The organism is Cryomorphaceae bacterium 1068, assembly GCA_027214385.1.
Lineage (GTDB): Bacteria > Bacteroidota > Bacteroidia > Flavobacteriales_D > Cryomorphaceae > JAKVAV01.
The window spans coordinates 57,672-100,078 of the sequence record JAPVXR010000016.1 but is presented as its reverse complement, the minus strand read 5'-3'; the positions used below and the strand labels follow the sequence as shown (position 1 = coordinate 100,078).

42 protein-coding genes (1 of these 42 only partly in view) are annotated in these 42,407 nt (G+C 42.9%); 11 read left to right on the top strand and 31 right to left on the bottom strand.

Translation table 11 applies throughout. The features are described from left to right. Positions 1-165 precede the first annotated feature (165 nt). The 16 genes from O3Q51_16255 to O3Q51_16180 form a co-directional block, all read right to left on the bottom strand. Positions 166-813 carry a hypothetical protein gene (locus tag O3Q51_16255; GenBank protein MCZ4410370.1) on the bottom strand — a complete coding sequence of 216 codons (648 nt, stop codon included), beginning with the start codon at positions 811-813 and terminating at the stop codon, positions 166-168. Positions 814-842: 29 nt separating this feature from the next. Next, positions 843-1,307 carry a hypothetical protein gene (locus O3Q51_16250; GenBank protein ID MCZ4410369.1) on the bottom strand — a complete coding sequence of 155 codons (465 nt, stop codon included), beginning with the start codon at positions 1,305-1,307 and terminating at the stop codon, positions 843-845. 78 nt (positions 1,308-1,385) lie between these two features. After that, positions 1,386-2,456 carry an acyl-CoA desaturase gene (locus tag O3Q51_16245; GenBank protein ID MCZ4410368.1) on the bottom strand — a complete coding sequence of 357 codons (1,071 nt, stop codon included), beginning with the start codon at positions 2,454-2,456 and terminating at the stop codon, positions 1,386-1,388. Positions 2,457-2,543: 87 nt separating this feature from the next. Further along, the gene (locus O3Q51_16240; protein ID MCZ4410367.1) at positions 2,544-3,545 is read right to left on the bottom strand and encodes a hypothetical protein; all 1,002 of its coding nucleotides are present in this window, start codon (positions 3,543-3,545) and stop codon (positions 2,544-2,546) included. Positions 3,546-3,924: 379 nt separating this feature from the next. Further along, positions 3,925-4,920: a hypothetical protein gene (locus tag O3Q51_16235; GenBank protein MCZ4410366.1), complete on the bottom strand. Its 996-nt coding sequence runs from the start codon at positions 4,918-4,920 to the stop codon at positions 3,925-3,927. Between the two features lie 294 nt (positions 4,921-5,214). Then, positions 5,215-5,961: a DUF2490 domain-containing protein gene (locus O3Q51_16230; protein MCZ4410365.1), complete on the bottom strand. Its 747-nt coding sequence runs from the start codon at positions 5,959-5,961 to the stop codon at positions 5,215-5,217. A 102-nt stretch (positions 5,962-6,063) separates the two neighbouring features. Continuing rightward, the gene (locus tag O3Q51_16225) at positions 6,064-7,608 is read right to left on the bottom strand and encodes a DUF1254 domain-containing protein (protein ID MCZ4410364.1); all 1,545 of its coding nucleotides are present in this window, start codon (positions 7,606-7,608) and stop codon (positions 6,064-6,066) included. 55 nt (positions 7,609-7,663) lie between these two features. Next, positions 7,664-10,063, bottom strand: coding sequence for an arylsulfatase (locus O3Q51_16220; GenBank protein ID MCZ4410363.1), 2,400 nt, complete (start codon positions 10,061-10,063; stop codon positions 7,664-7,666). An 11-nt stretch (positions 10,064-10,074) separates the two neighbouring features. Beyond that, positions 10,075-10,887: a hypothetical protein gene (locus O3Q51_16215; GenBank protein MCZ4410362.1), complete on the bottom strand. Its 813-nt coding sequence runs from the start codon at positions 10,885-10,887 to the stop codon at positions 10,075-10,077. Between the two features lie 50 nt (positions 10,888-10,937). After that, the gene (locus tag O3Q51_16210; protein ID MCZ4410361.1) at positions 10,938-11,585 is read right to left on the bottom strand and encodes an outer membrane beta-barrel protein; all 648 of its coding nucleotides are present in this window, start codon (positions 11,583-11,585) and stop codon (positions 10,938-10,940) included. Positions 11,586-11,658: 73 nt separating this feature from the next. After that, positions 11,659-13,083 (bottom strand): DUF1254 domain-containing protein, encoded by a 1,425-nt coding sequence (locus tag O3Q51_16205; protein MCZ4410360.1) that lies wholly within the window; start codon positions 13,081-13,083, stop codon positions 11,659-11,661. Positions 13,084-13,142: 59 nt separating this feature from the next. Further along, positions 13,143-13,712, bottom strand: coding sequence for an outer membrane beta-barrel protein (locus tag O3Q51_16200; protein MCZ4410359.1), 570 nt, complete (start codon positions 13,710-13,712; stop codon positions 13,143-13,145). A gap of 39 nt (positions 13,713-13,751) precedes the next feature. Then, positions 13,752-14,216, bottom strand: a complete 465-nt coding sequence (locus tag O3Q51_16195; protein ID MCZ4410358.1) for a hypothetical protein — start codon at positions 14,214-14,216, stop codon at positions 13,752-13,754. A gap of 243 nt (positions 14,217-14,459) precedes the next feature. Continuing rightward, positions 14,460-15,044, bottom strand: a complete 585-nt coding sequence (locus O3Q51_16190; GenBank protein MCZ4410357.1) for a TetR/AcrR family transcriptional regulator — start codon at positions 15,042-15,044, stop codon at positions 14,460-14,462. 272 nt (positions 15,045-15,316) lie between these two features. After that, positions 15,317-15,793 (bottom strand): hypothetical protein, encoded by a 477-nt coding sequence (locus O3Q51_16185; GenBank protein MCZ4410356.1) that lies wholly within the window; start codon positions 15,791-15,793, stop codon positions 15,317-15,319. Between the two features lie 15 nt (positions 15,794-15,808). Further along, entirely contained in the window at positions 15,809-16,387 is a 579-nt protein-coding gene (locus O3Q51_16180; GenBank protein ID MCZ4410355.1) for a hypothetical protein, read from the bottom strand. Between the two features lie 45 nt (positions 16,388-16,432). Here O3Q51_16180 and O3Q51_16175 point away from each other — a divergent pair, with 45 nt between their 5' ends. After that, on the top strand, positions 16,433-16,663 hold the full coding sequence (locus O3Q51_16175; GenBank protein MCZ4410354.1) for a hypothetical protein: 231 nt from the start codon (positions 16,433-16,435) through the stop codon (positions 16,661-16,663). 292 nt (positions 16,664-16,955) lie between these two features. Here the strand turns inward: O3Q51_16175 and O3Q51_16170 are convergent, their stop codons facing one another. Continuing rightward, positions 16,956-18,080: a tyrosine-type recombinase/integrase gene (locus tag O3Q51_16170; GenBank protein MCZ4410353.1), complete on the bottom strand. Its 1,125-nt coding sequence runs from the start codon at positions 18,078-18,080 to the stop codon at positions 16,956-16,958. 130 nt (positions 18,081-18,210) lie between these two features. On the opposite strand from O3Q51_16170, the gene O3Q51_16165 reads away from it, so the two are divergent. From O3Q51_16165 to O3Q51_16145, 5 genes are all read left to right on the top strand, one after another. After that, entirely contained in the window at positions 18,211-18,564 is a 354-nt protein-coding gene (locus O3Q51_16165; GenBank protein MCZ4410352.1) for a hypothetical protein, read from the top strand. An 87-nt stretch (positions 18,565-18,651) separates the two neighbouring features. After that, a complete protein-coding gene (locus O3Q51_16160) occupies positions 18,652-18,882 on the top strand; it encodes a hypothetical protein (GenBank protein MCZ4410351.1) in 231 nt (76 codons plus the stop codon). A gap of 792 nt (positions 18,883-19,674) precedes the next feature. Further along, positions 19,675-20,295: a fibronectin type III domain-containing protein gene (locus O3Q51_16155; protein MCZ4410350.1), complete on the top strand. Its 621-nt coding sequence runs from the start codon at positions 19,675-19,677 to the stop codon at positions 20,293-20,295. A 355-nt stretch (positions 20,296-20,650) separates the two neighbouring features. Beyond that, a complete protein-coding gene (locus O3Q51_16150; GenBank protein MCZ4410349.1) occupies positions 20,651-22,006 on the top strand; it encodes an NAD-dependent succinate-semialdehyde dehydrogenase in 1,356 nt (451 codons plus the stop codon). 243 nt (positions 22,007-22,249) lie between these two features. After that, positions 22,250-23,500: a C45 family autoproteolytic acyltransferase/hydrolase gene (locus O3Q51_16145; protein MCZ4410348.1), complete on the top strand. Its 1,251-nt coding sequence runs from the start codon at positions 22,250-22,252 to the stop codon at positions 23,498-23,500. A 10-nt stretch (positions 23,501-23,510) separates the two neighbouring features. Here O3Q51_16145 and O3Q51_16140 read toward each other — a convergent pair whose 3' ends face one another. Continuing rightward, positions 23,511-24,878: an APC family permease gene (locus O3Q51_16140; protein MCZ4410347.1), complete on the bottom strand. Its 1,368-nt coding sequence runs from the start codon at positions 24,876-24,878 to the stop codon at positions 23,511-23,513. A 110-nt stretch (positions 24,879-24,988) separates the two neighbouring features. Beyond that, complete coding sequence (locus O3Q51_16135; GenBank protein MCZ4410346.1) at positions 24,989-25,714, bottom strand: DUF6090 family protein; 726 nt, start codon at positions 25,712-25,714, stop codon at positions 24,989-24,991. A gap of 233 nt (positions 25,715-25,947) precedes the next feature. Between O3Q51_16135 and O3Q51_16130 the strand changes: the two genes are divergently transcribed. Then, positions 25,948-27,429: a T9SS type A sorting domain-containing protein gene (locus O3Q51_16130; GenBank protein ID MCZ4410345.1), complete on the top strand. Its 1,482-nt coding sequence runs from the start codon at positions 25,948-25,950 to the stop codon at positions 27,427-27,429. Positions 27,430-27,453: 24 nt separating this feature from the next. On the opposite strand, the gene O3Q51_16125 is transcribed toward O3Q51_16130, so the two are convergent. Next, entirely contained in the window at positions 27,454-29,517 is a 2,064-nt protein-coding gene (locus O3Q51_16125; protein ID MCZ4410344.1) for a tetratricopeptide repeat protein, read from the bottom strand. A gap of 275 nt (positions 29,518-29,792) precedes the next feature. Here O3Q51_16125 and O3Q51_16120 point away from each other — a divergent pair, with 275 nt between their 5' ends. Then, positions 29,793-31,691 carry a T9SS type A sorting domain-containing protein gene (locus tag O3Q51_16120; GenBank protein ID MCZ4410343.1) on the top strand — a complete coding sequence of 633 codons (1,899 nt, stop codon included), beginning with the start codon at positions 29,793-29,795 and terminating at the stop codon, positions 31,689-31,691. A 60-nt stretch (positions 31,692-31,751) separates the two neighbouring features. Here O3Q51_16120 and O3Q51_16115 read toward each other — a convergent pair whose 3' ends face one another. The 6 genes from O3Q51_16115 to fabF form a co-directional block, all read right to left on the bottom strand. After that, positions 31,752-32,258, bottom strand: a complete 507-nt coding sequence (locus tag O3Q51_16115) for a VOC family protein (GenBank protein ID MCZ4410342.1) — start codon at positions 32,256-32,258, stop codon at positions 31,752-31,754. Between the two features lie 46 nt (positions 32,259-32,304). Beyond that, the gene (locus O3Q51_16110; GenBank protein ID MCZ4410341.1) at positions 32,305-32,772 is read right to left on the bottom strand and encodes a tRNA (cytidine(34)-2'-O)-methyltransferase; all 468 of its coding nucleotides are present in this window, start codon (positions 32,770-32,772) and stop codon (positions 32,305-32,307) included. Between the two features lie 40 nt (positions 32,773-32,812). Next, positions 32,813-33,835, bottom strand: a complete 1,023-nt coding sequence (locus O3Q51_16105) for an adenosine deaminase (protein ID MCZ4410340.1) — start codon at positions 33,833-33,835, stop codon at positions 32,813-32,815. A 72-nt stretch (positions 33,836-33,907) separates the two neighbouring features. After that, the gene (locus tag O3Q51_16100) at positions 33,908-34,657 is read right to left on the bottom strand and encodes a DUF6090 family protein (GenBank protein ID MCZ4410339.1); all 750 of its coding nucleotides are present in this window, start codon (positions 34,655-34,657) and stop codon (positions 33,908-33,910) included. 54 nt (positions 34,658-34,711) lie between these two features. After that, positions 34,712-34,909 (bottom strand): hypothetical protein, encoded by a 198-nt coding sequence (locus tag O3Q51_16095; GenBank protein ID MCZ4410338.1) that lies wholly within the window; start codon positions 34,907-34,909, stop codon positions 34,712-34,714. 118 nt (positions 34,910-35,027) lie between these two features. Continuing rightward, positions 35,028-36,269, bottom strand: a complete 1,242-nt coding sequence (gene fabF / locus O3Q51_16090; protein ID MCZ4410337.1) for a beta-ketoacyl-ACP synthase II — start codon at positions 36,267-36,269, stop codon at positions 35,028-35,030. A 317-nt stretch (positions 36,270-36,586) separates the two neighbouring features. On the opposite strand from fabF, the gene O3Q51_16085 reads away from it, so the two are divergent. Next, positions 36,587-37,180: a trimeric intracellular cation channel family protein gene (locus tag O3Q51_16085; protein ID MCZ4410336.1), complete on the top strand. Its 594-nt coding sequence runs from the start codon at positions 36,587-36,589 to the stop codon at positions 37,178-37,180. A gap of 216 nt (positions 37,181-37,396) precedes the next feature. Further along, a complete protein-coding gene (locus tag O3Q51_16080) occupies positions 37,397-37,927 on the top strand; it encodes a hypothetical protein (GenBank protein ID MCZ4410335.1) in 531 nt (176 codons plus the stop codon). Positions 37,928-37,939: 12 nt separating this feature from the next. On the opposite strand, the gene O3Q51_16075 is transcribed toward O3Q51_16080, so the two are convergent. The 5 genes from O3Q51_16075 to O3Q51_16055 all read right to left on the bottom strand — a co-directional run bounded on the left by O3Q51_16075 (position 37,940) and on the right by O3Q51_16055 (position 41,935). Next, positions 37,940-38,842 carry an ABC transporter substrate-binding protein gene (locus O3Q51_16075; protein ID MCZ4410334.1) on the bottom strand — a complete coding sequence of 301 codons (903 nt, stop codon included), beginning with the start codon at positions 38,840-38,842 and terminating at the stop codon, positions 37,940-37,942. Between the two features lie 98 nt (positions 38,843-38,940). Beyond that, complete coding sequence (locus O3Q51_16070; protein MCZ4410333.1) at positions 38,941-40,281, bottom strand: DUF3570 domain-containing protein; 1,341 nt, start codon at positions 40,279-40,281, stop codon at positions 38,941-38,943. Between the two features lie 22 nt (positions 40,282-40,303). Then, the gene (locus O3Q51_16065) at positions 40,304-40,516 is read right to left on the bottom strand and encodes a DUF4266 domain-containing protein (protein MCZ4410332.1); all 213 of its coding nucleotides are present in this window, start codon (positions 40,514-40,516) and stop codon (positions 40,304-40,306) included. After that, entirely contained in the window at positions 40,513-41,493 is a 981-nt protein-coding gene (locus tag O3Q51_16060) for an FAD:protein FMN transferase (protein ID MCZ4410331.1), read from the bottom strand. The genes O3Q51_16065 and O3Q51_16060 overlap by 4 nt, the downstream gene beginning before the upstream one ends. A gap of 1 nt (position 41,494) precedes the next feature. After that, positions 41,495-41,935 (bottom strand): thioredoxin family protein, encoded by a 441-nt coding sequence (locus tag O3Q51_16055; GenBank protein MCZ4410330.1) that lies wholly within the window; start codon positions 41,933-41,935, stop codon positions 41,495-41,497. 249 nt (positions 41,936-42,184) lie between these two features. Between O3Q51_16055 and O3Q51_16050 the strand changes: the two genes are divergently transcribed. Continuing rightward, on the top strand, positions 42,185-42,407 hold the 5' portion of the coding sequence (locus O3Q51_16050) for a hypothetical protein (protein ID MCZ4410329.1). Its footprint extends 176 nt past the window's final position; 223 of the gene's 399 nt are visible here — the first part of the coding sequence; the start codon lies at positions 42,185-42,187; its stop codon lies beyond the right edge, outside the window.

The window sequence follows — 42,407 nt, the reverse complement described above, 5'->3', positions numbered from 1 at the left end:
GGTTTCATCAATCTGACCAAGCAATGTGAGATTCACAATTAGAAGCGCCGTTACTAGAATTGCTCTTTTCATTTTATAATGCTTGCCAACGCTCAGAGTAAGATGTCGTAAGCGACGATAGGAGCTTATGCATTTTACTCAATGTTGTGTGTAGCCTTTCTTTTTTTACTGTCCTAATTTCATCAATCTTTCTGATAATTCCTTGTCCCGTACCACAATTGAATGCTTCGATTTCTTTTTCGCAAAGCTCTTCATCTTTGAAGAAAGTTCAAGCGGCAAATAAGAGATGAGAAATTCAATTGCATTTGGGTTGTCTGTTAAGTACAGAAGTCCATCATACTCGCATAGACTCTCAACGGAGTAGTCCCTTAAATACCTGTCGAAAGCCATTAAAAACAGCTTCTGGTCAATTTCAAATAATTCCGAAGGAATTCTGAATTGAAGAGTCTCTTGATAGTTTAAGTAATACGTGGTTAACAATTGAATGTCGGCTGGTTCGAAGTTTTTGATAATGACTTTCAAATATTCTGGTAAAATCTCTTCGAATCGTCCACGTTCGATAAGATTTTTTGCTCTCATTTTAATCTCCGCTATTTGCCTCTGGTTCCCAAATAAGGGAATGAGTTCACAAGCGAAGAATAAAAGGTTTTTTCTTTTCAGCAACTCATCAATGAAGGCTTCTTGTTTGTACGCGTTAAATGACCAAACTTCCGATTTGAGACGGTCGAGCATGTCGAGACCACCGTCTTTATCATTGCGGAATTTATGGCTGAAATCAGCCCACCAATTTTCAAAAGTCAATTTATCCGTCATTAGTCATACGTTTTTGAAAGCTGCATTTTTCATTTTTTGATGAGTCCTTTAATTCTGTCAATAAGCGAAACAGGAAAAACTTTGAATGGTGTCCCATAGGCTTTCTCCGTATAAATTTTGCCTTCATATAAGTTTCCTTCTCTGTCTGTCACTGACGCTTGGCATGACAGCAATCGCAAAGTTTTATGCTTCTGTGATATGTAGATTTTGAACTTTGCATCAACGATGAAGTCTGTCGGGAAGTTGTTGCTGTCCAAAGTCCTCGTAATGGTTTCGCGAAGCTTCGAAAATTGAGCAACAATTGGCTTTATTTCTAATTCTTTTGGGTCAACGTTGCCTTGTAAAATATCAATTTCAATATCGGTTACACCTTTCTGTATAGCAGCATTCCAAATCCAGTCGGCCATGTAGGCCTTGTCCCACCAAAATAGGGTCGAAAAATAACGTTGTTCGAGGGAGTTGGGCAACCCGTTTAGATCTCTTCTCTTTCCCATTATTTAGTTACACACAACGGTTTGGCTATGCGCAGTGTCCCGCAGGGCATTGCGTATAGGTGATGTTGGGTGTAGTATTTATTGTTTTCCTAGGTCTTTTAAATATTCAAAGTGAGACTTTACTGCTTTCATAATTGTCAATTGATTGTAAGGCAAAGAGAATTTAATTGCGGTTTCTTGAATAACCGGAGTTATAAAAGTGTACATCGTATGTGGTAGCTTAGGAAATAAATGATGTGCAGCGTGTGAATTGAAGCCACCAAAAATCCAGTTAGCTAATCTACTTGTAGGATGGTAATCTAAAGAAACAGATAACTGATGTTCGTGATAACAAGTCGGTAATACACCATTAAGATCGGGCGTTGGAAAACTAGTCTCGGTAGTAAGATGAGAAATGATCAGAGTTAAAACGAAAAATAGCGATATAAATGAGTGCATAATTAAAAACGCAATAATCCAATTAGCGAAGGATAAATCAGAAAAGTAGCACGGAATTAAAAGTATAAACGAGAAGTAGAGAGCTTTAAGAACGATAACTTCCAATATGAAGAGCCAAGAGTATGATAGGTTTTTCATATTAGCTACCTCTTTTTTTGACAAGTAGATAAAGTCTTTCACTAAAATCCAGTGTAATGTATAAGCGCAGTAGACAAAAGGCGCATAGAGATGTTGAAACCTATGATTCCATTTTCGGTCATGAGTTTTTGAAAGTCTTATGAAAGGATTGTTGTCAATATCTGCATCACAACCATCTACATTTGGAAAGATGTGATGTGAAGAGAGATGTCTTGTTTTCCACAGGGTAGCATTTACGCCTTGAAGATTGAAAATTAAATAATGAGCTACTTTATTCTGATTTTTACTCTTGAATAATGTATTGTGTACCGCATCGTGCGAAGAGTTAAAAGCCAATAAAATGCCTGATAATCCAAACATAGAATAAGTAATAATCAGTAAAAGAAAATTATTCGATATCCCGTCAAGAAATAACAGTCCGAAAAAGAAAAGGTATAATGTGAAGTAGAAAAAGAATTTCACCTTCATTAATCTTTGATTTTTAGAGAGAACTTCAGAAGTTACCAAGCCTTGAACTTTTTCATTTAGCTCTTTAAAAAAATCGGTATTTGATGGTTTAAATTTAATCTTCATTCGTCCTGTTCTTTATTACACCCAACGCCTAAGCTAAGAAACGTATGCCGGAGGCTATGTTTTCTTAGGTTTTGTTGGCATTAGTTCTTATTCTTTTTCAGGTTTATTCTCCCTTAACATTGGTATAGAGTAAGTAATCATCAAGTTCTCGTAAAATAATGATTCACCACTTGGAGAAGTATACTCTCTATCGATCATGGAGCCATATTCCTTCACAGTAGAGAATGTTCGTGATATAAAACCTTCCTTGCGCTTGTCATAAATTCTCAACTTACCTAGACTAAACAGTGTAGAGAGATATTCGTCTAACCAGTAATCGTATTTCATGGTTGCAATGGAATTGTTTTCCTGATTGAGTAGGTTGTCTAGGAATTGCTCATTCTCCTTGTCATTACCAGACGCCTCTATTAAAAACTTCAAGTCATTTTCATCTAGATAAAGAAGGTAGTTTTCCCCGTATTTTAATTCAATCTGATTAGGCCCAATTATATTTGTAAAAAGGTCGATTTCAACTGTGTCTTTAGTAAAGTATTTATCTGCGGGCAATCGACTTCGTTCCAATATGTAGTTAGATTCACTAATCAGAAAGAACTTTTGTGGTTTTGATTGCTTCTTTAATACAGCCCGAGTGTCAAGAAACAATGAAGAATCATTAATTTCGGCTATGTTCATTTGCCAAGTTTGATCGATAATGCTCAAAGAGAATTTTGGATGAGTCATTACTTCAAGTTGAGCACTTTTTGCAAGATCTATTTCAACTTCGATTGTTTCGGTCTGGGCGTAAATAAATTGAATACTTCCTTTTAATTTTTTTCTTGGCAGCCTAATGGTCGAATGGCCGAAAAAATCTGTGGAGCCACCAGTAAGAATTTCTGTAGAATCTGAACTATGTAAGGCTCTTACAATATAATTGACAAACATACCTGGTTCTCGATGTTCATCAATGACTTTTATTTTTAGTTCAACAGAATCGGCCGAATGAGGTGAGCTATAATTTACCTTATTCCGTCCTCTGAGTTTCTGTTTTTTCTCAATGAAATTCAGGTGAAGTGTGTCTTTAGATACTTCATATTCACCATAGCCGTCCATTACACCCAATCGTGTGCGGTAATAAAAATCAAAAGTTTTATCTGCTCGGAAAGAATAGCAATGAGTGTAGCTGTCAGTCGAAGAGCAATATGACCCCTCGAGAGTCTGACTATCTGAGCATCCATTGCAAATGGATAGAATAAATATGATTGCTAGTCCTTTCATCTAATTAATGCCAACGTTTAGTATATGGCAAGTAGGGCAGTAGAAAGCGATAAACTTTCAAGTTTGTACTGAGCCAAATCGTTGTATTTTGTTTTTATCTTTTTCATTTTAAAAGCCAAATCAACGATTTGGCGGTGTTTGTTAATAGCTCTGAACTTTCCTAAACCACTGCACGCCCTATTTGCTATATACCGTGTTGTAGCACGTTTTTATTTTAAATATCCATTCCATAATCCCATTTTTTAATGCCTTTTTCTTCAAGCTGCTTTTTAATGTCATCATCAAGCCAAAAGAATAGGTTTGTGTATTTAACAGTCTCAGATTCTAGAAGAAAGTCAATCGCTTGTTTAAATAAGTCCTTGCGATAAGCAGCCTTAAAGTTCTCGGGGAAAAACAACAGAAAAGTCTCCAGATTTTGAAGTTGATTAAGGTTAGTTATGTCTATTAATCGACTATTGTTGTCTATCTGAATTCTTTTCAAGTTTATCAATCCTGATAAGTCAGGTAACTTCTCCATTTTAGACATCCCTTCAAAGTACAGTGAATTTAGATTCTCCATAGACTTTAAAAAATCGTAGTTAGGAATTTGCCTAGTTCTGCTTATTTCAAGTGTTCTAATACTTTTTACATTCGAGATTGCGTCCAAATTCTTGTAGCTTCCAAAAAGCAACCTTAATTGTCTTAGCTTTTCAAGATTGTTGATTAAGTCAAGATTATTCATTTTAACGCCACGAAAAGTAAGACGTTCAAGTTTCTCGAGCTTGGATGCATTCTCAAGTCCTTTCTTCATTCCGTCTATCCAAAGTGTCGTTAAATCTTTGAACTCACTAATAAAACTCAAGTCAACTGCCCTGGATTTAGTTTCCCCTATACCTAAGTCAGTCAGCAGTTTATTTTGTAATAGTGGTGTATAGTCAGAAGTGTGAAATGAAGAAATATCAATATTCCGTAATGCGGGCAATTGGGAATAGAAATCGAAATTCATTTGGTCATACCAAACAATTCTCAGTCCGATATTAGGGTATTCTTTATAAAATGAATTTAATACGTCCCAAGTCTTTTTACTTGGGTTTTTGAATTCAAAAAACTGGAGGGAATGAATGTCTTTTTCCTGAATTAATTTGGGGATATCGGAAGATTTGAGGTCGTCATAGATATTAATGTTCCCATTAAAATTTCCCCACTTCTTCTTTTTGTTAAATATTCCCATTCGGTTTTTCTAATGTGCTACAACGGCTCGGGTAAGATGTCGTAAGCGACTTCAGGAGCTTATGCATTTTACCCATTGTTGGCGTTTCGTTTCTTTTTTATTCTACTATCAAAGGAATCACACCAAGTCTCCATGTCTTGTCTATCCATGGTTTTAATGGGCCATCGACTCGTATGATCACTAAAAAACTCTTTCCTGGAATGGTTCATAACCAATTGTTTTCATTACCCGGAGTAGGGTTTGGGGAGAAATAGATATCGAAAGAACCATTTCAGGGGGCATTGTAAAATAAAATTACAGTTTCAAAAAGGTATGAAAAACTCTTAATCTAAAAACAATATCATTTGTACCAAATACGTCTTCAACAGTATTTCGAGTATAAAAATACCCAAGACCAAATTCACCTTTCCATGATGGAGAAAATTCCTTGCCAATACCCGGAGTAATTCTAACAGCATCATTAAACTGTTTCACTCCTATAAGATTCCAGAAAAGTTCAAGACCAACAGGAATGTAAACACCGTCGTTAAAACTAAGCCATTCGCCTTTTAAAAAGAGTACCATTTCTGCCTGGTAGCGAAGTCTAAGTCCAAACGTGTTTTTCCAATTTGTTGTTTCTATATCAAAACGCTCTTCCAGCCTTACATAATGCCAAATATTGATTTTCGGACGATCAGGCCATGTTACCTTAATCCCTTGGAAAGGCCGAATCTTCAAACGATTAGATTCTGATAAATTGTGTGTATAGAAAAAACCCACACCACCTGTTAATTGTGAATTGTGGTACAAATTCGGAAGAAACCGTTTAGGTAGTTTATAGCTAATGGAAGGTCTGATAACATATCTGTACCACTCATTCGGAAAAATGGTTCTTGCCCCAAAGTCACCGTGAAAATTCACCTTTTTTGAAAGCGGGTAGGATACTTTATAATCCAACCAGATTTGATCAGTAACGATGCCGCCTAGAGTGTCTTGAGCATTGACTGTTGGCTTTAAACCTATGCTAAAAAGAACAATCCATACAAATGACTTAAAGTTCACAACACAACTATTTTCCTACCCCAAAAAACCGTTTTAGAAGGCAATAGTATCTGTGCTCGAATGATCCATTATCTGCAATTAATGAATGGCTTTTCACTTTTTCTATTTCACCAATTCAACTTCACCTGGTCTCCATGTTTTTTCAATCCATGGCTTTAAGGGGCCATATACACGAAGGATGACTATAAAACTTTTTCCCGGAATGGTTTGTAACCAATTATTTTCCTGACCTGGTCTAGGGTTTGGTGAGAAGAAGACATCGAAAGAACCATCTTCATTTTGTTTAAATCCTTCCGTTAGACTACCCACTGTTGGAAATTGCTGATCGGTTTGCAGCAATGAACGGGTTTGAGTATCATATATCGTTACCGCCCAAAAATCATTAACCGGTACATTGGCCGGGATATGCAATTTGTATTCTTTTGCGCCATCGAAGGGATTTTTATCTCTTTCCAGAAATGCAATGGCGTAATCAGATCCTGCTCCTTCCATAGTAACAGCCATAGCCGGAGTAACGGCCGTATAGTTATAGTGGAACATATCCAATGCATCGGTATTATAGCCTCCGGTTTCAGTAGTGAAGAACACGTTCTTGTTGGCAAAAGCCATGATCCAGGAACTTTCTGAATCGGGATAAATTTCAACACCCTCCAAATTCATATCGGTACGTGGATAGTAGGTAATGGAGCGGGCTGCAGCATTTCCTATGGCAACAGCTTCAGTAAGGATCTTTTTCATTCGTACATCAGGTGCAAAAGGCTTTCCTTTTTCAATACCGAGGGAGGCAAAGAGGCCTTTTGTTTGATTATCCAGCATATCAACATGCTCCTCATTAATCCATTCTGCTAAATGCTCATAGAATGAAAAGTCGTTGGTGTGTACCGTATTGAAGTCTACACCAGAAATGTCTACCAACTCCATTTTTTTAGCATTGTCTTTTTCAGCCAATGGATATATTTTTAGGTTTTCACCAATCATCTTTACGGCTTTTTCTATGCCATTTGCAATGGATGTTCTTGTGAAAACAAAGACTCTGTTGGTCGGGGACTGAATGACAAAGTAACCTTCCGGAACTTCACCCTCATACCCCGGGGGTAGTATCAAATAGTTGCCGCCTTTACCTTTGTCTTCTCCAAAAGGTCCGATATCGGCTATATACCGAAACCATGCATCGTTAAAAGCACCCAACATGCCCGGAGGAGTTTCCATAACTATGGGGCCGCTTTTCCCAACATTTATATAAGGAGTCACATAGATGGTAGAGGTGTTTGCCGTTAGGAGAAGCGATTTTGAATCTAACAAAGTTTTTGTGATGCCTACTTTGTTGTAATCATCTACTCCTACTTCTTCTAACCCAAGTATTAAACCTCTCACCGAAGCACCGGGAATGCCTTTCATAAAGGCATCCACACCGCGCATTCGGTCCAAATAGTCGTATACATTTTTCGATGTTTCTTTTGAAGGAACGCCATCGAAATACTCCAATGTACCAATACTTGTTTCTACCTTATCAGGAGTCAAAATACCAATGGGTATTTCGGTGGTCATCTTGTACGTTTGAACGCTCGTTTTTTCTTCAACTGCTGCCTCTTGCTGACATCCTGCAAAAATCACGACTAACAGTATTGCACTAATACTTCTTTTCATCTTATGATAGTTTAATTATTCTTCTAAAACCGCCAAAGCTGCGACAGTTGCGGCCCTAATCAATATATTTAATATTTATCTTCTCGATCTTACCGTTAAACCTAAATGGTGCTCTATCAAAGTAATCCAGCGCTACAGGTGATCCCAAATCCGCGCCAACATCAAAGGTTTCAGATGCGGTGTGAATACTTGGTACAGATCGTTCTATTCGCCCTTGCCCAACTTCTTTACCATTGACTTTTAAAGTAATGGTGGCAGGAGCCATTCGTTCCTCAGAATCATACTTGGTTTCTACTTCTATTTTTACCTTACCGGTTGGAATGGCTGATTTAGAACGAATCTTGTAGCGATTCAAGGTCATAGCATTGTATTCGGCTTTTAAAACGCCCTGATCTATGTACACAGTAAATCCTGATGAGATACCACCTACAGCAAAAAGCACCCCTTCTGCACCTTCATTAATTTCTGCATCAATAACTGCCAAGGTTGAGCGTCCACTTAGGAACTTTGGCGCCATGGCTTCAGGAATTCGGTTTTGACCTTCATAAAAAGACCATTCTTTTAGTGGAGATGAAGGCAGTTCCTCCGGATGAAAGAACACCGTATACATGGATGCACCAATTGGGTAGACCAAATTATCAGTAGCTTCTTTGTCGAAAATATCTTTCAAATCAGCTAATTTTTCTGGATTGTCTGAAGCTATATTATTTGATTGCGCATAGTCTTCTTCTAAATTATAGAGTTCCCAAACTTCTTTTTCAGGTTCCCAATTAATTATCCCTGTTGGATCTGTAGACCATGGTGGTTTTGGACCGGGTGTACCTGCAAACCAACCCTCATGATATACACCTCGACTACCGAGGATTTCAAAATATTGCGTTTTCTTAGTTGATTTTGCTTCAGGCTGATCAAAAGTGTAAGCCATCGATACGCCATCCAATGGCTGTTGCTCTATGCCATTTACCATCTTAGGAGGAGTGATGTCCAAAATGTCAAATAGGGTAGCCGCAATATCATTCACATGATGAAACTGTGACCGCGGTGTTTCATCATGTTTAATTTTTGCAGGCCATGAAATAACCATCGGTGTTCGTGTTCCTCCTAAATGTGCTGCCACCAGTTTGGTCCCTTGAAATGGTGATGAACCGGTATAGGCCCAACCGTGGTGATACATGATGTCGAGCTTCGGTCCACCCAAGGCATCCATTCCACCGTAGTCTTTATTGAGTACTTCAATGTGTTCTTCAATGGTTGATGGCATTGAATTCTGAGCCAAAAGTTCAGAGATGGTTCCGTTCATACCTTCAGAGGAAGGCCCGTTGTCTGAGTTAATGTAGATAATCAGGGTGTTTTCAAGTTGTCCCTGACGTTCGAGTTCATCTACAATCTTGCCATACTGCACATCAGTGTGTTCTAAAAACCCTGCATAAATTTCCATCAAACGAGATTGAAATTCGCGCTGTGAGGTCGGAATATCGTCCCATTTTTGCTGGGTTGAAGCCAATGGGTTGAGTACAGCATCTTGAGGAATCCATCCCAATTCCTTTTGTTTTGCAAAAGTCATGGTTCGTAATGCTTCCCAGCCTTCGTCAAATTTCCCGTCATATTTATCTGCCCATTCCTTGAAAATATGGTGAGGGCCATGAACCGCACCTGGTGTGAAATACACAAGAAATGGTTTATCAGGATTTAATGTTTTACTGGTTCTAATCCACTGAATGGCTTTTTCCGCCAAGTCTTCGGTCAAGTGATATTTTGAGTCGTGTGGCGCCTGGATGGGATTTGTGTTTTCAAACAACACAGGTTCGTATTGTGAGGTTTCTCCAGCCAAAAAGCCATAGAAATAATCAAACCCTAATCCTGTTGGGTAGCGATCGAATGGCCCGAGTTTGGTAATATCAGTAATTGGTGTGTTGTGCCATTTTCCAAAGGCAGCCGTGTTGTAACCATATGCATTGAGCACTGTAGCAAAGGTTGCCGTAGACTTCGGTATTTTCCCGACATAGCCATCCCAGTCTGAAGCCAGTTCAGCAATCTGACCCGCACCCACCCGATGATGGTTGCGTCCTGTCAACAGTGATGCCCTTGTAGGAGAACACATGGCAGTGGTATGAAATGCATTGTAGCTAATTCCTGATTTAGCCAAACGGTCCATCGTTGGCATATGAACAGGACCACCAAATGTCTCGGGATTGGAGAATCCCGCATCATCGGTCATGAAAATGACAATGTTCGGGGCATCTGCAGGTAGATGATTCTCAGCGGTACGCCACTTATGTTTTGAATCGGCAAGTGTTTTACCTGTAGTACTCGCTGATGGTGGTTCGGGGAAGGGTAAAACTTCCCCTGTCAGATTCTTTAAACTGCTTTTTTGCTGATTCTCTTCTGTGTTATTGCAGGCTATTAATGATGCCAATATCACAATCAAAATCAAGCTGTATTTTATTGTTTTCATCAATGTGGTTTTTAGTCGTTGGATTTTTTAGAAAAAAGGCTTGTAGGTAGCAGAAATTGCGCTTGCACGCGCCATTGCCACTTTGGTCCAAAATCTGGACGAACCACGTTGTAGTACAACTGGCTCTGCAGATTCAAGGGTAGCTTTCCACCAAGCATAACAACTTTTCCGCCACCGGCTCCCAATGGAACTATCCATCGATCATCAGCGTCAACCGTCCAATCTGCGGTAATGATGGGTGCACTGTTTACATACCAGCCTCCACCCAATTGACGAACTACAAATAAATTTAAGAGCATATGATTCACATCACCGCGATCTGAGTTTCCGGCAAATGACCAAGTATTATTTATTAGTCCTCCTAGCGTCCAATCGCCAGGTTGCACCAAAACCACAAGCGATGGCCCGGCACTCCATTTTTGGGTGCCGCGTATGTCTCCTCCAGTTGGTAATTCCACAACAGGGCCGAAACCCCACATTAAACCCTTACTTTCGGGAACGTAAAATGCGGTAAACACAATATCTGCTAAGCCTGAAGAGAGGTTTCCACTTTCATTGCCAAAGTCCGGTATGCTGACAATAGGGAAAATTGTCCGGGTAATTATTTTTCCACCTGCAAGAGGAACAACTGGTTGAATGTTTAAGACATTTACATTACGGTCGAATTCTCCATAATTCATATTCAGATTATTCTGAAACGGGAGGCTTATTAAATCTGCTAACGGGTTTGCAGCAGCTTCTGCTAATTCTTCCTTAGATTCCTGAGCACTCAATGTTCCAAATATTGAAACAGCAAGTAGTAGTATCGGCGCTACCTTTTTCATCATATTCATATTTTGAGGTTGAGTTTAGTTTGACTCAATTTTTCTCTGTTTTAAAACCTAAACCCCACCAGAAAATTCACTTGACTTAAGTTAGAGCCTTGATCCTGGAGCATATCCAAAAAACCGTAGGTGTAATCCATCTCAACAAAGAGGAATAGTACATCTACACCGACACCCAGTCTCCCTCCCATTTGAAATTCATTAAAGTCATTTTTTGAAAGTTGGAAAGGATTGGAGAGAACTTCAGTTATGACTCCTGGAACGACCCCACCAAAGGCCCGAACACCCAGCACACGGCCCGTCCCCCCCAGGATATTGAGCCCAACCGTCACAGGGAAGTTAAGTTGTCTAAACTCTAGCGTTTTATCGGTCCTCAAGGCATCTTCAAATCCAACAACCGACCCGTTGTAATTCGCCCCAATTTCCCAGTAGGAATATTTCCCTTTTCTGTAAGAAGCTCCAAGCGCATAACCCGACGAAAAAGCGGCCTCTGCATCTGAGCCAGATAAGATTATTGTACTAACCGATAATCCGCCATAAATTTTAAAATCGCTTGACGCTCTTTTTGTGCCTTGGTTATTATTTTGACTTTTAGGCTCTTGAACTGTGGTGTTGTCTGGTTGAGTTGTATCAACTTGTGCCTTTGCCATCCCAACCAAGAATATTGAAAGGATGAGGATAAAGTGCTGCTTTTTCATTTCGTTTGGTTTATTGTTTGTACGCTTTCAATAAGAAATAGAAGAATAGGTCGAAGTGATTTTGAGTTTCACCTCATCTGTTGCTTTTTATCATTGGTGGACTTATCCATGCTCCTTCTAGTACTTCTTCTTTAGGGCCGTAAAGTCTCATCGTGGTATAAAAAGGACCATCAGGAGCAGGTAGCCAGTTTGATTCTAAGTCTGCACCTGGTGACTCTTTTTGAATATAAAAAGTCAGAGAGCCATCTTCGTTAAGTACAAATTGAGCCAACATAGGAGAATTAAGAAGGTATCGATCTAAAGGATTATCTATCAGTAGTTGCGTTTTTCCATCATACATTGTAAGCGACCAAAATGCTTGTACCGGTGGAAACTCCCCTTTTTTAAATGTGATGGTATAGTTGCTTTTTGATGCGTCTAAAGGAATATCCTCTGCATCCACCAAATAGGTAGGGTAAATAGCCTCCGCTCCTGAATTTCCATAAATACCCATGAGTGCGCCAACTGCACGAGGGATAAACAACTCGTCCAAGTCGTAATTATCTTTTGCACTCTTGTTTAAAAATGCTCTGGTGCCAAATATTTTCCCGCTTGCTAAGGGATCACTAACTATCTTACCAGCAAATTCTTTCATGGCTGCAAGACCCTCTTGAGCGCCTTCTTCCAATGCCTCCTGTATCTCTGGAGAGAAGTTGTTAATGTCAAAATCGCCTTTGTCATTCAATCCAATCTTTGCAAACCTTTTCATTAGGTCTTGCTCTTCTTTTGGTGTCTTAACCAAGGTCAACACAAAGTCAAAATAGGGGAATAGCCCTGCACTAAACTCCGTTCCATCCTTCCACTCAGGGAAATCTAAAGTCGCTGCGGAAGCTGGTGCTTTCGTTCCTAAGAAAGTGCTTAGCGGTTCAATTATGTAGCCTTCTTGAATATTTCTAACCTTATCAAGATCGTCTGGATTAAAGACTTGTGTGCGAGCAATGGCAAGAAGAAATTGAGTTTCACAAGGAAGAACTTCTGTAATACCTTGAGGAACTTCTCCCTTCCATTCAGGTCCTGCTATTAGGTATTTACCGGGAACATTCCCCTTTGCTACGGTACTGATATAGGCAAAATTATGAGTGTAAATGTCAACGAGTTGTACTTGGTAAAAGCGTTCCTTCTCAATCTCTGGAATCGTAAATACCACTGGTTCGTCTCTCAAATCTATCCATCCCATACAATAAGGCGTATCTGAATTTGGCGTAATAACTGCCTTGTCTTCAGGAGTATATACTCTAGCTGCGCATCCCAAATGATTAAAATCCCCTTTAAATTCAGTTGAGTTTTTATCAATGGTATAACTATACATCGTTTTGTAATTGAGAACTAACGGAAAACCATAGATATAAGCTTCCTTGGCAATTTCTTTGGCTTCGTCTGGTGTTAACTCAGCTGGTTTTTGCCCACACCCAAATAGGAGAAATGCTGATAAAATGGAAAACATTAACTTAATTTTCATGCTGAATTAATTTCGGGTTCTCAACTCGTTAATAAGCGTTGTCAATGTTTGTGTATTACTTAAAAGGAAACCGCCCCACCAACCTGCAGGTACTGACTTCTAGCACTGTTAAAGACATCAATAGTTCCCCAGTGGTACCTTAGCTCAACAGTGAAAATGGCAATATTTACTCCTGCACCAAGAAAAAATGGAGCGTCAAATCCATTCGTCTTTTTTGGAGGATCTACCTCTAAACCCAACACCGTATAATTTTCACCTACCTTAAAACTTGGTTCAAAACCACTTAGCGCGAAGACTGGGCCGAGCTTAACTTTCAAGTATACTGGCACGCCAATATAATGGAGCACTCTTTTGTTGTTGTCATTGGTAAAAGCTGCGTTCTGATAATACTCAACACCAGTACCCAATCGAAGTATTTGTGCAATCCGGTTATCACGATAGAATCCGGCATAGAATGAAGAATAATCTGAGGTACCTACCACAGGATTACCATCATTAAAATACTGAGAGTAATTCCATCCTACACGGATGCCACCTACTTGAGTTTTGGTTCCTTCATCTTGCGCGCATGTTGGAGCAGCAAATAGAATGAGGAAACCAATTGAAAGAAAAATACTAAGCTGTTTCATTATTAGATTCTACTGTTGAATGATTCTTGTATGAGTGGTCTAGTTAGTTCTAACTAATTTTGACCCGGCGCCAAACCGATACCTAGCCATGATACCCCAGTTGCTTGACTTCCATTTAAAATCGTTGGTCAAAGTAAACCCGGGCCTCCAGTCGAATCCAATGGTCAATGGAAAATCAAAGGAATATTCTGCACCAAAATTTCCAGCAATGGCAACATCTACCTTTTTGCCAAAAAACACTTCCGGTCCTAAACCAGGGTAAAACTTTAATCCCGAAGGGCCATCCGATAAGGCATACATCCAGTCAAAGTATCCTCCAATTCCAAATCGATCAAAATATACAGAGGGGTGAAATCTTACAGACTGCATAGGAACTGTAAAATCTGCTGACCAACGATCGCCAAATCGAATACCTCCTTCCCAATTTGATTGGGCATGTACTGTTCCAATACTTGCAACAGATATAAATGTCAATGTCAAAAAGAACCGCGTTACCTTATTCATGATAGTGTTAATTAATATTTAAGGCAAAATCCATGGATGTAATTACATCCATCTCAACAAAAGTGATTCCCAGCTCCTTTACCCTAGGATAGTTAGTGAGAAGGATGTGAAGCAGCAAGTGATGGATTCAAAGAATGCATTACCCCTCTGCCAAGCTGAGATGTAATAATTCTTAAAATTAGATATATCAGAGGCCCCTGTCTAGACAGGCTTGTCTAGTGATTCTCGATATTAATCAGCAATCTAAAGTGTGCTTTGAAACCTAGGGTAAAGAGTGGAATCCTTAAAGAAGAAGAAGCACCTGAGAATTTCTTGTGCATGATGCTGAAGAGTCTCGGAAGTCAGATCATCTGGGGTTAGCCTTGAATACCAAGCTTCACCGAAGGTTAACCACAATAGATATACCTCATCTGACGGTTGGGCTAAATCAAAATGCTTACTGAAGAGTTTTAAGGCAAAGCTTTTTGCTGTTGCCTGGTATGTTCTAACAAATAGGTAATTAAATGTAGGTTGGCTACGATGATGAAATAACTGTAGACTAAATTGCAAGGGTATAGGATTTTGCCCTAGTAGATCGTATAAATCTGGAAATAGGTTTATACAATTCTCTTTACCCATCCTATTGAACTCTTTGGCTATCTGCCAATGGAAGTTGAGTAATTCTTCGGTAAAGACATCTATATCCCCAAAATGGTGATAAAATGAAGCCCGAGAAAAACCAATGGCCTTACTGAGTTTATTAATACTCAAATATTCCGGGCCGAACAAAGCAAACTGCTCATAGCCTTTCTCAATCCATAATTGTCGAGTATTTTCAAATTCAGACATAGATAGTTTTATGTACCACTTTATTTTTTAGTGCGATTTTTCGTGTTCTCTAGTTGATTATTGTTGCATTAAGACATATTGATGTAAATGAACGCCAACGGTCTGTATATGGTGTCGTGGCGAAGCATGAGCCATGCACTATATACCTTGTTGGGCCACGTTTTTATTTATTTTTATGCGCTATCTTGAGGTATTTGTAGTCTGGCTAATTGACATAGTTTTCATTAAGTATTATGCTGGTTTTATAGAGTGGTTGATGTATAGAACTGCATCTATTTTTTCTTTGGTGTGGAAAAGGATTCGGAGTTTTCTAATACTCTTAAAAACTCTTGATTCAAAGTTACTTGAAGTTGGAGAGCGCTATAGTGATTCTCGGGAGTGTAAAAATCGCTAAGGTCAGTTTGTCTATCCATGTTATACCCTAACGATTCACCCATTACCTTTAGTAAATCGAGCATTCTATTATCAAAGTCGGTGATATTGAATGGCTTTTTCTTTAATTCCGCTTGCGCCTTTTTCCATTCTGCTATAATTTGAGCGTCGTTTTTAAAAATCACATCAATCTTATTCAGGCTGTCAACAAAAACTTGACTAACTGGGATAGATTTACGATACGCGACTAGATTTAAAAACTCTTTTCTTTTCAAATCCTTTTTAGACTTTAGGTTTGTATACAGAATAGTTAAAGCCACGCCGATTGCTGGGCCTAAAATTATTGCAACAAGTTGAAGGCATTCAAATAGTTCCATGTCCAAATTGTGTTTTTAAAAGAAGAAGTACCAAATTAAAGCACCAATTGCAACTATCGCAATTATTATTGGAATGTAGCATCCAGAAAGCTTTTTTTGATAATTATCTAATCCCTTAAAAAGCAGTGATTTAGCAGTTTTATATTCTTCTAAATAATTATCAGCAAGTAATTTATATTCATTAGGTAATTCGTGTTCTGAGTTACCTTTCTTTTTCTTGTCTTCAACGTACAAAAGAAAATTGTCTATTTCTCCTGAGCTTATTTTCTTCCACTGTTCCTTTGTTAGGTTTTGAAAGGAAGTGTAGCTTAAAGCAGCATCAACTTGAAATTTTTGGAGTCCGCCTTGACCGATAAGTACTCTTTTAGAATACTGCTCACCCCATTCACGAAGCTCATTTTTTGGAATTGGAGATAGTTCAAGTGGAAAAATTGGGGAGTAGTTTGATTTCTCTTGCAGTTTAAGTAAATAGGTTCCGAGAGCGAATGTAGAATTAGAAGCATGAGATTTGTCATCTGGACGCGTAAGCTTGAATATCTCTTCTCTCAGCTCATCGATTGAGAGTTTCTCGCAGTATGACTCATATTCTTCCATCTTTTCAATAACAAAGTTAGTTAGTGAAGGTAGTAAATTTGGGGTATGAGCAGGTTTAAAGAGCTACAAAATGAGCGTTTTGATTATTTAAGAACGTCCGAAGATTACATTGTCGGCATTTACAAGGATTCAAACTCTATATATTTGGGGTTTGGGGATTCTGAATCCGTTTCAATTCCTTTTCGACGACTTGCAGAGTTGTTTCGGGCTTACGAATATACCTTATCGTTTTCTCAAGACGAGATTTCAGAATTGGGTCTTCCCGAACTTCCTTAGTAAAATGTTCATGTATTTTAATATACCCGTTTATTTCGGTGATTGAAATGTTATCAATAACCTTGAATGATGTGTCAATGTGCCCAACATCTGCATCTATAAAGTCCATTATCAATTGATGTTTCGGGTCCAAGTCCTTTTTCATTTATTGTGTTTTTACGTTTCTCTTTATAATGTGGCCCAACAATTGGATAAGCGCTATTGCGCTTATTTCACCTATGGGCGTAGCTGGATGAAGAAACTCTTGAACCGTCTCAGCTCATCGGTGTAATGTCTATACAAGTATAACAAATTAAAGGCTATCAAGCGGACTCTGAATCTGAGAAATGTTCTTGGTGGCCACATGTGTGTATATCTCTGTTGTCACTGTACTGCTGTGCCCCAGCAGTGATTGAATGTAGCGTAAGTCCGTATTCGCCTCCAATAAATGTGTAGCAAAACTGTGCCGCAAGATGTGCGGTGTGATCCGCTGCTTTAACCCCGCTTTCTTTGCCGCTGTATGGATGATCATTCGTACACTGGTTGCGCTGTATTGGCCACCTTGCTTGCCTTCAAAAAGATAGTTCTTCGGCTTGTAAGCTCTGAAGTAGGATCGCAGATTCGTAAGCAAGGTAGGGCTCAAAAGGGTTAGTCTGTCCTTACCTCCCTTTCCGTGCTCTACTTTTATTACCATGCGCTTGCTATCGATATGGTGTGGCTTTAAGCTAAGTAGTTCATGCCGCCGCAAGCCCGCCGAATATAGGGTCTGAACAATACATTTGTGCTTGAGATTGGGTATGGCATTCAGCAAAAGTTTTACCTCTTCTTGACTGATCACTTCAGGCAACTCCTTCTTTTTGCGCGGCCTGTCGATGGAGTAAAACCGATTGGGCATCTCCAGCACTACTTCATAGTAAAATTTAACCGAGTTGAGCATCTGATTGACATAGGTATCTGATTTACCAAGGTTTACCAATCCTTGTATGTAATTGAGAATGTCTCTTTCATTGATTTCAAGGAGCTTCTTATCCTTGAAATGGCCCATAAAAACCCGAAAATAGTGAATGTACGTTCTGGCGGTACTCGTTGAGTAGCGGCTTATTTGAAGCCTTTGGATAAACTCGGGCGGACATGGCGGAAGCCGCTTTGACTTATTGATCAGAGCGGGATCGAGCTCTAGTTCCGGATTGTCTTGTCGCGCGCGTCTTCCCGTAAAGAGCCCGCAGTCTATCCAGGCTACTCCTGCAAAGGTTTTGAACAGCAAGTCCAAGTTGGATGGGGTATTGAGAACGTAGACCATCCCAAACTTTTGGCTCCACTGCACATCAGGCAAGGTTTTCACCAATGCCTGAAGAACATGATCGGGGTAGAATTGAAGCCCGATCTGCCGCTGATCGGCTATGAATAAGTTCTTTAACGTGATTCGTCTGGTAGCCATTTCCGGTAATTTTTGGTTTGTTTGGACAATCTACTCAACCAAGACCCCAATAAGCGTAGCTAAACGTTTATAAACGTTTTTAACGGTTACAAACGGATAAGCTATATTTGACTGTACAGCAAATGAGTAGATGAGAAGAAAGTGCAAGATTTGTCACGAACCCATCGTCGGAAGAACCGACAAGATTTTCTGCTCGCAGGCTTGTAAAAACGTCTATCACTCCAAACTACGCTACGCCTCCAAAAAAGCCGCCATTGAAATAAACGGATACCTCAAAAGAAACCATGGAATCCTACTGGAACTCTTGGGCAAGAACAAATCGCAAATCAAGGTCTACCGAAATGCTTTGGAAACCAAAAAGTTTCGATTTATGTACCACACCCACTTACATGTCAATTCCCGTGGCAAAACATTTTACTACATCTATAATTTGGCTTGGATGGAGTTCTCTGACGATGAAATATTGATCATCCGAAAACGGTAAAATGCAATCGATTACGCAGGTAAGCAGGGTCTTCTCCCCAAAACCGTGATAGCTACTATTTAAACCCTTGCCGCGGGATTGTATCGCGTGGCTGGAAAGCTGCTCAAGCACTACAACCAAGCAGGAAAAGCCACCATCCGAAAAGAAACCTTGATCAAAGAGGGTTTTGACCCGAAATACTTTACACACTACTGGAAAAACACAAAAGGCGACGTGTACCTTTTCTGCTACGAATACGGATACCTCACCCGCACCGAAAACAACCGCACAAAATACGTATTGGTCCAATGGCAAGACTATATGAAAGAAAGTACTTAGGTCATTACGAGCAAATATGCCATATGGTGGGTTATTCCAAACACAATAAAACCTCCACCCATTAAGGCCACTTCTTTAATCCCGTCCTACGCCCAATCACTCCGGAGGAGTGACGGAGAATGATCCAGCGTTAGATGCAAGAGGGTGGTAAAGCAATTTATAAAGCAGCGTTTTATTTCAATAAACAAAGCCGTTCTCATTTTTTACCCGCCGTCGCTAACATCGGTTTTGCAGAAGGGGTAGCTTGCGCAAAGGGCACAAAAACGCCTTATCTTTCTCAAGATTTTTTCTCCCTTTTTTATCGCTGAAAAAAGGGATTAAAAAAACAATGTTGCCATAAAGTCGATTTGACACCTCTATACGGATTGCCCCAATTTAACCTTCTAAAAAGAATGCTCTAAGAACAAAGTATTGATCCTCCTCAACCCTTGCCGCGCGATTGTATCGCCTGGGTATGGCAACAACTTAGAATCAATACAGCAAAAAAACCTCCATTCCCTTTTAACTCCTCTCTTTTCCCTTTACCCTTTTCCCCTTTCCTAAAAGGAAAATTCCTTTTTCCAATAGGAAAATGAAAATACCCCAAAGACTATTAGCCTTTTCCTTCAAGGTATTCTCAATTGATTATTGACTCTTGGTCAATTCCTGTGGACAAGCCGCCTTTTCCAATAGGGAATCCCTCTTTTCTTCTATGCTCCTCCCCTTTTCCAAAAAGAATTTGGCAAAAACGTAACAAAAAAATGCTCGATTGCGTAAGACTCAATCAAAGAAACCGAATTACACAACGGAATCATGGCCAAACTTAAACTAGGCATTGCCAAACTCAATACTTCTGATTTAATTTTCTACTGCCTATCGGTAGAATCGAGTATGAATGGCAACGCACACTTTCCCGATCCCTCACCTACCTTGGCCGAAATAGCTGTAAAACGAGAAAAGCTAGAAGCATTGGACATTAAAAGTAGCGACGGTGACCGCATTGCAATCGCCAATCGGAATACAGTAACCGATGAATTGAAAAATATGCTGCGTAAACTCTCGCTTTATGTATCCTTCATGGCAGAAGGCGATGCCAATGTTATCCTAACCTCGGGATTTGACATACGCAAAGAGGCCAACGAAACCGCACCTCTTCAAAGGCCCGAATCACTGATGGCAAAGAGAACGGATTACGGAGGAATGGTCAAGCTAAAGTGGAAACCCGTGGTTAATTCAGTTAGCAATCATGTAGAAATGACCACAACTGACCCCAATGACCAAAACTCAGAGTGGGCAACGGTTGGTATAACTTCTAAAAGCAAAATCAACATTGGAAACCTTACACCAGGCACTTATTATTGGTTCAGAGTCAAAGCATACGGACGCAGACATGAAAGTCCATTCAGCGACCCCGCATTGATTATGGCCGCCTAGCAGTTTACGATCACCCCCCTTAAACTCAAATGAACCGATGAAATCCCTCATCGGTTTTTTTTGTCCCCGCTGCCACCAACTGTTCAGAACATACAGGTGTTCTCAATCGTCCTTAGGCTGACCAGGTATCATTACTTCTCCTACCGTTTGAGTAATCACTCGAACGGGCAAGGTCTGTCAGTTCGAGTGATTTTTGACGCAGTAGAAAATTTTATCGAGAACACCTTAAGGCAGTATTGACCTTCAAAAGCTTCTCGATACAATTTAGCTTTGTACCTCAGCTAAATCACTCGAAGTGACAAACCATTATTAACACGTCACATCTTAATACATAGTACTTAATACATTTTTCAAAATGACATTCAGAAGCATCAACCCATACAACGGCAAAGAAGTAGGAAACTATGAGGCTCTGACCGAAGGACAACTCAACGATAAATTGGACGGCGCGGATAAGGCTTTCATCAATTGGAGAAAGGTTCCGTTGGAGGAGCGTCGAAGCCTGATGATGAACGCAGCAAAGGTATTGCGCGATGGGGTGGATAACTACGCTAAAATGATTAGCCTCGAGATGGGAAAGCCCGTCAAAGAAGCCAAATCTGAAGTCGAGAAATGTGCTTGGGTGTGCGAATTCTACGCCGATAAAGCTGCAGAATTCCTCGCGGAGGAAATAATTGAAACCGAAGCGCAGAAAAGCTTCGTGCGCCACGATCCCATCGGAGCCGTATTTGCCGTGATGCCCTGGAACTTCCCTTTCTGGCAAGTCTTTCGTTTTGCCGCCCCTACCCTAATGGCTGGCAACGTTGGTTTGCTCAAGCACGCGGCCAATGTTTTCGGTTGTGCTGAAATGATCGAAGGCGTTTTCACGAAAGCGGGATTCCCTGAAGGAGTTTTTCAAAACCTGATCGTCCACCACGACGTGACTGAAGACATCATCAAGCACGATGCCGTGAAAGCCATTACCCTAACAGGAAGCGAGCGAGCAGGATCGGCAGTGGCGAGTTTGGCAGGAAAATACCTTAAGAAGTCACTTCTCGAGTTGGGTGGAAGCAATGCCTTTATAGTCTGGGAAGATGCCGATATCGATGCGACGGTCAAAACAGCGCTTACGGCCAGAATGCTCAACTGCGGACAAAGTTGTATCGCGGCAAAGCGCTTTATCTTGGTAGAAAGCATCTACGATGAGTTCGTAGAGAAATTCGTGGCGGGAATCAAAGAAATGTCGGCGGGTGATCCTATGGAAGAAGGCACCCAAGTGGGCCCACTGGCGCGAAAAGACCTGGCCGATCAACTGCAGGAACAAGTTCAGAAATCCATTAAAGCAGGTGCCGAACTCATCATTGGCGGCAAGCAGACCGAAGCCTTTCACGAACCGACTGTTTTGGGCAATGTTACTCCCGATATGCCCGCTTTTAACGAAGAGACCTTTGGGCCACTCGCGGCAATGATCAAGGCGAAAGACATCGATCATGCGTTTGAACTATCTGAACAGTCGCGCTTTGGACTGGGCGTAACTGTTTGCACCAAAGATGTGGACAAGGCACTCTCCATGGCGCACCGTGTAAGTGATGGCGCCTACTTCATCAATGAATTGGTGAAGAGCGATCCGCGACTTCCATTCGGTGGAACGAAGATCTCTGGCTACGGCAGGGAGTTGTCAAAAGACGGGATGATGGAGTTTGTGAACCGCAAGACCGTTTACCTCAAGTAAGTCCTTCAGTTGTTTGTTAGGCTCAGGTGGTCAATATAGAATTACACAGAGTCCGCATAGAAAAGTAAAAAGCAGGGTGTTATTTGAAGAGTACACAGAGAATCGCAGTCGCGATTGAGGAGCGTTCTTCGCATCCTTAGCGTTCTCAGCGGTAACATCGAGCCTCATCTAGCCACTTTCCCAACTACTCATCGGACAATGCGTATTTTTGCCGCCACATCTTAAAGAGACCGCAGTTATTCGATGAACCTCGATCTTCATTCCATATCTGAGAAGCATCCCGGAAAGAAATGGCAAAAACTCTTTCAGGCGCACTGGCCTGCCTACAAAGCATGGTTCCTATCGAAAGAAGGTGAAGACAGCCCTGATCTGAAAACGTGTCAGACCCAACTGAGGAAGTACATGCCCGAGTTCTACCCGACCTATTTGAAGCTGTGCAAATTGGCGGGACCTGATCCCGTGGCGCATCGTTTTCTCACGGGCTATCGTCCTCCGCCCTATATGAGCGGTTGTGCGCAAATTGTAAGCGAAAAAGAAGCACAGCTCGTGCGCAACTACGATTTTGATCCCAACTTAAGCGAAGGAACCTTGTTGCATTCCCACTGGAATCATCGTGAAGTAATCGCCATGGGTGATTGCCTGACAGGTGTGGTAGATGGAATGAATGACAGCGGACTGGTGGTTTCCCTCACTTTTGGCGGACGAAAAGTAGTAGCCGATGGATTCGGAATTCCGTTTATCCTGCGCTACATCTTGGAGTTTTGCACGACCCTCGACAAGGCTGTGGAGGTGCTCCACCGCATTCCTTCGCACATGAGTTACAACATTATGCTCATGAACCGGTCGGGACAGCATCGCTTGGTGCAAGTAGCTCCCGATTGCCCACCGACCATTACCGACCTCAGCGCCTCTACCAACCATCAGGGAGTGGTAGATTGGCCAGAGCATGCTGACTTTACCAAAACCATTGAACGCGAGCTCTACCTCCACGATATGTTGGCACAAGGCGATCGCACCGCCGAGCAAATCGCCATGGAATTTCTAAAAGCACCCCTCTTCAACCGAAAGTACAGCAAGGGTTTTGGCACTATCTATACGGCCGTGTACCGTCCTAAAGAAGGGGCACTGGAACTACTCTGGCCGGGCATTAAGCTACGTCAAACGTTTAAGCGCTTTCAGGAGAGCGTAACATCGATCAGCTACAGCGAGCGCATTGACATTACCACAACTGATGCCATTCCTGCCGCACAACTCCAGGAAGACTACAACGGTGCAGTGGAAGCCTATTGGCAAGAGTATGGCCGCACGTGGACCAGTCACGAACACGCAGTTACCAGTGCTTTTTTCGAAAGCGCCAACGGTAAATCTCTGAAAGGACTCTCATCACGCATTAAAGAACTGCTATCTCAGATGGAAGAGGTCTCGGCAGGAGATGGAACGTATAAGCAAAAGACGCGTCCCGAGATTTGGAAAAGGGTTGCGACGAAGAAGTAAAGATCTATTATCAGTTTTCATTACTATCACCATCTTTAGTATGTGCATTTTCAATTCCTGAATCCTTCTCCAATAGGCTCTTGACCGTTTTTAAATTGATCAAGAAGTATATGACGGTCAAGATGGCAATTAACAATCCAAACCCCAAAAGCTTATTGGCAGATAGATTGGAGAGGAACCAAAGTACTGCTGCAATGGCTAGAATAGGTACCGTATAACCACCGGGAATTTTAAACGTTTCTCCATTGGTTTCATACATCTTGCTTCTTCTCAATTTGATGACGGCTGCACAAGTAGCTAAAGAAATAACTAGCGCAGCAGCACTGGAAACGATGGCCAATTCCTGAAATCCACCAACCGAGGCAAAAAGGAACCCCAAACCTGCAAATGTGATAATAGCTATATACGGAGTGGCGTATTTGCGGTGAACTCTGGACAGTATTTTGATCGGGATGACATCGTCAGTCGAGGCGGCGAATAAAACTCTGGGGATACTCAAGATATTGCTACTTAAGCTTCCAAACATAGAAACACCCGCACCCATGATGATTAAGGTGAGCCCGATGGGGCCGAAAATACGTTCAGCAACCTCGCCCAAAGGGTTTTCAGTAAATGAGGGCAGTGAATCTCCCAGAACACCTTGCGCCACGGTTTGAATCAAGACATAGATGACTCCGACTATAAATATGCTAAAGAGTATAGCTCGAGGAATGGTTCTCTGTGGTTTGCGGACCTCTCCACTCACGGAAAGCGCAGAACCTGCGCCGGTAAAAGCGAAATACAAAACAAGCGATGCACTGCCCATTTGCTCAAAGGAAGGGACTGAATCCCAAACCAAGTTGGTCAAATCAACATCCTTAAAGCCGATGAGTAGAATTAAAAGCAGGGGAACGATTTTGAGAATTGTGATTGTTTTGACAAATGCGACTCCCTTCTTGAGTCCTATGACATTGAGGTACCCCAATCCTCCGAACATGATAGCGAATAGTAAGATCCGTACAAACTCACCCTCAACAATGGGAAATAAGGTGAAAATCACATTCACAATGGCATTGGCAATAGCACCAACCGCCGATATGGTAGACAGCAGGATCAACCAAAGCGTCAAGAACCCGGCAAATTTCCCAAAGGTTTTTTCAATGTAGATGTATGGTCCTCCTGTATCAATTATTTTGCTCCCCACCTCGGCAATACACAGCATCAGCAGCGTGATCAGAATAATACAAAGCACATAAGCCAAAATACTGGCGGCACCCAAAGTTGCTGCGACAATAGCCGGCAAGACAAAAATGCCCGATCCGATTATCGTATTGATAATATTGGAGCTGAGCCCTACAAAGCCAATTTCTCTTATTAAATGATCCTTTGTTTTGGGCATTGATTTTGGTTAGAGCAGTTGAATGCACGGATTATGAGGTGGCAAGATAGTCGAATGGTTGAACTTGAAATGCAGGAAACCTGCTTAAACCATCTTACACCCGCCTTTTGCTATTTCTTATCTGCAGAAATATGATCATCAATCTTTCGGATCAATTCTTCTCCATTTGTTTTAAAGTCTCTCAATTCTTCCACGTAGATAGCATAGATGAGATAATACAGAGTGATATCATTTTTTGCAATGGGATCATTCATGATATAATCGATTGCACCATCCATTTCTCCATGTAGTTGGTAGGATGAAAACCAATCGTATTTTTTGAGCTTCTTCAAATTATGCGAGAATTCGTCACCCAATTCCTTCACTCCCACCTCTATCTCTATGTTGTGTCGGTTGTAGAATAAGATGATCTCTGAATCGAGGTTTTGCTCTACCGTTTGGTTGGATTGACTCTTAAGTAATTCAAACCCGCGCTGGTTGATGGCGAAATCCTTAAACCCAAATAGAACGGTTTTATAAGTTGGGTTATTCGACCAGTCTTCTTTGGTGAGTTTTGTATTCAGTACGGCTTCAAAGGCGGGTTTTCTTTTCTCTTCATAATCTTTAAGGAAAGAGTCAATTTCTACGATGTCATTCCTTAAATCTTCCTTAGTAATAAGGTATATAGCCTTGAGGGATTCTTGCTGCTTGCGCTCTTCATTCCAGTTATTGACCTGTAATGCCAGCAGGATCCCGATCATAACCAAGGCAATTTCGCCAATGGCGTAGACCACATATTGTGTGAATCTGTTTTTAGCTAAAAGCCGCTGTCGGATACTTCTAAAGAATCGAATCATCTTTCATCTTATTTGGTCGCTGTCGTTTAAAAATTTTGATCATAGACTCGCTGGCTGCAACAAACGAGCACAACATAAGCATATCTGCCCTTCTCATCAATAAGGCACTTCCGATAAGTCGATGTCAGTACTATTCTTACCTTGTCTTCAGATCGAGGTGTATGACTGCTTTTGCCTGAATCGCATTTTGAACCAATGGTTTAGGATGTGGATACTAACCAAAACACATTGACATGAAAGAACTAACTATCATCATTTTCACCATTCTCTTACTCTCCTTTTCGTCGAATGCCCAATGGGTTCAAATAGGTGGCGATATAGATGGGGAAGCTGCGCAAGACCGCTCGGGTAGCAGTGTAAGTATGAGTTCAGACGGTCTGACGGTGGCCATTGGTGCTTTGAGCAATGGCGGCAATGGTGCCAATGCCGGTCATGTGCGCGTGTACAGAAACATAAGCGGTGTATGGACGCAAATAGGATCAGACATCGATGGAGAATCGGAGGGAGATCGCTCAGGCACTTCGGTAAGCGTGAGCGCCGATGGAACACGAGTGGCCATATCGTCGCCCCACCATGCAGGTGTGAATGGAACGCTATCGGGCCAAGTGCGAGTGTATGAAGAGCAGGATGGTGATTGGAATCAAGTAGGCAGCGCCATGGAAGGTGAAGCAGCTATGGACGAATTTGGCACTGAAGTGAGTTTAAACGACGATGGAACGATAGTAGCCATTGGAGCAGAAGGAAATGATACCGACGGAAATGGTTTTGGGCATGTACGCGTTTTTGAAGTGTTGGGTGGTGAATGGATTCAAATGGGCAGCGACATAGATGGTAATTCGTTGAGTGGACCTTTTGGGGCTTCGCTGTGCCTAAGCGGCAATGGTCAAGTATTGGCTGTAGGCACCAGAGAAAATAATATAGTCAATGGCCATGTTCGAGTATTTCAATTCGATGGAGATTGGATCCAAGTAGGATCAGATATTATGGGCCTTAGTCCGGGAGACTTGACCGGAGTATCGGTTAGAATGAGCAATGATGGAACAACTCTAGCTATGGGCGCTCCTTTGGCCAACGGCATTTTACCCTCTTCGGGTGTTGTACGCGTTTTTGAAAACACCGCCGATGAATGGACACAAGTTGGTTCAGATATTTCCGGAGCGGTGGGCAATGAACGGGTCGGTGGCTTTGGCGGTGTGAGCCTCAGTGATGACGGAGCTACGGTAGTAGTAGCCGCAAAGTCTTTTGGGAATAACCGTGGAAAAGTACGGGTGTTTCAAAACATGAACGGTGAGTGGATCCAGCAAGGAGAAGACATACTTGGAGAGTCTCAGGGAGATCAATCCGGTTTTTCTGTAGACCTGAGTGGAGATGGCAACAGCTTGGCCATTGGTGCCATTTTCAATGCGGGATCAGCGCCGAATGCGGGGCATGTAAGGGTATATCAGATGGGAACGACAGGTCTGTCAGAAATTAAATTAGCTCAAGCAAGCGTATACCCCAACCCTTCTGACGGGGAGATCCGTATTGACTTGAACGTCTTGGTTGAAAATGTAACGATGCATGTTTTCACTATCCAAGGTGTACACGTGCATTCAGAAAATTTGGGTTCCATTCGTTCATTTACCTATTCACTGCCTGAAACCAGCGGTTTGTATTTTCTTCAACTGGTTGCTCAAGGCGGCGAAGTTAAAACGTTGAAAGTGGTAAAAGAATAATATACCAAAAGTTGCATATTGATTTTATGCTTCTTTTACAAAGTACATTTCCACTTTCCCCTTTCCTCTAGCATCGATTTTCCCTCGACTTTCGAAGCTAAAGTCAGGCTCATCTTTCAGATGATCATAGGTGGCTTGTGAGATGTTTACTTTCCCTACCTCACCGCTACTCTCCATTCTGGAAGCGAGGTTTACCGTATCGCCCCAAATGTCGTACTGGAATCTCTTGAACCCGACAATACCTGCTACTACAGGGCCTGTATGGATACCTACACGCATGTCGAAGGCAGGCTTCCCCGCGCTATCTCGCTGAGCTTTTCGTTTTTTCATAAAGGCTTGCATCTCCAGCCCGGCAATGACTGTTTTCTTGACAGAAGTCTCATCGGGCAATGGCAGCCCACCCGCACACATGTAAGCATCTCCGATGGTCTTGATTTTTTCGATACCGTATTTGTCTACAATGCGATCAAAAGCTTCGAAGCAAGTGTTGAGCTCCGCCACCAAATCTTGGGCACTCATCTTTTCACTGGCAGCCGTAAACCCCTTAAAATCGGTAAAAAGTATGGAAACGATATCAAAATCTCTGGCCTCTGCCCTGCCGTTTTCTTTGAGTTCTTCTGCGATCTCTTCGGGAAGCATACTGAGCAATAAATTTTCGGATCGATCTTTCTCATGGCTGATTGTATCTCTGGACTTCTTTACGTGGCGGTTTCGCGTAAACAAGCCAATAGCCAGCAGAAATAATATGATCCCACCGGCCATAAACAGATTTCTTGATCTCTCTTTTTCCGACACCTCAATTTCATGTGCCAATTGCACCCTGATATTTTCGGTTTCGCTCCTCAAACTATCTTCTTTCATCAGGTTTGCAAACTCCATTTGCTGCAAGTCCTCCCCAAGGGCAGCAACGTTCATGCTGTCATCATAAACGAGGAATTCTTCGTGGTACTTCAGGGCAGCGGCAAAATCACCTTTGGCTTTATATCCCTTATGAAGACATTCACAAGCGTCCATCAGACCTTCGATTGATCCAATTTCCATGGCAATGTCATAGCTTTTTTTGCAGTTCAATACACCCAGGTCGAGATTGCCCATTTCTAAATGTAGATTGCCGATGGTTTCTAGTCTATCTTTTACCATGTCTCTGTTCTTTAATTCTTCAGCCAAATCTTGACTTTGGTTGTAATAATCTAGGGCCAGTTCGAAATTGCCTTGGTTTTGGGAAAGACGCCCCATTGCGCTGAGAGTAATGGACAAACTCCTTTTTGCGGTCATCGCCTTATCGAGCACCAAACACCTTTCAAAATACTCCAAAGCCTTTTCATCGTCCCCCATTTCTAAAAGACTACTTCCGATGTTGCGTAAGGAAAAAGATATGGATATGGTATCTTTCGCTTCTTCATTCATTTCCAAACCTCGGATATAGTATTCCAACGCTTTTTCTTCGTTTCCCTGTGTAGAATATATAACCCCCAAGGCATTAATGCACCACGCTACTCCAAAATCATCATTGATCTCTTCACTTATATCCAAGCTCTCCATTACTAATTGGGTAGATGTAGCAAATTGCCCTTGATTGAAATAAGAATATGACATGCTTCTTAAACATCCGGCCTCCATTTCTCGATCACCAATTTCTACAGCGATATCTTTACTTTTCACGTTATAATTAATAGAAACAGCATATTCTCCCTTAGTCCAATAAACCGACCCAATGCTTTTCAAGGCTTCGCCCATCCCTTTTCTATTGCCAACTTCTTCGTACAAATCGTGGGCTTTTTGGAATTGCTCTAAGGCTTTTTCCAACTCTCCTTTTTCGTCATTTGCCAAACCGATATTGTTCAATGCCTTTGCCTTTTCCTCCTTGAGTCCTCGCACTTCGGCAAAATCGTATTGCAGGTTTGAATAGTAGATAGCACTATCGGGATCTGTATCAATTAAATCTTCGAATAGCTCATCTAGTGCATTGAGCCGAGAGGTGTCGGCTTGCGAGGCATCGTTCCAAACCATGCGCAAGGAATCGCGGTGCGATTGTGCTACCAGAGTAGTGGTAAAAAGCAGTAAGACCAGGAAAAAACTAGGCTTCATGATATAGGTCGAGGTTGATTAAGAGAAACAAAGTACACATCCTACTGACACTTTCCTATTTGTCAATTGAATAGCACCTGGATTAAACTGGCTTTTTCCTTTGCAGGACCACTTATCCATTTAATTCATATCCGGCATTTTCAGGATGCTGCCGAAAAAAGGCTCGGATACACGTTCACCTTTTCTGCGATGGCTCGATGAGTAGAGCAAAGAGTGATGGCTAAAACGAAAAACCCATTTCTCGATACAATCATTTCCTACCAAAACAATGTATTATGAAAAACATTTACGCTTTATTATTCGTCTTGCTCGCAGTTACCGCAAACGCTCAAACTAAAACATGGATATCCGATGATGGCGGGGTCTGGCATGACGAAACCAAATGGGCTCCCGAAGGAGTTCCAACGGTAAACGATAACGTAGTCATCCCATCCAATGCCACATTAGATATCAACGAAAATGCTGTATGCAATATGATTACGGTGAATGCAGGGGCTACAATGGACATCAATGCTAATCTCGCCTTTGTTGAGAGTTCGATTTTTGCGGCCGGATCGGTTGTCGATCTGGTGACAGGAGACATCGTTTTTGGTGGGAATGGCGTGTTAACCGTCGCAGGAATGCTCAACGTAACCAGCGATCTGGAAAAAGGAATGACCGGAAACGGAATTTTGGACGTTACCGCGCCCGGCTCCATCAATTTCGAGGAAGGAGGCACCGGCACATTTAGCTTGACAGGTAACGTTGTCTTGAAAATCAGCCCAACAGGAGTTATGAATATCGATGAAGACCTCACCATTACTGCGGCGGGATTCTTGAGCAACTACTCCTTGACCAATGAAGGAACCATCAATAAAACAGGCGGAACCAACACCGCGATCATTGCGGTTCCGGTTATCAATACCAATGGCGAATGGAACATTACCAGCGGTACCGTTGATATCACCTCTCAGATAACAACCCAAGGAGCTGTCTTAAACATAGCTGAGTCTTCTGAGATGATTTGGAGTAATTTACTTAAGACCCTTGAAGGCGATCACACAGGAGAACTTGAAGGACCGCTAACCGTCAATAGCAACCTCAGGATTTTAGATGAGACATCCGCTTCTTTTAACTTTTCGGGGAACGGACAAGTGGCATGGGACGGTGCAAGCCAAGACTTCACGGGTGTACTAAACAATTTTTCGACGATCAATGTAACGGGTGGAAGCTCGATTCTCGGTAGTACATTAGTTAACCACGGGGTGTTAAACATAAATACTGAAGAAAATTTTGTTCTATCACAAGGCACTGTGCTGGATAACCAAGCAGATGGAATCATCAACGTAAATCAAAGCATGGCCATATCGGGCTCTTTCGCTGCAGCCAATCTTTTGAATACCGGGCAAATCAACTTTCAAGCCGGCGAAGGATTCATTTCCGTAGCAGCAAATGTGAATAATATAGAATCAGGAGTAGTAAATCTCGGAAATGATTCTGTTTGGTTCGGTTCGGAATACAATGGAAATGGTGAACTGAGAGGCGATGGCACATTCAATATAAATAGCAATAACAGTGCTTTGGAAGGAGATCTCTATCCTGGAGAAACAGTGGGAAGCATCACCTATTCGGGCAATAACCTGACAACATCGGCCGAAGCTGTTTACCACCTTGATATCAATGGCACTACTCCTGAGACAGAGCATGACGTATTCATCATCGATGGAGATAACCTTTCTCTATTTGGAACCTTCGATATCAACCTCGGGTATAGCCCCCAACTCGACGATGAATTTGTGGTGATGACTTACGTCGATACCACTGTGGCTGATCTTCCCTCCACGGTAGAAGCAGTCTACGAAGGAGATACATTCACTTTTGATGTGGATGTAACCGACACGGACGTGACGCTTAGAGTGTCAAACATCGTCCTCCGTACGGAAGACCTGACTGCTGCCCTACCCGATTTGAAGGTAAGCCCCAACCCGAGCAACGGCCGATTCCAATTGGCTTTCGGTCAGTACGTGGAAGACCTTACCATAACGGTAAGAGACATAACAGGCCGCACGGTATCCAGTCAAACTGCCAATGGCAGAGAAGTAATCTTCTTAGAAATTCAAGAAGCGCAAGGCATCTACTTGGTGCACATCATTGCTGATGGAAAACAGGCTGTTCGCAAAGTGATCAAGGAATAAAAAAACAACTAAACATGAATCAGCCCGACGTGATACCAGCGTCGGGCTTTTTTTAGCCTATTACTTTTGGTAAGCACCCGAAGAGTAGGTCAACTCGTAGCTGTGGGTGTAGATTTCGAAGACTATCCCGAATGGATCTTCGACGTAAACCATTTTAAATGGCTTTTCATCGGGGTAGTATTCCCGAATGGGCATGCGTTGTTTTCCTCCGTGCTCCACGATTTTTTTTGTCAAAGCTTCGATCTCTGGATCTTGCACACAAAAGTGGAAAAGACCGGTGTTGAAAGGGTTAAAAGCCGGCGCTTCTTTTACCCCGTGAGGAAATGAAAAGAGCTCAATTCCAATTCCATCCGACGTAGACATGTGGGCAATCTCAAACTCTTCCCAGTCATCTCCAAATACATCGATGCACATTTGGCCAATAGCAGTCTCCTTCTCCTTCTTCACCTTCGACGGGGCCATGATGGTATACCAGCCCATCACTTCCGAGTAGAACTGAACGGCTTTATGTATGTCGGGAACGGTAATTCCAATATGGGAAAATGATCTGGGGTATGCTGGTTTCATGGCTATTTTGTTTTTATGACAAATTGATCTTCACGCAAGATATCACTTACAATGGCCTCGACAACCCTAAATTTCTAATGCCTTCGTAAACGACTATGCTGACTGAATTGGCCAGATTAAGGCTTCGAATGTGCGGGCTGAAAATGGGGATTTGGTAGACTTTAGAAGAGTTTGCCGCTACCAGCTCTTTAGGTAGCCCCATTGATTCCTTTCCGAAGATCAGAAACATCTCGTCTTGGTAATCGATGGAGGTATAGTCCTGAGCTCCGTGACTTGAGAAGAAAGCGAATTGCTTGCCTTTGTTTTTCTCAAAGAAATCGTCAATACTATCGTAGATATGAAGGGTGATGTGCTGCCAGTAGTCGAGGCCAGCCCGCTTAACCCTCTTATCATCCAGCTCAAAGCCGAATGGCTTGACGAGGTGCAAGCTCGATCCCGAAGCCAAACTCAAGCGACCGATATTCCCGGTGTTTGTTGGAATCTCAGGTTCGATAAGTACAATGTTGAATCCCATTTTCTGTAGTTAATGCAAATGAAAGGCTCCGCAACGAATCTTAATTAAAGGAGTCGAAGTAATTCTTTACCTGAGCAATGTGTTTCTCTTTTTCTTCAGGAGTCAACCAACTGGCTTTAAAAGCATTGATCGCCAATTGCTTCAATTGATCCTTACTTAAGTTCAGCGCCTTTGCGGTTTCGTAGTAATTCTCGTTCATGTAGCCACCGAAGTAAGCGGGATCATCCGAGTTGATCGTTGCCAACACTCCTTTCTCTAGCAAATTGGCCACCGGATGATCTTCCATTCTTTTAATCACCTTGAGTTGAAGGTTACACAAGGGGCACAAGGTTAAGGGCATTTGAAGTTCAACCAGTCGTTCCACCAGTTTTTCGTCATCCAAACAGCGGTTTCCGTGATCTACCCGTACTACATTTAGCAAATCGAGGGCTTCCCAAATGTATTCTGCAGGCCCCTCCTCTCCTGCGTGCGCCGCCAACTTGTAGCCATGAGCAGCCGATGCCTTGAAGACCCTCGTAAATTTGCTCGGCGGGTTACCGCGCTCTGCTGAGTCCAAGCCTACACCGGTTATCCATTCTTTGAAAGGCAAGGAGGCTTCGAGTGTCTTAAAGGCCTCTTCTTCGCTCAAGTGGCGCAGGTAGCACATGATGAGTTTGTAAGACATGTTCCATTCGCTCTTGGCTTTCTCCAGCGCTTTGTGAATGCCGTTGATCACCACATCGAAAGGAACACCTCTTTCAGTATGAGTTTGCGGATCGAAAAACACTTCTACGTGAACTACATTTTGGCTGTGTACTTTAGTTAGGTATGCCCACGTCAAGTCGAAAAAGTCTTGCTCGTGAATCAGTACTTGAGCACCTGTGTAGTAGATGTCCAAAAACTCTTGGAGATTGTTGAAAGTGTAAGCTTCCTTCAGCGATTCAATGGAATCGTAAGCAAGGGCGATGTTATTTCTCTTGGCAATCTCAAACATAAGTTCGGGCTCAAAACTCCCTTCGATGTGCAAGTGGAGTTCGGCTTTTGGGATGCCTTGAATGATATCTATAAGTTGGGATGTGAGCATATAATTTTCAATTGAAATGGATGAAAGTGAAATTGAAGAAAAGAGATTGGCAAAAATATCTGAAGAATTTGATCATCGTTCCTTCAAATCATAAGTCTCATTTAATGAATCTATTAAGTCATCAGCAAGACTCAATTGCTTCCTATACTCCATTTCCGCTTTGGTTCTGTATGTCTTTATGGCGGATGTGAGATTGATGAATTCATTGACTGATGCCGGTGGAATATCCATAATCAGCTCTCTGGTCTGTACATGATTGAAACGAATATCTGCGATGGCTTGCATACTCATACCCTTCCAGGCAATGTCTGCGATGAGCCAAAGTGTTTTGTCCTCAGCATCTGTCCAATAGGCCAATTTCTGCAACTGCATATCATACCCATTTAGCTGATTGGCTATGGATTGATCAAAAAGTTTGAGGGACCCGGACGTGACGATTTGCTTGTAAGTACCCGTTGTAGGAAAAAACGGATTTGATTGCCCGGCAGTGTTTAGGCTTCTATAAATGCCTTCCACATCCCAATTTTCTTGAGGCACTGATAAGAGTGCCAATAGAGTATCACAACTGCTTATTTTCTTTTGGCTAAATTCCAAAGCACCTTGCAAAAACTCAACGTCCTTATTCAAATCTTCCTTGAGAGAATTGGCCAAGACCGTCACAGTCTTCAGCTCTTTTTTTTGCTCGTTCCAATTGTTGATCTGAAGAGCGATCAGTATGCCAATGACCACTAGTACGATTTCACCGATGGCATAGAGCATATACTTCGAAAACCTGCTCTCTTTAATCATTCGTTGTCGGATGTGTCGGAAGAATTTGATCATTGATTGTCTACTTCAATTTTGATGTGTGCGTTATACCCGGCAAAATTGATAGGATTAGCCCTCACCTGCCTTTCCGTCACCGTCAATGTCCTTTACCAAATGTGTTTCCAGCGCCATCAGCGTCTTTTTGAGCAAGGCCTTGGTCGTTGCCAAATCTTCTTCCAAAAGCTTTACGCGCTCCTCAACACTACTCGTCTGCTCCTTTTGCTTTTCCAGCTCATCTTCTTGCAATAAATCCCAGAATATTCCCATGGTATACTTTTTTAGCTATCCGAATGTACTATGGCTCCATTTGAAACGGATCAAATAGGACAGTCATCTTCCGAATTTTTTTCAATGCGTAAAGTACGTACTTCGAAGCTTATATGGACTAGATTCCCTTAAACACCAATATGGCGTTGTGGCCGCCAAAGCCAAAGGTATTGCTCATGGCGGCATTGACTTGATGATCGATGGCTTCCCCCAATACAATGGATACCTCTCCCGGTATTTCGGGGTCCTTCTCAGTGGTGTTGATGGTGGGCGGTATGATGTTGTTCTCGATGGCCTTCACCGAAAGGATAGCCTCCACAGCTCCTGCAGCACCCAAGAGGTGACCGGTCATGGATTTGGTTGCGCTCACTTTCAGGTTGGCGTAATTTCCACCGAAAACGGTTTGCATGGCATTGATCTCACTCAAGTCTCCTACCGGAGTTGAAGTGGCATGCACGTTCAGGTAGTTGACCTCTTCGGGGTTGAGTCGGGCTTCTGCCAATGCAGACTGCATGGCATGCGAAGCTCCTAAACCTTCAGGGTGAGGAGATGAAATGTGGTAGGCATCGGCCGTCATAGATGCACCGACTACCTCGGCGTATATCTTAGCGCCGCGCGCCTTGGCGTGCTCGTATTCTTCGAAGATCAAGGCACCTGCCCCCTCGCCCATCACAAAACCATCGCGCTGTGTGTCAAAGGGGCGGGAAGCACCTTGCGCATCATCATTTCGCGTCGACATGGCCTTCATGGAATTAAATCCACCCACTGAAGCTTCAGTAATGGCCGATTCAGAGCCTCCTGTCACAATCACCGTAGCTTTTCCCAAACGGATGTAATTAAAGGCATCCATAATGGCTGAACTCGCCGAAGCACATGCCGAAACGGCCGTATAGTTGATGCCCATCAAGCCAAACTTCATCGAGATTAACCCCGACGCCATATTGGTGAGAATCTTTGGAATCAGAAACGGACTGAAGCGCGGTATCATGCCGCCATTCACATAGTTTTGTACCTCAGTCTCGAGCACGTGCATTCCACCCTGACCGCAGCCCCAAATTACCCCGACGTCAAATGGCGATAAGGTATTCAAGTCCAATCCGCTATCTTCCAAGGCCTCTGCACTCGCGCACATTCCGTATTGGGTAAAAAGGTCTGTTCGCTTGATCTCGTTGCGGTCCAAGTACTTGGTAGGGTCATAATCCTTCAGCTCGCAGGCAAATTTGGTCTTGTAGTGCTCCGCATTGAATTTGGTGATAGGCCCTGCACCGCTTTTTCCCGCTACGGAGTTTTTCCAAAACTCTTCCAGTGTATTTCCGATTGGCGTCAACGCGCCCATTCCTGTTACCACTACCCTTTTCATAAGAATCTAGATATTTGTCGGTGTCTTGTACCGTATTCTTTTTTGATTTTCGCCATAGGTGACGAAAACCACTCTTGTTGCTGTCTGTTTTCAGGCACAAAGTAAGCGACTTATTGCGGAACAGGTGCTCTTGTGATGGCAGTTGTCAACCAAAGGCTTTTAACTAGTCAGTGATGTGAATATCGTTTTAGAAAACAAAAAAGAACCATGCTCTGACAAAGTCTTCGGAGAGTCAATAAAAAGTGTTCATCCAAGACGGACAAAGACTTGGTATTTATTGAGAAGTAAATGGCCATCTTTGCACCCCAAAAATGGAGATACTCTACTACATTGACCTTCTGGGAACAGCCGTGTTTGCAATCTCGGGAGCGCTCACTGCTTCAGAGAAGAAACTTGACTTCTTCGGCATTAGTTCCGTTGCATTTATCACCGCATTGGGCGGAGGTACCTTAAGAGATGTATTGCTAGGCTCCACTCCCGTTGGGTGGATGAAGGAGATCAACTACTTGCTTATGATCGTTGTGGGAATAAGTGTTGCCTTACTTTTCAGAAAATACGTCCAAAAGCTTCGGAAGACCTTTTTTCTATTCGATACCATTGGAATCGCCGTCTTTACCATCTTGGGTCTTCAAAAAGCGCTCAACGCGGGCGTTTCACCTGCCATCTGCATTATGATGGGAATGATCTCTGCTGTTTTCGGAGGTGTAATCCGCGATGTGGTTTGCAATGAAATCCCACTCATCTTCCGCAAAGACTTTTACGCTGTGACTTGCTTGTTGGGTGGCTGCTTCTACTTCCTCTTAAAGGAGTTTAACCTTACCCCTGAGATCAATATTATCCTGGCCTGTTCGAGCATTGTGGTCATCCGAATATTCGCCGTTCGCTACAAGTGGCGGCTATCTTCGTTTTAGTTGCTCTTCAGCTCATAAGGCCTTCACCCTTGTTGCTTATGCTTGATTTGCCAACTCATTGGCAGATTGGCTTTAGCCCGAAATAGTCGGTAAGTAGCGTCTCAATCTTAATGAAAAATTGGCTTTTTTTCGCCGAAAGGAGTTGCTATGTTTGAATCATGCTAAACCTACATCAACCCCATTTGAGACAACATTTGGACACTTAAAACGATCGACATGAAACAGTTACTATCTCTTTTCCTTATTCTCTTCGCAAGCCTCTGTTTTGGTCAAACGGAGCCAAAAGACGGCCGAAACGGCCTGAATGAAGTGAAGTTTAATATCGGATCTGCCATTTTTGAACTCTTCGAATTCAGTTACGAAAGAGTTCTCAATAACGATATGGGCATAGGCCTTTCGGCAAATTTTCTGACCGAAGAAGGCGTAAACTACCGAGGTGCGATCTTACCCCATTTTCGTTTTTACCCATCAGAAAGACTGATCGCATCGGGATTCTTTCTCGAAGCTAATACGGGGGTGATATTCTCTGAGAATGACAATACCATTTTCATTGATGACAACGGAAACGCAACTTACTCGGATGAATCTTACGTTTCTTTTGGTTTGGGAATAGCCGTAGGTGGAAAATTCGTCTCCAAGACAGGTATATTCGGCGAAATCTACGGTGGTATTGGCCGCGAATTTCTCGATGAATCGTTTATTGAAGTCTACCCTAGAGTGGGGCTCAATTTCGGATACCGTTTTTAGACGACAACTTTCCTAAAGCAACTCGTTTGTCACTATGTGAGATACTTCCAATTGAATGGATTCCAGTTTGTTTTGATACACCCAATCCAAGAAGTCGGAAATAACTTTTTCATTCATAGTGCCCCAATCTTTGCCAAAAGCGAGATTGGAAATTTCCAATGCTTTCATCAAGTCGATCTTCTCGTCTTTTTCAGGCACGAATGATTGAAACAAGTCAACCGCTTCTGCGGGATTTGTTTGACAAAAACGGAAGCCCTTTTTGCTCGCCTCCACAAATGCTTTGTAAGCCTCTCTATTGGCGCCAATCTTCGCCTCACTGGCCACCAGCAGCGGAGAATATGAATAAGGAATTCCGTAACCGGCCATTTTGAAGTAATTGAGCTTGGCTCTGAGAGCTTCAGCCTCCACTCCTTCCCAATTCAGGAAAATCCAAGTCGAATCAAAGGTTTTGTTTATGATCGTTTCCCAAATACCGAGTTTGTTGGGGTAGCCAATTTTGATGCTGCCTTCTCCCCCATCATTGCGCATCATTTGCTTTACGATACCGTCTTCATAGCGAGCTTCGTAACTCGCATAGCTCTTGCCGTCCAAGTCTTTCGGAGAGTCAATACCCTCTCCTGCTCTTACGGCTATGGCGCTCAGGTCTTTTTGAAAAACAGTCGCCACTCCTATCAAATCAAAGGGCGTAGACTTGGTGCGGTAGCTGATCACACTTTCGGTGGGGCATAGCGCAAAGTCGGCCTCGCCTTTCTCTACCTTCTTGGCGGGAGTTACCGAATAGTTATCGGCAGCAGGGTCGATGATCTCCACCTCCAGTTCTCTCTTTTTATAGAAACCTTTCTCACGGGCTACGAAAAAGCCGATGTGGTTAATGTTTGGTGTCCAATCGAGAGCTAACGTTACTTTATTTTCCATCTTCACTAAGGCGTTCCTTTTAGCGGATGCAAGTATAGAAGAAAGTTTTGAGAGGATCAGGCGCAGTCTTGTGGCTAGGTTCAAGAAAGGATCACTCATTAATCCACCACAAACTTCACCCCTGCTGTAATGATGCTAGAGCTAAAGGTGGTATTCCGATCGTATTGGTAAAACTTCAGGTCGATGCTCTTCAGTCCCAGCTTGCCCAGATGAAAATCGGTAAAGATATCGGTATAGGATATGCCGAATCCATACTGGTTGGCATTGTATTCCGAAAGGTCGTAATCAGAGGTATAAAACTCGTCGGTAGAAAGCGCCTCCTTGAATGGATTGAAGTAATCTGCCGCGGTCTGATTGTAAAATCGATAAGAGGGATAGAGGGTAAACTTGTTCGAAATCTTGATCGGCACCTCAATGCTGGCCGTGTGGGAGGTGATTCCCCAATCGTCGTAGTAATATCTGTAGAAGGTGCGCACGGTAAGCCGCTCACCGACAAACCAATTTAAGCGCCCGCCAACGGCCACTTTGAAGCGGCTGTCGGGTAGTCGTTCCACATCTCCCGCCAACTGGAAATTGTCGATAAACGAATCGGCTACATCGGCGAAGTAAACCCGCTGAAAAGGCGTTGATAGCAATCCTTGCTGTTGCACAACATCGAGAGCCAGCGAACCGTGTACGTTTTTGTGGAGTATCTGCGAAAAGCCAAACCCCAGCGAATAGGAATTGCGCTTTTCGTCGGCAAACTCCGTAAAGTCGGGAGCGTAATTCTGATTACCCGTGATGGTGTTTCTGCTAAAAAAGGCATCATTCAATCCACTACCGCCTTCACCGAAAGGTCTCAGCTCATAGGGATAAATGGCGTTCCACTTATCAAGATATACATTTCCATGTACGCTCACTTCCGTGTTTTTCTCGTTAAAGAGGCGCGTGTAGCTTCCGCCAAAACCAGCCGAGGTATAATCAAATTCTGAGGATATGGATGCCTTGGCCGACCAGATTTGGTTTCGATCATCAGAGCTGTGGCTGTAGCTTGCCGTAAGGTTGGTCCACACATCCCCCGCCGATGCACCCGACGAGGCGACAAAAGGATCGGCCTCACCACTCCCGAATGGGTTGACATTGCTCGAAGAAGCAGAGGTATACGCCGATATGCCCGCATCGATGGTCAAGACGTCGTCGTCGTTCAGGGGAATGGAAACCACCAGCGTTCCCGTCACATCGGTGAGTTCTTCGGTTCCGATTCCACCGCTTACGGCAGCATTGTCGCCGCTTTGGGTGTAGTAGCTCGTGAGGAAGTCCACCTCGGTGGTTTCGAGCACGCGCTTCTTGTACACCTGAGTCGAGTCAGGTGGATCCGCAAGATTGATGGCTTTCGCCGAAAAGGCAAAAAGTAAGAGACAGGGCAAAAGGAGGTAGCGAAGTTCTTTCATAGGCTGCATAGATGAGTGGCTTTCGTTTGGATTAGTTGCAGCCGCAGCCGCCTCCTGTTTTGCCACCATTTGCTCCGGCTGCTGCTTCTCGATACGAGTGTGCCGTGGTGAGATTGCGGTCGCAAGGCTTGTCGCTCAAGGCCATATCAGGATCGTTGATGTTGACCTTTTCGTATTCCTTCACCACCACACAACCCGTGAAGAGGCAAATGAAAACCGCGGGAACCAGTAATTTCTTGATCATAACTTGTCGATTTCTATGTTTTCTGAATGGGTGATGTTTCCTTTTTCATCGATGATGATGCACTCAATATTCGGTAATTGATTGATGCGATCTAGCCCTACCTCCTTGCCCATAACAAAGACGGAAGTGGCTAAAGCATCGGCCAGCTCGGCCTTGGGGGCAAATACGGTAACGCTGATAAAGCCAGTCGCGGGATAACCGGTGCGTGGGTCAATGATGTGCGTATAGCGTGTACCATCAAACTCGACGTACTTCTCGTAATTTCCCGAAGTCACCACGGCGCCATCTTTAATGGGCAGCAGGGCAAATACCTTGTTCTTGTCCATCGGGTTGGTGATGGCCACTTTCCACTCTCTTCCGTCGGGTTGCTTTCCCCAGGTGTTCATATCGCCCGAGGCATTGATGATTCCCGAGACCACGCCCTGCGACATCAGTAATTCCTTTGCTTTATCGGCTGCGTATCCTTTGCCAATGGCACCAAAACCGATTCTCATCCCCTCATTCTTCAAGAAGACGGTTCCCTTTTCTTTGTCCAGCAAAATATCGCCGTAACCCACTTTCGCTACCGATGCTTTGATCTCCTCTTCGGAAGGTATTTCGGTCATGCTGCCGTCAAACTTCCAGATGCGGTCCATCGAGGCATAGCTGATGTCAAAGGCCCCGTCGGTGAGATTGGAAATGGCGAGGGCTCGTTCGATTAAATCGAATAGCTCCCGATCAACTGTCACGGGTTGAATGCCCGCATTTCGGTTGATGGCAGACGTTTGGGAATTTTCATCCCAAGAAGAAATGAGTTTCTCGATACGGCCGATCTCGTCAATGGCCGTGGAGATGTATCCATCGGCCTCCACCGAATCTTGCGCTACCACGGTAATTTCAAACTTGCTCCCCATCAATTTGAGGGTGCGCTTGAAAGGCTGTTGGGCCACGCAGGCAATTCCAATCAGCACGGCCGAAAGGGTGACGAGACTTTTCACCTTACTGGATAAAAGCATTCAACTCCTTAATGTACAAATCGGGTGTTGTTTTTTTGTAGCCCGTTTCGCCCAAGACTTTTCCGTTGCTATCCATCAATACAACGAAAGGAAAGATTCCTTGGGTGTTGTATTCCTCCGCCAGAGCGGCATTGGCTTTTGTTTGTTCTTCCGAGAGGGCATTCGCTTTCCTTCTCGGAAAATCAGCTTGCAGCATCACGTAATGATCGGCAGCGTATTCCTTAAAGACATCCGTGCTCCAGATCTCACGGTCGAGCTTCATGCACGGCGCGCACCAGTCAGACCCTTGAAAGACGAGTACGATTGACTTATGTTCTGATGAAGCCATTTCCTTGGCTTTGGCAAAATCAGTATGCCAGTCTTGTGCGAAAAGTGAAGTGAGGCCGAGAAAGCAGGCTACAAAAAGTACTAGTGTTTTATTCATGATTAGTAGAGTGTACTGGCATAACGCTTACTCTTTCAAGATGGTATACGTTATTTGACTTATGTGATTCTTGTCACATACTAAGCTGATAGATGGGGTGAATGTGATAAAGAATTAGTAAGAATACCCAAAATTAGTGAGATTACCTCAGGGTGGCAACTTAGCAACAAAGGAGCGATCTCACCAAAGGTATACCCCGAGGAGCGGTTACTCACTTTAGGAGACTGTTTTGCCATAACCGACACAAAATTGCCTCGCACAAAAACGCATATCAATCTGAAAAAATCTACCTTTGAGGCAATGAATGCGCTTCGCCACATCTTCATAACCTTGGCAGTCCTGATATTTTTGGGGCATTCTTTCGTGCCGCACACCCATGAGGATGAAGGCCATGATGAAGGTCTTCACCAACACAATGAAGAGCACAATGGATTGGGTGATCTGATCGCCTGCTTCTTTCAGGTTGACCACG

What these genes read in the sequence shown, in the direction of transcription:
- O3Q51_16080 (MCZ4410335.1), top strand. Translation starts at nt 37,397, where the DNA reads ATGAAACAGTTACTATCTCTTTTCCTTATTCTCTTCGCAAGCCTCTGT.
- O3Q51_16180 (MCZ4410355.1), bottom strand. Translation starts at nt 16,387, where the DNA reads ATGGAAGAATATGAGTCATACTGCGAGAAACTCTCAATCGATGAGCTG.
- O3Q51_16175 (MCZ4410354.1), top strand. Translation starts at nt 16,433, where the DNA reads ATGAGCAGGTTTAAAGAGCTACAAAATGAGCGTTTTGATTATTTAAGA.
- O3Q51_16135 (MCZ4410346.1), bottom strand. Translation starts at nt 25,714, where the DNA reads ATGATTCGATTCTTTAGAAGTATCCGACAGCGGCTTTTAGCTAAAAAC.
- O3Q51_16110 (MCZ4410341.1), bottom strand. Translation starts at nt 32,772, where the DNA reads ATGGGATTCAACATTGTACTTATCGAACCTGAGATTCCAACAAACACC.
- O3Q51_16215 (MCZ4410362.1), bottom strand. Translation starts at nt 10,887, where the DNA reads ATGAAAAAGGTAGCGCCGATACTACTACTTGCTGTTTCAATATTTGGA.
- O3Q51_16195 (MCZ4410358.1), bottom strand. Translation starts at nt 14,216, where the DNA reads ATGAATAAGGTAACGCGGTTCTTTTTGACATTGACATTTATATCTGTT.
- O3Q51_16095 (MCZ4410338.1), bottom strand. Translation starts at nt 34,909, where the DNA reads ATGGGAATATTCTGGGATTTATTGCAAGAAGATGAGCTGGAAAAGCAA.
- O3Q51_16220 (MCZ4410363.1), bottom strand. Translation starts at nt 10,063, where the DNA reads ATGAAAACAATAAAATACAGCTTGATTTTGATTGTGATATTGGCATCA.
- O3Q51_16065 (MCZ4410332.1), bottom strand. Translation starts at nt 40,516, where the DNA reads ATGATCAAGAAATTACTGGTTCCCGCGGTTTTCATTTGCCTCTTCACG.
- O3Q51_16240 (MCZ4410367.1), bottom strand. Translation starts at nt 3,545, where the DNA reads ATGGACGGCTATGGTGAATATGAAGTATCTAAAGACACACTTCACCTG.
- O3Q51_16185 (MCZ4410356.1), bottom strand. Translation starts at nt 15,793, where the DNA reads ATGGAACTATTTGAATGCCTTCAACTTGTTGCAATAATTTTAGGCCCA.
- O3Q51_16150 (MCZ4410349.1), top strand. Translation starts at nt 20,651, where the DNA reads ATGACATTCAGAAGCATCAACCCATACAACGGCAAAGAAGTAGGAAAC.
- O3Q51_16190 (MCZ4410357.1), bottom strand. Translation starts at nt 15,044, where the DNA reads ATGTCTGAATTTGAAAATACTCGACAATTATGGATTGAGAAAGGCTAT.
- O3Q51_16130 (MCZ4410345.1), top strand. Translation starts at nt 25,948, where the DNA reads ATGAAAGAACTAACTATCATCATTTTCACCATTCTCTTACTCTCCTTT.
- O3Q51_16100 (MCZ4410339.1), bottom strand. Translation starts at nt 34,657, where the DNA reads ATGATCAAATTCTTCCGACACATCCGACAACGAATGATTAAAGAGAGC.
- O3Q51_16250 (MCZ4410369.1), bottom strand. Translation starts at nt 1,307, where the DNA reads ATGGGAAAGAGAAGAGATCTAAACGGGTTGCCCAACTCCCTCGAACAA.
- O3Q51_16225 (MCZ4410364.1), bottom strand. Translation starts at nt 7,608, where the DNA reads ATGAAAAGAAGTATTAGTGCAATACTGTTAGTCGTGATTTTTGCAGGA.
- O3Q51_16140 (MCZ4410347.1), bottom strand. Translation starts at nt 24,878, where the DNA reads ATGCCCAAAACAAAGGATCATTTAATAAGAGAAATTGGCTTTGTAGGG.
- O3Q51_16170 (MCZ4410353.1), bottom strand. Translation starts at nt 18,080, where the DNA reads ATGGCTACCAGACGAATCACGTTAAAGAACTTATTCATAGCCGATCAG.
- O3Q51_16165 (MCZ4410352.1), top strand. Translation starts at nt 18,211, where the DNA reads ATGAGAAGAAAGTGCAAGATTTGTCACGAACCCATCGTCGGAAGAACC.
- O3Q51_16155 (MCZ4410350.1), top strand. Translation starts at nt 19,675, where the DNA reads ATGGCCAAACTTAAACTAGGCATTGCCAAACTCAATACTTCTGATTTA.
- O3Q51_16105 (MCZ4410340.1), bottom strand. Translation starts at nt 33,835, where the DNA reads ATGCTCACATCCCAACTTATAGATATCATTCAAGGCATCCCAAAAGCC.
- O3Q51_16255 (MCZ4410370.1), bottom strand. Translation starts at nt 813, where the DNA reads ATGACGGATAAATTGACTTTTGAAAATTGGTGGGCTGATTTCAGCCAT.
- O3Q51_16145 (MCZ4410348.1), top strand. Translation starts at nt 22,250, where the DNA reads ATGAACCTCGATCTTCATTCCATATCTGAGAAGCATCCCGGAAAGAAA.
- O3Q51_16205 (MCZ4410360.1), bottom strand. Translation starts at nt 13,083, where the DNA reads ATGAAAATTAAGTTAATGTTTTCCATTTTATCAGCATTTCTCCTATTT.
- O3Q51_16120 (MCZ4410343.1), top strand. Translation starts at nt 29,793, where the DNA reads ATGAAAAACATTTACGCTTTATTATTCGTCTTGCTCGCAGTTACCGCA.
- O3Q51_16115 (MCZ4410342.1), bottom strand. Translation starts at nt 32,258, where the DNA reads ATGAAACCAGCATACCCCAGATCATTTTCCCATATTGGAATTACCGTT.
- O3Q51_16070 (MCZ4410333.1), bottom strand. Translation starts at nt 40,281, where the DNA reads ATGCAGCCTATGAAAGAACTTCGCTACCTCCTTTTGCCCTGTCTCTTA.
- O3Q51_16125 (MCZ4410344.1), bottom strand. Translation starts at nt 29,517, where the DNA reads ATGAAGCCTAGTTTTTTCCTGGTCTTACTGCTTTTTACCACTACTCTG.
- O3Q51_16235 (MCZ4410366.1), bottom strand. Translation starts at nt 4,920, where the DNA reads ATGGGAATATTTAACAAAAAGAAGAAGTGGGGAAATTTTAATGGGAAC.
- O3Q51_16075 (MCZ4410334.1), bottom strand. Translation starts at nt 38,842, where the DNA reads ATGGAAAATAAAGTAACGTTAGCTCTCGATTGGACACCAAACATTAAC.
- O3Q51_16200 (MCZ4410359.1), bottom strand. Translation starts at nt 13,712, where the DNA reads ATGAAACAGCTTAGTATTTTTCTTTCAATTGGTTTCCTCATTCTATTT.
- O3Q51_16245 (MCZ4410368.1), bottom strand. Translation starts at nt 2,456, where the DNA reads ATGAAGATTAAATTTAAACCATCAAATACCGATTTTTTTAAAGAGCTA.
- O3Q51_16055 (MCZ4410330.1), bottom strand. Translation starts at nt 41,935, where the DNA reads ATGAATAAAACACTAGTACTTTTTGTAGCCTGCTTTCTCGGCCTCACT.
- fabF (MCZ4410337.1), bottom strand. Translation starts at nt 36,269, where the DNA reads ATGAAAAGGGTAGTGGTAACAGGAATGGGCGCGTTGACGCCAATCGGA.
- O3Q51_16210 (MCZ4410361.1), bottom strand. Translation starts at nt 11,585, where the DNA reads ATGAAAAAGCAGCACTTTATCCTCATCCTTTCAATATTCTTGGTTGGG.